General features: G+C 67.2%; 46 protein-coding genes, 1 pseudogene and 1 riboswitch. Of the genes and pseudogenes, 19 read left to right on the top strand and 28 right to left on the bottom strand.

Annotated features, from left to right (window positions below):
- Positions 1-38: 38 nt before the first annotated feature.
- A complete protein-coding gene (locus tag ACGLHR_RS03275) occupies positions 39-1,082 on the bottom strand; it encodes a Bug family tripartite tricarboxylate transporter substrate binding protein (RefSeq protein ID WP_400091856.1) in 1,044 nt (347 codons plus the stop codon).
- 312 nt (positions 1,083-1,394) lie between these two features.
- Here ACGLHR_RS03275 and ACGLHR_RS03270 point away from each other — a divergent pair, with 312 nt between their 5' ends.
- Positions 1,395-2,300 (top strand): LysR substrate-binding domain-containing protein, encoded by a 906-nt coding sequence (locus ACGLHR_RS03270; protein ID WP_400091855.1) that lies wholly within the window; start codon positions 1,395-1,397, stop codon positions 2,298-2,300.
- 190 nt (positions 2,301-2,490) lie between these two features.
- On the top strand, positions 2,491-3,945 hold the full coding sequence (locus tag ACGLHR_RS03265; RefSeq protein ID WP_400091854.1) for a GntP family permease: 1,455 nt from the start codon (positions 2,491-2,493) through the stop codon (positions 3,943-3,945).
- Between the two features lie 30 nt (positions 3,946-3,975).
- Here ACGLHR_RS03265 and ACGLHR_RS03260 read toward each other — a convergent pair whose 3' ends face one another.
- Positions 3,976-4,143, bottom strand: coding sequence for a hypothetical protein (locus tag ACGLHR_RS03260; protein WP_400091853.1), 168 nt, complete (start codon positions 4,141-4,143; stop codon positions 3,976-3,978).
- 404 nt (positions 4,144-4,547) lie between these two features.
- Between ACGLHR_RS03260 and ACGLHR_RS03255 the strand changes: the two genes are divergently transcribed.
- Positions 4,548-5,024 (top strand): DUF2501 domain-containing protein, encoded by a 477-nt coding sequence (locus ACGLHR_RS03255; RefSeq protein WP_400091852.1) that lies wholly within the window; start codon positions 4,548-4,550, stop codon positions 5,022-5,024.
- A 63-nt stretch (positions 5,025-5,087) separates the two neighbouring features.
- Here the strand turns inward: ACGLHR_RS03255 and ACGLHR_RS03250 are convergent, their stop codons facing one another.
- Positions 5,088-6,644 (bottom strand): methyl-accepting chemotaxis protein, encoded by a 1,557-nt coding sequence (locus ACGLHR_RS03250; protein ID WP_400091851.1) that lies wholly within the window; start codon positions 6,642-6,644, stop codon positions 5,088-5,090.
- A 292-nt stretch (positions 6,645-6,936) separates the two neighbouring features.
- A riboswitch (cobalamin riboswitch) is annotated at positions 6,937-7,195 on the top strand.
- 124 nt (positions 7,196-7,319) lie between these two features.
- Between ACGLHR_RS03250 and ACGLHR_RS03245 the strand changes: the two genes are divergently transcribed.
- From ACGLHR_RS03245 to ACGLHR_RS03235, 3 genes are read left to right on the top strand one after another with little or no spacing between them, the layout of a single operon-like run.
- Positions 7,320-9,581, top strand: a complete 2,262-nt coding sequence (locus ACGLHR_RS03245) for a TonB-dependent receptor (RefSeq protein WP_400091850.1) — start codon at positions 7,320-7,322, stop codon at positions 9,579-9,581.
- 47 nt (positions 9,582-9,628) lie between these two features.
- Entirely contained in the window at positions 9,629-9,883 is a 255-nt protein-coding gene (locus ACGLHR_RS03240) for a hypothetical protein (RefSeq protein WP_400091849.1), read from the top strand.
- 53 nt (positions 9,884-9,936) lie between these two features.
- Entirely contained in the window at positions 9,937-10,995 is a 1,059-nt protein-coding gene (locus tag ACGLHR_RS03235; protein ID WP_400091847.1) for a HoxN/HupN/NixA family nickel/cobalt transporter, read from the top strand.
- Between the two features lie 211 nt (positions 10,996-11,206).
- Here ACGLHR_RS03235 and ACGLHR_RS03230 read toward each other — a convergent pair whose 3' ends face one another.
- On the bottom strand, positions 11,207-11,668 hold the full coding sequence (locus ACGLHR_RS03230) for a type II toxin-antitoxin system YhaV family toxin (RefSeq protein WP_318235514.1): 462 nt from the start codon (positions 11,666-11,668) through the stop codon (positions 11,207-11,209).
- The gene (locus ACGLHR_RS03225) at positions 11,668-11,985 is read right to left on the bottom strand and encodes a type II toxin-antitoxin system PrlF family antitoxin (protein ID WP_318235515.1); all 318 of its coding nucleotides are present in this window, start codon (positions 11,983-11,985) and stop codon (positions 11,668-11,670) included. The genes ACGLHR_RS03230 and ACGLHR_RS03225 overlap by 1 nt, the downstream gene beginning before the upstream one ends.
- A 98-nt stretch (positions 11,986-12,083) precedes the next feature.
- On the opposite strand from ACGLHR_RS03225, the gene ACGLHR_RS03220 reads away from it, so the two are divergent.
- Positions 12,084-12,242 carry a hypothetical protein gene (locus tag ACGLHR_RS03220; RefSeq protein WP_400091845.1) on the top strand — a complete coding sequence of 53 codons (159 nt, stop codon included), beginning with the start codon at positions 12,084-12,086 and terminating at the stop codon, positions 12,240-12,242.
- A 72-nt stretch (positions 12,243-12,314) separates the two neighbouring features.
- Here ACGLHR_RS03220 and ACGLHR_RS03215 read toward each other — a convergent pair whose 3' ends face one another.
- From ACGLHR_RS03215 to ACGLHR_RS03205, 3 genes are all read right to left on the bottom strand, one after another.
- Positions 12,315-12,728, bottom strand: coding sequence for a type II toxin-antitoxin system VapC family toxin (locus tag ACGLHR_RS03215; protein WP_400091980.1), 414 nt, complete (start codon positions 12,726-12,728; stop codon positions 12,315-12,317).
- A 12-nt stretch (positions 12,729-12,740) separates the two neighbouring features.
- Complete coding sequence (locus ACGLHR_RS03210; protein WP_400091842.1) at positions 12,741-13,166, bottom strand: hypothetical protein; 426 nt, start codon at positions 13,164-13,166, stop codon at positions 12,741-12,743.
- Between the two features lie 590 nt (positions 13,167-13,756).
- Positions 13,757-13,897, bottom strand: coding sequence for a DUF3717 domain-containing protein (locus ACGLHR_RS03205; RefSeq protein WP_400091840.1), 141 nt, complete (start codon positions 13,895-13,897; stop codon positions 13,757-13,759).
- Positions 13,898-14,007: 110 nt separating this feature from the next.
- Here ACGLHR_RS03205 and ACGLHR_RS03200 point away from each other — a divergent pair, with 110 nt between their 5' ends.
- A complete protein-coding gene (locus ACGLHR_RS03200; RefSeq protein WP_400091837.1) occupies positions 14,008-14,184 on the top strand; it encodes a hypothetical protein in 177 nt (58 codons plus the stop codon).
- A gap of 248 nt (positions 14,185-14,432) precedes the next feature.
- Positions 14,433-14,885 carry a VOC family protein gene (locus tag ACGLHR_RS03195; protein WP_400091836.1) on the top strand — a complete coding sequence of 151 codons (453 nt, stop codon included), beginning with the start codon at positions 14,433-14,435 and terminating at the stop codon, positions 14,883-14,885.
- A gap of 36 nt (positions 14,886-14,921) precedes the next feature.
- Here ACGLHR_RS03195 and ACGLHR_RS03190 read toward each other — a convergent pair whose 3' ends face one another.
- The 10 genes from ACGLHR_RS03190 to ACGLHR_RS03145 form a co-directional block, all read right to left on the bottom strand.
- Positions 14,922-15,302 carry a VOC family protein gene (locus ACGLHR_RS03190; protein ID WP_400091835.1) on the bottom strand — a complete coding sequence of 127 codons (381 nt, stop codon included), beginning with the start codon at positions 15,300-15,302 and terminating at the stop codon, positions 14,922-14,924.
- 556 nt (positions 15,303-15,858) lie between these two features.
- Positions 15,859-16,335 carry a VWA domain-containing protein gene (locus ACGLHR_RS03185; RefSeq protein ID WP_400091833.1) on the bottom strand — a complete coding sequence of 159 codons (477 nt, stop codon included), beginning with the start codon at positions 16,333-16,335 and terminating at the stop codon, positions 15,859-15,861.
- A gap of 209 nt (positions 16,336-16,544) precedes the next feature.
- Complete coding sequence (locus ACGLHR_RS03180) at positions 16,545-17,609, bottom strand: ATP-binding protein (RefSeq protein WP_400091832.1); 1,065 nt, start codon at positions 17,607-17,609, stop codon at positions 16,545-16,547.
- Entirely contained in the window at positions 17,606-21,409 is a 3,804-nt protein-coding gene (gene cobN, locus ACGLHR_RS03175) for a cobaltochelatase subunit CobN (protein ID WP_400091830.1), read from the bottom strand. The genes ACGLHR_RS03180 and cobN overlap by 4 nt, the downstream gene beginning before the upstream one ends.
- A gap of 24 nt (positions 21,410-21,433) precedes the next feature.
- Positions 21,434-22,516, bottom strand: coding sequence for a cobalamin biosynthesis protein CobW (gene cobW, locus ACGLHR_RS03170; RefSeq protein WP_400091828.1), 1,083 nt, complete (start codon positions 22,514-22,516; stop codon positions 21,434-21,436).
- Between the two features lie 182 nt (positions 22,517-22,698).
- The gene (locus tag ACGLHR_RS03165) at positions 22,699-26,811 is read right to left on the bottom strand and encodes a cobaltochelatase subunit CobN (protein ID WP_400091826.1); all 4,113 of its coding nucleotides are present in this window, start codon (positions 26,809-26,811) and stop codon (positions 22,699-22,701) included.
- Positions 26,811-27,227, bottom strand: coding sequence for a DUF2149 domain-containing protein (locus ACGLHR_RS03160; RefSeq protein ID WP_400091824.1), 417 nt, complete (start codon positions 27,225-27,227; stop codon positions 26,811-26,813). The genes ACGLHR_RS03165 and ACGLHR_RS03160 overlap by 1 nt, the downstream gene beginning before the upstream one ends.
- Entirely contained in the window at positions 27,227-27,913 is a 687-nt protein-coding gene (locus ACGLHR_RS03155) for a MotA/TolQ/ExbB proton channel family protein (RefSeq protein WP_400091822.1), read from the bottom strand. Before ACGLHR_RS03155 ends, ACGLHR_RS03160 begins: the two co-directional genes overlap by 1 nt.
- Positions 27,914-28,040: 127 nt before the next feature.
- Positions 28,041-28,850 (bottom strand): polysaccharide deacetylase family protein, encoded by an 810-nt coding sequence (locus tag ACGLHR_RS03150; protein WP_400091820.1) that lies wholly within the window; start codon positions 28,848-28,850, stop codon positions 28,041-28,043.
- 851 nt (positions 28,851-29,701) lie between these two features.
- Positions 29,702-30,205 carry a hypothetical protein gene (locus ACGLHR_RS03145; RefSeq protein WP_400091819.1) on the bottom strand — a complete coding sequence of 168 codons (504 nt, stop codon included), beginning with the start codon at positions 30,203-30,205 and terminating at the stop codon, positions 29,702-29,704.
- Between the two features lie 661 nt (positions 30,206-30,866).
- Here ACGLHR_RS03145 and ACGLHR_RS03140 point away from each other — a divergent pair.
- The 6 genes and pseudogenes from ACGLHR_RS03140 to ACGLHR_RS03115 all read left to right on the top strand — a co-directional run bounded on the left by ACGLHR_RS03140 (position 30,867) and on the right by ACGLHR_RS03115 (position 38,921).
- Positions 30,867-31,034 carry a hypothetical protein gene (locus tag ACGLHR_RS03140; protein ID WP_400091817.1) on the top strand — a complete coding sequence of 56 codons (168 nt, stop codon included), beginning with the start codon at positions 30,867-30,869 and terminating at the stop codon, positions 31,032-31,034.
- Between the two features lie 124 nt (positions 31,035-31,158).
- On the top strand, positions 31,159-33,915 hold the full coding sequence (gene mgtA / locus ACGLHR_RS03135) for a magnesium-translocating P-type ATPase (protein WP_400091815.1): 2,757 nt from the start codon (positions 31,159-31,161) through the stop codon (positions 33,913-33,915).
- A gap of 129 nt (positions 33,916-34,044) precedes the next feature.
- The gene (locus ACGLHR_RS03130; RefSeq protein ID WP_400091814.1) at positions 34,045-34,767 is read left to right on the top strand and encodes an MgtC/SapB family protein; all 723 of its coding nucleotides are present in this window, start codon (positions 34,045-34,047) and stop codon (positions 34,765-34,767) included.
- Between the two features lie 1,043 nt (positions 34,768-35,810).
- A pseudogene (locus tag ACGLHR_RS03125) lies at positions 35,811-36,786 on the top strand (Bug family tripartite tricarboxylate transporter substrate binding protein).
- A 72-nt stretch (positions 36,787-36,858) separates the two neighbouring features.
- Complete coding sequence (locus tag ACGLHR_RS03120) at positions 36,859-38,058, top strand: CaiB/BaiF CoA transferase family protein (protein ID WP_400091812.1); 1,200 nt, start codon at positions 36,859-36,861, stop codon at positions 38,056-38,058.
- A complete protein-coding gene (locus tag ACGLHR_RS03115) occupies positions 38,055-38,921 on the top strand; it encodes a citryl-CoA lyase (RefSeq protein ID WP_400091811.1) in 867 nt (288 codons plus the stop codon). Before ACGLHR_RS03120 ends, ACGLHR_RS03115 begins: the two co-directional genes overlap by 4 nt.
- A 29-nt stretch (positions 38,922-38,950) precedes the next feature.
- On the opposite strand, the gene ACGLHR_RS03110 is transcribed toward ACGLHR_RS03115, so the two are convergent.
- The 7 genes from ACGLHR_RS03110 to ACGLHR_RS03080 all read right to left on the bottom strand — a co-directional run bounded on the left by ACGLHR_RS03110 (position 38,951) and on the right by ACGLHR_RS03080 (position 45,165).
- Positions 38,951-40,180: a diguanylate cyclase gene (locus tag ACGLHR_RS03110; RefSeq protein ID WP_400091809.1), complete on the bottom strand. Its 1,230-nt coding sequence runs from the start codon at positions 40,178-40,180 to the stop codon at positions 38,951-38,953.
- A 234-nt stretch (positions 40,181-40,414) separates the two neighbouring features.
- Complete coding sequence (locus tag ACGLHR_RS03105) at positions 40,415-41,143, bottom strand: helix-turn-helix domain-containing protein (protein WP_318237603.1); 729 nt, start codon at positions 41,141-41,143, stop codon at positions 40,415-40,417.
- A 150-nt stretch (positions 41,144-41,293) separates the two neighbouring features.
- Positions 41,294-42,910, bottom strand: a complete 1,617-nt coding sequence (locus tag ACGLHR_RS03100; RefSeq protein WP_400091807.1) for an FAD-binding oxidoreductase — start codon at positions 42,908-42,910, stop codon at positions 41,294-41,296.
- Between the two features lie 18 nt (positions 42,911-42,928).
- On the bottom strand, positions 42,929-43,402 hold the full coding sequence (locus ACGLHR_RS03095; RefSeq protein ID WP_318237605.1) for a hypothetical protein: 474 nt from the start codon (positions 43,400-43,402) through the stop codon (positions 42,929-42,931).
- A 173-nt stretch (positions 43,403-43,575) separates the two neighbouring features.
- On the bottom strand, positions 43,576-44,385 hold the full coding sequence (locus ACGLHR_RS03090) for an anti-sigma factor family protein (RefSeq protein ID WP_400091805.1): 810 nt from the start codon (positions 44,383-44,385) through the stop codon (positions 43,576-43,578).
- Complete coding sequence (locus ACGLHR_RS03085; RefSeq protein ID WP_400091803.1) at positions 44,382-44,957, bottom strand: sigma-70 family RNA polymerase sigma factor; 576 nt, start codon at positions 44,955-44,957, stop codon at positions 44,382-44,384. Before ACGLHR_RS03085 ends, ACGLHR_RS03090 begins: the two co-directional genes overlap by 4 nt.
- Positions 44,958-45,003: 46 nt before the next feature.
- Entirely contained in the window at positions 45,004-45,165 is a 162-nt protein-coding gene (locus ACGLHR_RS03080; protein WP_318237608.1) for a hypothetical protein, read from the bottom strand.
- A gap of 699 nt (positions 45,166-45,864) precedes the next feature.
- Here ACGLHR_RS03080 and ACGLHR_RS03075 point away from each other — a divergent pair.
- Genes ACGLHR_RS03075 through ACGLHR_RS03065 form a run of 3 tightly spaced genes read left to right on the top strand, consistent with a single transcriptional unit; the run spans position 45,865 to position 51,817 of the window.
- The gene (locus tag ACGLHR_RS03075) at positions 45,865-47,097 is read left to right on the top strand and encodes an efflux RND transporter periplasmic adaptor subunit (RefSeq protein ID WP_400091802.1); all 1,233 of its coding nucleotides are present in this window, start codon (positions 45,865-45,867) and stop codon (positions 47,095-47,097) included.
- A 15-nt stretch (positions 47,098-47,112) separates the two neighbouring features.
- On the top strand, positions 47,113-50,319 hold the full coding sequence (locus ACGLHR_RS03070) for an efflux RND transporter permease subunit (RefSeq protein WP_400091800.1): 3,207 nt from the start codon (positions 47,113-47,115) through the stop codon (positions 50,317-50,319).
- A gap of 1 nt (position 50,320) precedes the next feature.
- Complete coding sequence (locus ACGLHR_RS03065; RefSeq protein ID WP_400091797.1) at positions 50,321-51,817, top strand: efflux transporter outer membrane subunit; 1,497 nt, start codon at positions 50,321-50,323, stop codon at positions 51,815-51,817.
- Between the two features lie 21 nt (positions 51,818-51,838).
- On the opposite strand, the gene ACGLHR_RS03060 is transcribed toward ACGLHR_RS03065, so the two are convergent.
- From ACGLHR_RS03060 to ACGLHR_RS03050, 3 genes are all read right to left on the bottom strand, one after another.
- Positions 51,839-52,609, bottom strand: coding sequence for a class I SAM-dependent methyltransferase (locus tag ACGLHR_RS03060; RefSeq protein ID WP_400091795.1), 771 nt, complete (start codon positions 52,607-52,609; stop codon positions 51,839-51,841).
- Between the two features lie 101 nt (positions 52,610-52,710).
- Positions 52,711-53,721 carry a hypothetical protein gene (locus ACGLHR_RS03055; protein ID WP_400091794.1) on the bottom strand — a complete coding sequence of 337 codons (1,011 nt, stop codon included), beginning with the start codon at positions 53,719-53,721 and terminating at the stop codon, positions 52,711-52,713.
- Between the two features lie 179 nt (positions 53,722-53,900).
- Complete coding sequence (locus ACGLHR_RS03050) at positions 53,901-55,046, bottom strand: 4-hydroxyphenylpyruvate dioxygenase family protein (protein WP_400091793.1); 1,146 nt, start codon at positions 55,044-55,046, stop codon at positions 53,901-53,903.
- A gap of 434 nt (positions 55,047-55,480) precedes the next feature.
- Here ACGLHR_RS03050 and ACGLHR_RS03045 point away from each other — a divergent pair, with 434 nt between their 5' ends.
- Positions 55,481-56,314 (top strand): shikimate dehydrogenase family protein, encoded by an 834-nt coding sequence (locus ACGLHR_RS03045; protein WP_400091791.1) that lies wholly within the window; start codon positions 55,481-55,483, stop codon positions 56,312-56,314.
- Positions 56,315-56,473 lie beyond the last annotated feature (159 nt).

Here is a 56,473-nt window from a genome sequence, read left to right as displayed (position 1 = left end):
GCAACTTAAATCATGCACTGCACCGCTTGCGCGGCTTCCTACTCGATCTTGACGTTAGCCGCGCGCGCCACCTTCTCCCACGCGCGCATCTCGTCGCCGATCATGCGGCCGAACGGCTCGGGCGCGGTGTACCTGATCTGCACGCCCTGTGCTTCCATGGCCGCGCCCAGCTCCGGCGAGGCCAGCACTTCCTTCATCGCGGAGGAGAGTTGCTTGATCACCTGGGGCGGCGTGCCCTTGGGCGCGACCAGGCCAAACAGGTTGTCCGCGCGGAAATCGCGGATGCCGGCCTCGCTCACCGTCTGGGCATCGGGCAAGGAGCTCAGACGCTGATCGGACGCCACCGCCAGCAGCCGCAGCTTGCCGGATTTCACGTGCGGCAGGGCCGAGGGAATGCTGTCGAACATCATGCTCGCCCGGCCAGCCATCAGGTCCGGCAGCGCGAACGAGCTGCCCTTGTAGGGCACGTGCACCACGTCGACGCCGGTACGCAGCTTGAACAGCTCCGACTCCAGGTGCGACAGCGTGCCGGAGCCCTGCGAGGCGAAGTTGTACTTGCCGGGAGACGCCTTGAGCAGGCTGACCAGCTCCGGCACCGAATGCACCGGCAACGAGGCCGGCACCACCAGGATATGCGGCACGGTGCCGATGCCGGCAATGGGCACGAAATCGCGGCTCAGGCTGGCGGGCTGGTTGTTATACGTCGCTGCCGCAATGGCGGCATTGCTCACTGCGGCGAGATAAAGCGTATAGCCATCGGGCGCGGCCTTGGCCGCGAAGCTCATGCCGATGGCGCCACCGGCGCCGGGGCGGTTGTCCACCACCACCGGCTGCTTGAGCACGGTGGACAGGCGCTGGCCCACCGCGCGCGCCAGCACATCGGTGGCGCCGGACGGCGGGAAGGACAGCACCAGTTGGACCGCGTGGTCCGGGTAGTCCGCGGCGGCGGCCGGCGCGGCGGCGGTGGCAGCGGCGCCAGCGGCCAGGGCCAGTAGCAGGCCAGCTTGTGCCCGCTTGCCCCCACGGAAAATACGGGAGGACCGAAGCGACGTGCGGGTACGGTAAAGCGACTGGATAAACATGATCAGGGTAGCTCCGGATAGCGTCGAAGACGTTAACTGCCGAGGTAGAGTCGGAACGTTCCGGGGCGCAACCGCTTTGGCTGCCGGCTTGTTTGCGCGCCCCTGTCATGCTGGATCTGGCTTTGCCTTGAGGCGATATTGACTGACGGGAAGCGCAGATTTTAGGCTCGCCCGGCGCCCACCGGAATGCGGATCGGCCATAGAGCTATGCGAAAATGGAATACCCATTGCGGCCACACCCTTGCGCCCTTGCCGGGCCACCCCGGCCGCAGAGTTTCCCTCACCGTTTTGACGCTTCCGAAGGCACACCCCATGCAGCTGAAATGGATCGACGACCTGCTGGTCCTGGAGAAGACGCGCAGCTTCTCGCGCGCCGCCGAACTGCGCCACATCACGCAGTCGGCGCTGTCGCGGCGCATCCGTTCGCTGGAGGACTGGGCTGGCGCGGTGCTGGTCGACCGCAACACCTTCCCCATGGACCTGACCCCGGCCGGCAAGACCTTCTGCACCAGCGGGCGCGAGGCACTCACGCTGCTGATGGAGGCGCGCGCCACGCTGCGCCAGGAAAGCCGCATGCCGGGCAAGGCCATCCAGATTGCCGCCGGGCATACCTTGTCGCTGACCTTCCTGCCGGGCTGGCTCAAGGCGTGCCAGAAGCGCTACGGCCAGTTCAATGCCCGGGTCGTGGCCGCCAACGTGCTCGAAGCCGTGGTGGCGCTGTCGGAAGGCAATTGCGACCTGATGCTGGGCTACAACCATGCGCGCGTGCCGGTGTCGCTGGATCCGGACAAGTTCCGCAGCCTCACGGTTGGGCACGACGTGCTGATGCCGCTGTGCGCGCCCAATGCACGCGGCGCCCCGCTGTTCTCGCTGAGCAGCAGTGGCGCCAAACCGATTCCCTACCTGGCCTACACGGCCAGCACCACGCTGGGCCGCATCGTCGAGGTGATCCTCGAAGACGCGCCGCCACGCCGTGCGCTGGAGCGTTGCTATGAGGCCGATATGGCGATCCTGCTGATGAAGATGGCCAGCGAAGGCCACGGCGTGGCCTGGCTGCCGCGCACCACCGCGGCAGAAGCACTTGCCGCGGGCACGCTGGTGCCGGCCGGCGACGGCGCGTGGTGCTCGGCATTCGATATCTGCGCGTATCGCGCGGCCCATGCCGGCAACCCTACCCTGCTGGAGTTGTGGGAGGTGCTGGAGCGGCAAGCGCAGTAACGCCCGCCGGCCCGGCGCTGCGCCTTGCGCAATGCCGTGGCTTGGTGGCTTGGCGGATTGGCGGTGCCCGTCGCCGCCAAGCCACGGCATGCCACCTGCGCGTCACCTATGCTGTATAGGCTTGGACGCGATGCGCCGGGCAAGCACGCCTCCTACCATCTCGACGAACTGCTGCGGGAGCACTGACACCATGGGCCTTCTAGGCATCCTGCTGGCCCTTGGCCTGTTGATCTGGCTGGCCTACCGGGGCTGGAGCATCCTGCTGCTGGCCCCGGCGGCGGCGCTGCTGGCCGCGGCCACGGCCGGCGAGCCCCTGCTGGCGCACTGGACCCAGACCTTCATGGGCAGCGCCGCGGGCTTTCTCGCCCAGTTCTTCCCCTTGTTCCTGCTTGGCGCGCTGTTCGGCAAACTGATGGACGACAGCGGCTGCGTCAACGCCATCGCCGCGTGGATGACGTTCAAGCTCGGGCCCCAGCGCGCCATCCTGGCGGTGGTGCTGGCCGGTGCTTTGGTCACCTACGGCGGCGTCAGCCTGTTCGTGGCCTTCTTCGTGCTGGCGCCGATGGCGCAGGCGCTGTTCGCCGCCGCGCAGATCCCGCGCCGGCTGATGCCGGCGGCGATTGCGCTAGGCACCTCCACCTTCACCATGTCCGCCCTGCCCGGCACGCCGGCCATCCAGAACGCGATCCCGATGCCGTTTTTCGGCACCACGCCGTTTGCCGCGCCGGGCCTGGGGGTGCTGGCGTCCGCCGTCATGCTGGCCTTCGGGCTGTGGTGGCTCGCGCGCATGGAGCGGGCCGCGCGGCGTGCGGGCGAGGGCTTTGGCGACCACGCGCTGGAATCCGCCGACCGCGCCGCCGACGATGAACTGGTGCGCGAGCGCGCCACGGTGGCCAGCGCGTTCGACCCCGCCGAAGCGCACCACGGCGCGCGCAGCGCCGAATTGCCGGCGATGTGGCGCGCGTTCCTGCCCTTGGTGATGGTAGTGGCCGTGAACCTGGCGATGAGCTTGCTGGTGCTGCCCCGCTGGGACGCGAGCTACCTGGCGGATGAGCGCTGGGGCGGGACCAGCCTGGCGGCGCTGGGGGGCGTGTGGTCAGTGCTGGTGGCGCTGGCAGCGGCCATCCTCTGCCTGTTGGTCTTGCACCGCAAACGCCTGCACAAGCTGCGCGAGAGCATGGACGCGGGCGCCAATGCCGCCGTGCTGCCGGCTATCAGCGTGGCTAGCCTGGTGGGCTTTGGCTCGGTGGTGGCTGCCCTGCCCGCCTTTGCGCTGGTGCGCGAGTGGGTGTTGTCGATCGAGGGCGGGCCGCTGGTATCGCTGGCGGTGGCCACCAATGTGCTCGCCGCCCTGACCGGCTCGGCCTCGGGCGGGCTGACCATCGCCCTGCAGGCGCTAGGCGGCACTTACCTGCAGCTATCGGAGGTGACGGGCATCGACCCGGCGCTGATGCACAGGGTTGCCGTGATCGGTGCTGGCACGCTGGACAGCCTGCCGCACAACGGCGCGGTGGTGACGCTGCTGGCGGTTTGCGGCACCACGCATCGCGAAAGCTATCGCGATATCGTGGTGGTCGGCATCGTGGGCCCGGTCGCGGCGCTGGCGGCGGTCATCGCGCTCGGCAGCGCCTTCGGCTCGTTCTAGGCAGGTTCTGCGTAAAAAGCGGCGCGGCGCTCAGGTAGTGGCCGCACGCGCGTAGCGCTGGCGCGGCACCGGCAGCGCCTTCAACTGCTCGCGGCGGAGCCTGATGGCTTCCTCGTTGCCGCGCTTGATGGCGGCGCGCAGGTTCAGCACTGCCTTGCGGTACTTCTTCTTTTTTCTGACGCTGGTGGTAATGGCCATGGCGATCCGTTTCCTTCTCTCCAGGTGAGTTCCCCGGGCGCGCGCCGCGCGCCCGGCCGAACTGCTAGTGGAAACCGTTTCACCTGGATCGTCAAGACGCGGTGCCGCGTGGCTGCGACACGTGCAAAGGTCTGAATACAGCGCACGAGAACTTTCAGATCGGAGCGCGTTGCCCTGCCAGCGGGTATGCGCCTTGCCTCAGGTGCCGGAAGCGACAGTCACGAACACGGGGTTCGAATAGAACCCACAGGTCGTTAGATGGCATGCGCGACGCCTCGCTTAATGCGTGCGTCATGCAAATCGGGTAGTGCCGCGAGAAGGGAAAGCCACAGCAGCGATGGACCATGGCCGTCGCGGCAAGCACTATAGTGAAGACTGTCCCCACCCAGCCAGAAGGACGCCGCATGAACGCCAGCCTCTATCGCACCACCGCCGTGAAGATCCTGATCGCCGCGCTGCTACCGGTGGCAACCGCACATGCGCAGATCGGCGACCTGCTCAAAGGCGCCACGCAGGGCGGCACGGAGAGTTCGTCCGGTGGCCTGAGCGGCCTGGGCAGCAGCTTGGGCGGGATGGGTGGAATGCCCTCGCTGCAATCGCTGAGCTCGGGCAGTACCGGCAATGTCGCCGGGATCCTGGAGTACTGCGTGAAGAACAACTACCTTGGCGGGGCCAGCGGCGCCGCCTCGGTAAAGGACAAACTGCTGGGCAAGGTCGGCGGCGGCTCGCCCACGTCGGATGCCGGCTACACCAGCGGCGCCAAGGGCATCCTGAGCAGCAGCGATGGCAAGCAGTTCGACCTGAGCGGCGGCGGCCTCAAGGACCAGGTCACCAAGCAGGTCTGCGACAAGATCCTCGCGCAGGGCAAATCGCTGCTGTAGGACAAAGCGCGCTTGATGCCTGGTTAGCGCTTGGTTAGCACTTGGTTAGCGCTTGGTTAGTGCTCAGGCGGGCGACAGGCGGAAGGCCGACACGGCATGGTGCAGCGCGCCGGCCTGGTCTTCCAGTGACGCGGCGGCCGCGCTCGCCTGCTCCACCAGCGCAGCGTTCTGCTGTGTCATCTGGTCCATCTGCGCGACCGCGCGATTGACCTCCTCGATGCCGGTGCGCTGCTCGGCGGTGGCCGAGGCGATGCCATCCATGATCGACGTCACGCGGCTGACCGCATTGACGATCTCGGCCATGGTCTGCCCGGCCTGCTCCACCAGCGCCGAGCCACTGTCGACCTGGCCCACCGACTCCACGATCAGCGTCTTGATTTCCTTGGCCGCGCCCGCGCTGCGCTGCGCCAGGTTGCGCACCTCACCCGCCACCACCGCAAACCCGCGTCCTTGCTCGCCGGCGCGCGCGGCTTCCACCGCCGCGTTCAGCGCCAGGATATTGGTCTGGAAGGCGATGCCGTCGATCACGCCGATGATGTCGTTGATCTTGCGCGAGCTGGCGGTGATGCCGCGCATCTTGTCCACCACCTGGCTGACCACGCTGCCGCCCTGCTGCGCGATCTGCGAGGCGTCGGCCACGTATTGGCTGGCCTCCTTGGCGTTGTCGGCGTTCTGGCGCACGGTCGCGGTGATCTGCTCCATGCTGGCGGCGGTCTGCTGCAGCGAGGCCGCCTGCTGCTCGGTGCGGCTCGACAGGTCGGTATTGCCCGAGGCAATCTCCTGCGCCGCCGAGGTGATGGAATCGGCCGACTGCTGGATGCCCGCCACCGTGCCGGCGAGCTGGTCGCGCATATGGCCGATGGCGTACATCAGGCTGGAGCGGTCATCCGGGTGGGTTTCAACGCACGCGGTGAGGTCACCGCCGGCCATGCGCAGGGCAAGCGCCGCAGCGGTAGCGGGTTCGCCGCCCACCGAGCTCTGGATGCTGCGGATCAGCAGCGTGGCCACCGCGGAGATCACGATGCCCAGCAGCACCAGCAGGCCGAGCGATTGATACAGCGAGGAGCGGAACTGTGCCTCCACGTCATCCATGTACGTGCCTGCGACCAGGTCCCAGCCCCACGGCTTGAAGCGCGCCACGTAGCCGATCTTGGGGCTCGGCTGGTCGCTGCCCGGCTTGGGCCACCAGTAGTCCAGGTGGCCGGCGCCTTCGGCCGACGCGCCGCGGGCCGCGATATCGACGTACAAGGCGTTGCCCTTGGCATCCTTGAAGTCGCGCATGTTCTTGCCATTGAGCTTGGCGTTGATGGGATGCATCAACAGCACGGAATCCGCACCAACGATGGTGATGTAGCCATCCTTGCCATAACGCTGCGCGGCAACGCGGGCGGTGGCCTGGGCCTTGGCATCGGCCTCGGACATCTTGCCCTGGCGCGCCTGCTCGGCGTAGTCGCTCACCAGGGAGAGCGACATGTCGACGATGTTCGCCAGTTCGCCGCGGCGATCGGCCATTTGCAGCTGGCGGGTCTGAAAGGCGTGCATCACGGTCAGCAACAGCAAGCCGCGCCAGGCCAGCACAAGGGGGATCCACAGCTTCTTTCGCAGGGTCAGACGATTCATGGCATTCGCTCTTCGGGGCAATGGCCGGTCATGCGGGAGGCATGCGGCATCTCCGGATATCGGAGCCTGATTCGTCTTCTTTAGGGACAGCTGCGGCAGGACGGCACGAAAAAGCCAAGAAGCGCGAAAAATGCCGCACAAAGCACCAAGATGGCGACAGGCTGCGCCGGACCGGAACGCTCGCGCACCCGCACGGTGCAAAAATACATCTGCCATCAGGCGCCGAAAGCCGCTGAAAAACGGCTACCATGCGCCTCGCATTCCACTCGTAATTGCAATTGACTTGCAATTGGACTGCCAAGGGTTCGAAGGTGCCCCCGGCTCGCAGCGCGCGGCGGGGGTTAAACGGGAAACAGGTGCGCCGCCGGCCATGCCGCGGCTAATCCTGTGCTGCCCCCGCAACGGTCAGCAGGTAAAAAGGTGTCACGCCGCGCCAACAGGCCGCGGCAGCCACTGCGCATCAACGCGTGGGAAGGCGGCACCCCGGACGCGCCCCAGCGGCAGGCGTCCCCCTGCGAGCCCGGATACCGGCCTTCGACCAATCACCGGGGCTGCGGACGGGCGGCCAGGCGTGAGACGGCCAGCCACGCGCCCGGCCGTCACTGCGCGATCGTCCGTGGCTTGTTCGTTTATTGCCGCCGGGCGGGGTCGCCCACGGCCAACGATGGAAAGTCCATGTCCGCGCGTCCTCGCCTTGCCCGCCCCGCCTCGGTCGCGGCCCTCAAGCCACTCAAGCATCGTCGCGCCCCCAAGCCGCGCAAGCTCGCGCACCATTGCGCGCTCGCGCTGTCGCTGGGTGCCTTTGCCGGCTTAGGCGCGGATGTCGCCTGGGCAGCGGACGATGTGCAACCGTCCGAGCGAGCACGATCGCAGCCTTCCCGCGCGGACGGCACCGTGCTGCCGCCGGTGGTAGTCAGCAGCGCCTCGCAGCCATCGGGGCTGGCGCTGTCGGAGCCCGCCAGCACCGGCAGCCGCCTTGGCCTGACCCCACTGGAAACACCGGCCAGCGTGGAAGTCCTGTCCCGCGATACCATCCGCGAACGCGGCGATTTGTCAGTGCGCGAGGCCGTTACGCGCGCCACCGGCATCACCTCCAATGGCGCGCCCGGCAATGGCGGGACGGCGCTCGCGGCACGGGGCTTCGCAGGACAAGGCTCGGTGATGCAGCTGTACGACGGCACGCGGCTCTACGTGGCCTCCGGCACCGTCACCTTCCCCTTCGATACCTGGTCGGTGGACCGCATCGAAGTGCTGCGCGGCGCGGCCTCGGTGATAGTTGGCGAGGGCGCGATTGGCGGCGTGGTCAACGTCATCCCAAAGAAGCCAATGCGCGCACCGATCGCCAACGAGCTGCAGCTCACCGGCGGCACCCAGAAAACGGCGCGCGCCGCCTTCGACAGCGGCGGCGCGGTCAACGAAAACCTCTCCTACCGCTTCAACGCCAACTACGGCCGCTCCGGCGGCTGGGTGGACCGGGGAGACTCCCGCAGCCTGGCGGTGTCGGCCGCGGTGCGGCTGGACGTATCGCCCGAGTTCAGCCTGACGCTGTCCTATGACGACGCCGACCAGCACCCGATGCAATACCTGGGCACGCCGCTGGTCAACGGCAGCCTGGACCCCGCCCTGCGCAAGAAGAACTACAACGTGGGCGATGCCGAGATTACCTACCGCGACCGCTGGACCCGGCTCGCGGCGCAGTGGCAACCCAACGAGCGCGTCACGGTGCGGAACCAGTTCTATTACCTCACCAGCCAGCGCCACTGGCGCGACGCCGAGTCCTATACCTTCCTGCCCGCGACCGGCCAGGTGCGCCGCACCGACTACCTGGAGATCCTGCATGACCAGGAACAGGTGGGCGACCGCGCCGACCTGAAGCTCGATGGCCAGCTGTTCGGCATGGCCAATACGGCCATGGTGGGCTTTGACGTCAACCGCATCCACTACACCAACAGCAGCAACTCGCCCTATGGCGGCGCGTCCACCGTCAATGCCTACCAGTTCGACCCGGGCCAGTTCTTCAGCCCGCCGGGCATCGTCACGTCGCCGCGCTTTCGCACCCACACCACGCAAGCCGCGCTGTTTGGCGAGGACCGCCTCAAGCTGACCCGGCAATGGTCGGTGATCGGCGGCGTGCGGCTGGACCATGCCCAGCTGGAACGCGGCAACCTGGTCACGGGCGACGACTGGACGCGCAGCTTCAACAATGTCACGTGGCGCGCGGGCACGGTCTACGAATTCACGCCCGCGCTGTCGGTGTACGCGCAGTACGCCACCGCCACCGATCCGCTCGGCGCGTTGATCTCCACCTCGGACGCGCAGAAGGATTTCAAGCTGGCTACCGGCAGGCAGATCGAAGCCGGCGTCAAGCAATCGTTCTGGAACCAGCGCGGCGAATGGACCTTTGCCGCCTACCAGATCGCCAAGAAGAACCTGCTCACCCGCGACGCCAACAACCCCGCGCTGTCGGTGCAGGTGGGCGAGCAATCCTCGCGCGGGCTCGAAGGCTCGGTCAGCGTGGAACTGATGCGCGGACTGCGGGTGGACGCCAACGCAGCCGTGCTGCGCGCCCGCTACGACGACTTCGCGGAAAGCACGAACGGCGCGCTGGTCTCGCGCAACGGCAATGTACCCACCAGCGTGCCGCAGCAGGCGGCCAACCTGTGGCTGACGTGGGCCTTCGCGCCGCAGTGGCAGTTGGGCAGTGGCCTGCGCTACGTGGGCAAGCGCTACACCAACAATGCCAATACCACGACCATGCCGTCGTACACGGTGGTGGATGCCTCGCTGCCATGGCGCGTATCGCGCAAGACGGCGCTGACGCTGCGCGTCTACAACCTGTTCAACCGCGACTATGCCGAGTCCTCCGGCAACAGCGGCAACCAGTGGCTGCTGGGCCGGCCGCGCGCGGCCGAGCTGTCGGCCAACTTCTACTTCTAAGCCGGCCATGGCAAGCACGCCTTCATGCTGGCGGGACGCCTGCTGCCTTGACGACACCGCCGCGACCTGCGACCTGGGCCTGCATCGACCCGGACACCGGCAACCTGCTGGGCCGCCGCCGCCGTGCCTACCGCTGGCTGTTCAATGCCGCGCACAGCTGGGACTTTGGCTGGCTGCTGCGCCATCGCCCGGCCTGGGACGCAGCCGTCTGGTTGCTTTCGCTCGCCGGGCTGGTAGTCTGCGCCAGTGGCGTGGTGATCGGCTGGCGCAGGTTGTTTCGCGGGCGCCGCCGGCGGGCATGAATCCCAGCCCGGCGTCCATCCACTCAGAATCCCCGATCTTTCACGGACCGCTCATGTTCCGCTTTCTCGCCAGCATCTTCAACGACCAGGACGCCGACGTGCGCCGCAAGGTCGTTGCGCTCTACGTCTTCCTGATCGCCGCCAATGTCGGCGCCTGGCTGTGGGCACTGGTGGCGTTCCGCGACCACCCCATGCTGCTGGCGTCCGCCGTGCTGGCCTACACGCTCGGCCTGCGCCACGCCGTGGACGCCGACCACATCGCCGCCATCGACAACGTCACGCGCAAGCTGATGCAGGAAGGCAAGCGCCCGGTGACGGTCGGCTTCTTCTTCTCGCTCGGCCACTCCACCGTGGTTACGCTGATGTCGATCGGCATCGCGGTGGCCGCCGCCGCGCTGCAAACGCGCTTTGCCGATATGAAAGCCGTGGGCGGCATGATCGGCACGAGCGTCTCCGCGCTGTTCCTGTTCCTGCTGGCCTTCTTCAACCTGTTGATCCTGATCTCCGTGTGGCGCGCCTTTCGCGCGGTCAGGCGCGGCGAAGCGCTCAAGGAGCAGGACCTGGACCTGCTGCTGAACAACCGCGGCGTGCTGTCGCGGCTGTTCCGCCCGCTGTTCCGGCTGGCCAGCCGCAGCTGGCACCTGTTCCCGATGGGGCTGCTGTTCGGCCTCGGCTTCGACACCGCGACGGAGGTAGCGCTGTTCGGCCTGTCCGCCGCCGAAGCTGCAAAGGGCGTGCCCTTCTGGACCATCATGGTGTTCCCCGCCCTGTTCACCGCCGCCATGTCGCTGGTGGACACCACCGACGGCATCCTGATGCTGGGCGCCTACGGCTGGGCCTTCACCAAGCCGATCCGCAAGCTCTACTACAACATGACCATCACGCTGGTCTCGGTTGTCGTTGCCGTGGTCATCGGCGGCATCGAAGCCCTCGGGCTGATTGCCGACAAGCTCGGGCTGGAAGGCGGGCTGTGGGATGTGATCGGCGAGCTCAACGCGCACTTCGGCATGCTGGGCTACGTGATCATCGGCGTGTTCGTGCTGAGCTGGCTGATCTCGATGGTGGTGTACCGGGTGCGGCGTTATGACGAAATTGAGGTGAGGATGGGGTGAAGATCTGGTGGCATGGTGGGACGGATAACCGCTTAGCGCTGATATGCGCGGATTGCCCACCCGTCTATCTTCGCCACGATAGCCCGACGGAACGCGCCCAGGATCTGGACACTGTCATCGCCGAAGTGTTGCGCCAGCACGCCTGCCGCCAAGTGGTCGCTCTTGGCGGGGCCGCAGCGAAAGCGCAGTGGTCGCGCACCTGAACCAATGCTTATTTCTCGGCCGCAGTCCACTCCGCACGACTCGCCGCAACCAGGACCGTCCAATCATCCGGCGGATTTCCCCGCCCGAGCATTTTCTCAAATACCGCGTAAGGATCTGACTTGCTGCCGGCAGAGCGCAGGGTCTGCTCATCATTAACCCAGGCGAACACGATCACCTTCGAGCGAGAATCGTAGCGAAAGAACAGACGGAACCGGCGCCCGACTTTCGCGCGCCGCCAGTGCCGGTATGCCTCGCCAAGGGTATTGCCTTGCCGGAACTCATCCCGCGAGGGGTCGCCGGGCACAACGTCCAATATCAACTGGCTCAAGGCGCGAAACAGTTTGACGTTGGCGTTGCTCTCGAACCCCGCTGGGTCATTCTCTTGCGCGCGCTGCGCTGCCGCGTGCAACTTCCGCAGTTGTTCGATCACACCCTCATGAAACAGTAACGTCCAGCCATGACGTCGCATTAGAGCTCCACATCGCCGTCAATGTCCTGATCCAGCCTCTCGCCATGCCCGGCGTTTGCCAGCATGGCCTGAGCCAGATCCTCCGGCAGCGTCTGGAGCTGTCGCCCCGCACGGATATCGGCTTCCAGAAGGCGCAGGAAGGCGCCGATCGCCGGATCACCGTGTTCGGCATCGGCACGTGTGATGACGACCTCTCCGTCACGTAGATCAAACGCCACTTTTCCACCAGCGTCTACGCCCAGCGCCTGCCGGATGGGCTTGGGTAGGGTGAGTTGCCCTTTGGAGGTTAGGGTAGCCACTTCGTGGATGTCGTGCATGTTGGTTCTCCTGATAGCAAATTCATGGTAAGGAATATTCCTTACAAAGTCAATTCAGTCATTCTGCCGCCCGCGCGCGCGGATGCGCGCAGAACGGCATGAAGGCCAACCTGCTGCCGTTGGAGCTCGATGCATCCGGTGCGCAGAGAACGCGGCTTGACCATGTGGCAAAGACGCACTCGTTCGCCAGCGTGCAAGCGTGGTTCGTGAACGCGGGCTTGAGCCGTCAGGATCTGCGCGGGATGTCGCGGCGCTGATTGTTCCGTGAGTGTGGGTGAACGGGTCGGGCGTCACGCCGAAATAGAGGACTGCAAGGAATAGCTGCACGGCTATTCGAACACGACGCCACCAGCATTGCGCATGGCACTAGCCAATGCGCCATCGAAAGTAGCCAGCGCAGCACCATTGCGCAACGCCAGATCCAGATAGGTCGCATCATGTGCCGTAAGCCTGTGCTCGCGAGCTAGGGCCATGACGACTTCACGGCGCTCCGCCGGCGCGGCAGAGTCGGTTGTGATCGGGAGACGGCCGAGTTTGCTGGCAATATCTGCGGCGGAGCCGCCATTCGAATGTCCGCGTAAAGCCGTGGGCCAGCGTCCGTATATGGCCGATTGCGGAGAATTGCCTTCGCCATGTTCCGATCCGACCCGGCGTGGAGCCAGGTGATTCGCTTGTCGCGGCGGCCCCTGAATTCCCAGCGGGTCGCCCAGCGGGTCACCCTTTACGGCCAGACATTGCGGCATGTCCAACTGGCGCTACGACTCCAGAATCTCCAGCCCATTCTCACCACACCATTGCCTCAGCGCTCTATCGACAGCGTCGGCTTCGAACGAGTACCAGAGCTCGATAATGCCCTTGCCCTCCAGCAAATACTTGAAGCGCGCGTATGCCCCTTGCCGTCGGAAGAATCCTTCAACCTCGTCGTAACACTCAGGCAACTCTTGTGCGACAAATTGGAGGGCGAGACTTCTTCCAAGACCAAGCTCGTTCTTATGCGGTATCGCAAGGTAGCGATCCGAAGTTTCAAGGTCTTCAGGAATCTCCTCGTCGAAGGCGTCGTTGAAATCAGAAGTCCAATAGACTTTGCCCGTATCGAGTGAGACATACGCGTCCTGATCCAACGGCGCGGAGCTAACGAAGTCGAAGGCCATGGAAAGATCGTCGTGTTTGACTGCGACCATGTCTGTACTCCCATGGGTTGCGAGTTGAACGGGCCCAGAGATGTTCGGATCGTCAAGGGCCAATGCATGATGGTACCGCAGCTCTCATCGCGGCCCGACGGCGCAACTCCACGATCATCCAGCGCATTCCAGGCTGTCAAACCCGGTCGCTGTGATTGCAACGACCTGCGAAATATAACGGCGCAAAGTGCGCTCCAACCCGCTCGCCACAAAAAGCAACGCTGCCGCCACTATCATACTGCAACAGGCACCAAATCAGCGCTTTTGACGAGGCCAGTCGGTATCTCGAGCGGGCGGCCTGAGAGGATTGTCCGGCCGACAGCATGACTGAGGGCGTCAGCAGGATCCCGGTCGTTCGTGTGCGCGGGCGCGAATGGACGTTTCTGGCCGGTCGGCGTCGCTAGGAGAACGTCCGTCCCTTAACATGAGCGGCGGCGATGGCAACGACCGAGTTCGACCCACAACGGCCCGTCGGAACTTCCAGAAACGGTCATTCGTGCTCGAATGTACTAACAGCCCTGAATGCTCGAAGAGGACTTCAGCCCGATCCGGACGATGAAAGACTCATTTCGCATCGCTCAAACCGTTGCTCAGTAAGGCATTGCCCCTCGTTTGGCGGCTACGCGGTCGCCCGTTGACGGGGTCGGCTGCCGGTTGCGCCACGCGTTGATCGCGTCCTCGATTGACTTGATGGAGACGTTTGCCGCGCCTGTCTGGCATGTTGCGGTCATGGGCCCCTCACTGGTGAGCGCCCCGAGATCAGCGCCCATGGACTGCTAGCGACGGGGCGGCATAAGCGCCGTGCCGTTTCGGACTAGAATCCTCTGAGGAGGTGTCAGTCATGTCAGCTATCAAGCGCATCGATCCGGGCCATTCCGCCTATCAGGCCGCGCTGCACAGGACGACCCGCTACCCTGCGGAGCAAGTCACGTTGACGGCTGGCTCCAGGAAGAGGCTGCGCCCCAGTGTGCCGCATCGAAAGGTCGGGCGCGGCAAGGTCGGCATCGGCGGCAAGTAGACACCTGCAACCCTTGTAAGGCGTCGGGCTTTAGAAGGTGGCTTGACGTGAATTGGCTGTCCGGCGCGAGGGCGGATGAAACGCGGTCGTTCCTCCAGCTCTACCCTGCCGACTTGATGTCCGCCGAAGCGTATCCGCTGCCTCCGCGCAAGGCAGGACACTCGATTGGCATTGACGGGCAGCCCGTGCTGCTAGTGCCTTGAATCGTCGACGATCGAGTTTGTGAACGCTATCCATGGAGGGTTAAAATGGCTGACTCCACAAAGCCGCGCGCCATCGGCTTCAACCACGTAGCGCTGGAAGTCGGCGATATCGAGGAAGCGCTGGCATTCTATGGCCGCATCTTCGACTTTCAATTGCGCGGCAAGAGCAAGACGATGGCCTTCATCGATCTTGGCGACCAATTCATCGCGTTGCAGGCGGGACGCAAACAGCCCCCCGATGACGGCCGGCATGTCGGCCTCGTTGTCGATGACAAGGAGGCGGCGCGCGCCGCCCTCAAGGCGGCGGGGGTCGAGCCGATCGACGGTCCGTTTCTGGATTTCCGCGACCCCTGGGGCAATCGCATCGAGATCGTGGGCTATGACAATATCCAGTTCACCAAGGCTCCGAACGTTCTGCGCGGCATGGGCCTGACGCAATTGACCAAGAACGAAAGCGCGAAAAAGGAGCTGGCGGAAAAAGGGATGGCGGCGAGCTAGCACGCACACGCGCGACGTGGCCGGGAAAGCACCAGGCTATCGCAAGGCCTCGGGTTCGTGGCAAACCACTTCGATGTTGTGCCCGTCCGGACCAATGACGAAAGCTGCATAGTAGTTCGCGTGGTAGTGCGGGCGCAGACCAGGCGCACCATTGTCTTTGCCACCCGCCTCCAGAGCCGCGCGATAGAAAGCTTCGACTTGCTGGCGATTCTCGGCCCTGAACGCCAAGTGAAGATGCGCCGGCTTCTCCTCGCTTTGGTACAGGCACAATGAAGCCTTACCCTTTGGGCTAAGCTCGACACCGTACGTCGGCGGCCCCTCCGAGGCAACAGCTACGCCGAGCGGTTCGAGTGCCTTGAGGAAGAACGCTTTGCTCGCTGCATAGTCGCTGACTCCGAATTTGACGTGGTCAAACATGAGTTCTCCTGAAGTGTGTGGGCCTGCGCGAGGCCCGACGTTTGCGAGAGACCGTTCCTGGCCGGAAGCGGCCTCTCGCGCCTGGAAACGGTCAAGTGGCTCAATCTAACGAATTCGCGTTGGGAATCCCGCCCAGTTTGGTTATTTTGGCCCCGCGTTGGCGTCGCCGGCAACGTTATACGTTGGCAATCCATTGATTCGTAAGGACTCGCAGTCGAGCGAATTCGGTTTCCCTGCACGGCGTCCAGCCTCTTGGCAGCCGGTATATTGAGTAGACAATCATTCGTCAGGCAGGCCTGCCCGGCTGCGCAATCGGCTTGACAGGCCTTCGCTGTTTCCGCGCTGCGGCCCATAGGTTGCAGGCGGTCTGCTTGCCACGCCATCCGGCGAGGACTGTGCCGGGATGCGGCGGCTTGTGCAGCCATGGTGGTCTGGTTGGCGGTTTAGTGCGCCAAGGATAGCTCCGGTCGTCGAGACTTCCGTTGAGATGTTTCAGATTCGAGGGGGACGATGCGCTGATCGTCCGTAGCCGAAGTCATGGCTGCTCTACGCAGCGTCACCCAATCAACGCATCCGCCACCAGATACTCCCCCTCCCACCCCTGCGCCAACTCCCGGCAACGCCCAAGCGCCACCGCCTGCCGCTCAAAATCCACCACCATCACCGCATCCGCCCAATGCGGGCGCGGGGGCTGCTCCGTGCTGCGGCCGTCGCTGAGCAGCCACAGCCAACGCTGCTGCGCCGGGCGGCGGCGCGCGGCGTGGGCCAGCAGCTGGCCGGCGCGTTCCATGCCAAGCGCCAGCGGCGTGCCGCCGCCGCCGGAGATCGGGCGGATCCAGGCTTCGCTCCACGGGCGGGCGCGTGCCGGCTGCAGGCGGACTTCGGCGCGGCCGGCGGCGAAGCACACCAGCGCTACCTCGGCGCGCGCCTGGTAGGCGCGTTGCAGCAGGCGCAGCAGCACGCCCTTGGCCAGCGCGAGCTGGCGGCCGTGCAGCATCGAGGCCGAGCAATCCAGCACGAAGCAATGCAGCACGCCGGCGTGGGCTTGCTGTGCGCGCCAGCGCAGGTGGCTGGGTGCAAACGGCTTGCCGCCTTTGGCGGCCAGCGTGCGTGTCCAGTGGATGCGCGAGCTGCCCGGGCGCCCTTGCGGCGCGGGGAGACATGGGGCGAGACGAGGGACGAAACAAGGGGCTTGCCACCGGTTGCCGCCTTGCCCGGATTCGGCGGCGGCCTGCCGGTGGCTCAGGCTTTTTTTGCGGGCAGCGGCCTCACGCCCTTGACCGGGGTGATGCCGGCCGCAGCGCTTGCCGGCGGGGGCGGGAGCGCGCCCCAGGGGTTGTTGGCGGCGACGTCTCCCGCGTTGCGTCCATCGCCATCGCCGCTGCCATTCGCACTACCAGAGCCACCGGCCTGCTCACCGGCCTGCTCACCGGCATCGGGCGGCACCTGGCGCCGGTGGTGCAACACCAGTTCCGCCACGGCATCCACATGCGCGGGCACCACCGCCGCATCGCACTGCAAGGCAGCCAGCGCGCGCGCCGCACGCAGCATCACCAGGTCCGCCCGCACGCCGTCGACGGCGGCCGCCAGGCACAGGTGGCTGACACGCTCGTGCACGGCGTCACTGAAGGACAGCGCAGACACCGAGGCGCGCGCCAGCCGCACCTTGCGCGTCAGCGTTTCCTGCTCGGTGGCAAAACGTGCTCGCAGCGCCACCGGATCGTGGTCGAACGCGAGCCGTGCCTTGACGATGGCCTGGCGCTGCGCGGGATCCGTGCAGTTCTCCAGCGCCAGCGACAAGCCGAAGCGGTCCAGCAGTTGCGGGCGCAGCTCGCCCTCTTCCGGGTTCATGGTGCCGACCAGCACGAATTGCGCTTCATGCTGGTGCGACACGCCGTCGCGCTCCACCACGTTGACGCCGCTGGCGGCGACATCCAGCAACTGGTCGACAAGATGATCCGGCAGCAGGTTGACCTCGTCCACATAGAGCACGCCATGGTGCGCGCGCGCCAGCAGGCCGGGCGCGAAGCGCACCTCGCTCTGCTTGAGCACATGGCCAAGGTCGAGCGTGCCAATGAGTTGTTCCTCGCTGGCGCCGAGCGGCAGCGTGACGAACTGGCCTGCGGGCAGCAATTCCGCAAGGGCTCGCGCCGCGGTCGACTTGGCCGTGCCGCGCGGGCCGCTGACCAGCACGCCGCCGATGCCGGGATCCACCGCGGCGAGCAGCAGCGCTTGCTGCAGGCGCTGCTGGCCCACCAGGGCGCTGAAGGGAAACGGCACGCGCGCGAGCCGGGCGGTTGCATTCATGAGGGGATTCCTTCAAGCGCCTGCTCGCTGTCGAGCAGGTGTTGTTCCAGTTGGGCGCGGCGCTCGCCGGGCTCCTGCCACAGGCCGCGCTGCGCCGCTTCGAGCAGGCGCTCGCAGATGGCGTGCAGCGCGCGCGGGTTGTGCTCGCGCAGGAAGGCGCGGGTGTCGGCGTCGTTCACATAGGCATCGGTCACCAGCGCGTACTGGTGATCGGCCACCACGCGGGTGGTGGCGTCGAAGCCGAACAGGTAGTCCACCGTGGCGGCCATCTCGAACGCGCCTTTGTAGCCGTGCCGCTTGGCGCCGTCGATCCACTTGGGATTGACCACACGTGCGCGGATCACGCGGCTGATTTCTTCCTTCAGGGTGCGGATGCGCGGCGCCGCCGGGTTGCTGTGGTCGCCGTGGTAGATCGCGGGCTGGGCGCCGCCGAACTCGCGCGCGGCCGCCACCATGCCGCCCTGGAACTGGTAGTAGTCGTTGGCGTCGAGCAAATCGTGCTCGCGGTTGTCCTGGTTCTGCACGACCGCGTCCAGGCTGGACAGGCGCTCGGCAAAGCTGGCGCGCGCCTCTACGCCGTGCGTGCCTTGCCCATAGGCGTAGCCGCCGGCATGCAGGTAGGCCTGCGCCAGGTCGTTGTCGTCCTGCCAGTTGCGGCTGTCGATCAGATCCTGCAAGCCTGTGCCATAGCCGCCCGGGCGGGCGCCGAACACGCGCCAGCCGGCGCGGCGGCGCGCCTCGGCGGCGGGTACGCCCTCGGCTTCCAGCCGCGCGCGCTCGCTGTCAACGCGGGCGCGCACGGGATTGAGTTCGGCGGGTTCGTCTAGCTCTGCCACTGCTTGCACGGCGGCATCGAACAGGCGCATCACATTGGCGAAGGCATCACGGAAAAAGCCCGATACGCGCAGCGTCACATCAACGCGCGGGCGGTCGAAGATCGCCATCGGCAGGATCTCGAAATCGGTCACGCGGTGGCTGCCGGGCGCCCACTTGGGGCGCACGCCCAGCAGGGCGAAAGCCTGCGCGATGTCGTCGCCGCCGCTGCGCATGGTGGCGGTGCCCCAGACGGACAGGCCGATCGATTGCGGATACTCGCCGTGCTCCTGCAGATGGCGCTCGATCAGCTGGTTGGCCGACTTCAGGCCCAGCGTCCATGCCGTGCGCGTAGGCACCGCGCGGGTATCGACCGAATAGAAATTGCGCCCGGTGGGCAGCACATCGGGCCGGCCGCGCGACGGCGCGCCACTGGGGCCAGGCGGCACGAAGCGCCCGGCCAGGCCACGCGACAGTTGCAGCATTTCCTGCGGGCCGCAGGCATCCAGGCGAGGCATCACGTCGTGGCGCAGGCGGGCGAGCACCAAGGAGGCATGCGGCAGCGCAACGTCACCAGCCATCTCGCCGAGCAACGCCGTGGCCAGCATCTCAAGGCGCTCGCGCGTATCGCCATGATGGCGCCACGGCCCGGCATCAAGCGTCGCCAGTTGCGCCGGACGCGGCCCCTGCCAGGGCGCGGACCAGTCGGCATCAAGCGGATCGAAGCCATCGCCCAGCGCCAGGTCGGCGGCCAACGCCGTCAGCAAGCTGGCTTGCGCGCCCTTGCCGTCGCCCACCGGAAAACGCCCAAGCGCCAGCAGCGTATCGCGCCGCTGGCGGCCCACGGGCGACACGCCGAAAACATGCAGGCCATCGCGGATCTGCGACTCCTTCAGCTCGCACAGGTAAGCATCGGTAAGGTTGAGCAGCGCGTCTTCGCCATCGATGTCGGCCGGCGCCTCCAGCCCCAGCTCGCGATGCAGCTGCTGGGCCACGATCAGCTTCAGGATTTCCTTGCGCAGCATCCGCGCGCGGCGCGGGTCCACCGCCAGCGCCTCGTAGTATTCGTCGACCTGGCGCTCCAGGTCCTGCAGCGGGCCATAGCTTTCGGCGCGCGTGAGCGGCGGCATCAGGTGGTCGATGATGACGGCCTGCGCGCGCCGCTTGGCCTGCGCGCCCTCGCCCGGGTCATTGACGATAAAGGGATAGAGATGCGGCAGCGGCCCGAGGATGGCATCGGGCCAGCAGGTATCGGCCAGCGCCACGCTCTTGCCGGGCAGCCACTCCAGGTTGCCGTGCTTGCCCACGTGGATGATGGCATCGGCGCCGAAGCTGTGGCGCAGCCAGAAGTAGAACGCCAGGTAGCCATGCGGCGGCACCAGGTCGGCATCGTGGTAGCTGGCGTAGCTCTCGGTGCCCTCCTCGCCGGGCAGCGCGTACGCACGCGCCGGCTGCAGCCCGACGAACAGATTGCCGCTGCGCACGCCGGCGATCATGAAGCGGCCCTGGCGCACCATCGGGTCCCGGTCCGGGTTGCCCCAGCGCTGCGCGATGGCGCGCTGGTTGTCTTCCGGCAGGCGGCTCAGGTGAGCCAGGTAGTCGGCCATCGGCAGGCTCTGGAACGCCGGCCGCAGGTAGCGTTGCGTCAGGTCGTTGGTGATGCCCTGCGTGAGCCCGCGCATCAGGTCGTCGCCATCGGCGGGCAGGCCTTCGCAGTGGTAGCCCTGCTCGCGCAGCATGGCGAGAATGCCCACTACGGAGGCCGGAGTATCGAGTCCCACGCCATTGCCGATGCGCCCTTCGTTGGCCGGATAGTTGGCCAGCACCAGCGCCACGCGCTTGTCGGCATTGTCCAGCTGCCGCAGGCGGCACCAGCGGCGGCTCAGCTCGGCCACAAAGGCGATGCGCTGCGCGTCGGGCTGGTAGCGCACTACGTCGACTTCCGTGTACGGGCAGCGGTAGGCCAGCCCCTTGAAGCTGACGGCGCGCGTGATGATGCGGCCGTCCACCTCCGGCATGGCGATATGCATGGCCACGTCGCGCGGGCCCAGGCCCTGGCTGTCCGCCAGCCAGTCCTCGCGGTTACCGCCGCTCAGGATCACCTGCAGCACCGGCGCGTCGCCGGCGAGCTGCAGGGCTTCAGGTGCATCCAGCGACGCTACCGCGAACGCCGTGGTGTTCAACACCAGCGCCGCCCCGTGCTCGGCGCACAGGTGCTGCAGCACCTCGCGGCACAGCGTGTCCTTCAGCGAGTTGACCGCCAGCGGCAACGGGTTCATGCCCTCGGCGCGCAGGGCCGCGATCAGCGCATCGAACACGGCGGTATTGCCCGCCTGGAGGTGAGCGCGGTAGAACACCAGCGCCACGACCGGCGCGTCGGCATGGCCATCCCGCGTCCACTCGCGCTGCCAGTCCGCCGCCGTGGCCACGCCGTGCGCCGGATGATAGATCGCCGCCTGCGGCAGCACGCGCGGCTGCAGCGCTGGCTCGCCCCAGCCGAAGGCGTGATGGGCCAGGCAGCGGAAGAACTGCTCGGCATTGTCGGCACCGCCCTCGCGCAGGTAGCGCCACAGGTTGCTGGCCAGCGCTGGCGCCGCATTGCCGCGCGCGAGCAGGTTGGTGTCCACGGCCAGGTCGCCGGAGAACATCACCAGCAGCTGGTTGCGCGAGCGCGCCAGCTCGGTCAGCCGCTCCAGGCCATAGGGCCAGTCGCTGTCGCCGCCGAGATGGTCGACCACCACCACGCGCGCGTGCTGCAGCACGTCGTCCACATACATGTCGAGCGAGGCCGGCTGGCGCAGGTACATCTGGTTGGCCAGCCGCACCGTGGGGAAGTCCGCCCCCAGGCGCGGGAAGGCCCCGGCCAGCAGCGACAGCGTGGTATCCGCCGCGCTCAGCACCACGATCTGTGCCGGGCTTTGTGCAATGCGCACCACGCCGGCGTTGTCGTCGACGAAGCCGCCCGGGCGGGTGGAAAGCAGGTGCATCGGGTGCCTGGGCTGGTGAAGCGCTTAAGCCGTGCGCACGGCGGCGGCGGCGAGCGCGGCCTCCAGGGCAGCCTGCAGCGTAGGCTGGTCAAGCTCCTGGCCGATCAGCACGATGCGCGTGGATTGCGCCTCGCCCGGCAGCCAGCGGCGGTCGAAGTAGCCGTCGAAGCGCCGTCCCACGCCATGCAGCACCAGCCGCATGGGCTTGGCCGGCAACTTGGCAAAGCCCTTGATGCGGTAGATGGTGTGGCTCTCCACCAGCTGGCGCAGGCCGTCGATCAGCTGGTCGCGGTCCACCTCGCCCAGCTCCACCACCACGGAGTCGAACTCGTCGTGATGGTGGTCGGCGTGATCGGGATCGTCCGCCGAGCCATGGTGGTCCGGGCGCAGGTGAATGGTGTCTTCCGAGGCGCGGTTCAGGCCCAGCAGCAGCTCGATATCCAGCTTGCCGCCCTGCGCGCCGACGATCTTCACTTCGGCGGGGATCTCCGGGCGGATCAGCGCCTCCACCTCGGCGCGCTGCGCCGCGTCGATCAGGTCGGTCTTGTTGAGGATGACGAGATCGGCCGCACCAAGCTGGTCTTCGAACAGCTCGTGCAGCGGGGACTCGTGATCGAGGTTGGGATCGGCCTTGCGCTGCGCGTCCACGGCGTCCGGGTCGGCGGCGAACTGGCCTGCCGCAGCGGCCGCGCCGTCCACCACGGTGACGACCGCATCCACGGTGAAGGCGTTCTTGATGCTGGGCCAGTTGAAGGCCTGCACCAGCGGCTTGGGCAGCGCCAGGCCGGACGTCTCGATCAGCACGTGGTCGATATCGCCGCGGCGCTCCAGCAATTGCTCCATCACCGGGAAGAATTCCTCCTGCACCGTGCAGCACAGGCAGCCGTTGGCCAGTTCATAGAGCTGGCCATTGCTCTCGCCGGATTCGTCGCAGCCGATGCCGCAGCCCTTGAGGATCTCGCCATCGATGCCCAGCTCGCCGAACTCGTTGACGATCACCGCGATGCGCCGTCCGTTGGCGTTCTCGAGGATATGGCGTAGCAAGGTGGTCTTGCCGCTGCCAAGGAAGCCGGTGACGATGGTGGCGGGGATTTTACGGGTCTGCATGGCGGATAAGGGAATTCAGCGCTGGCGCTGGGGTTGAATCGGGGCGTGCGATGCGCGGCGGGCCCTTCGCAAGTCATGTTCCGCGCAGCAGGTAAGTATCGTACCGGCAAGCGGCGACGGGCCTGGCCGCGGCGAGGAGACCAGCATAAAGAGATCGCACGGTGCTGTCCACTTGTGGCGCGTCAGCGTGGCGCGGGCTGCCGCCGGCCACGGCCGCGCCACCACTCCGCGAAGGCGCCAGCGCCAACCAGCAGCAGCATCAGGGTTGCGGTCCAGAGCGCCTCGCGCGGCGCCAGGCCACTCGGCGGCGCCGGCGCTGCGAGCTTGAGCACACGGCTTTCGAGCAATTGGCCGGTCACTTGATCGGTCGCGGGACGCAGCGCCGGTGCTGGCTGCGGCTTAGCCTGCCGAGCCGGCGGCGGTGGCGCGCTCGCACGGGGCGCGTCGGCCAATGCAGCCCGGCCGGAAGCAGCGGCCGGCTCTCGCCCCGGCATGGCCGTCGCCAGCCGCTCGGAGAATTCGCGCAGCGCATCCGTGGGCAGCCGGGCTAGCTGCCCCAGCCCGGCGATGTACCGCATCAGCACGGGATTGCCGCAGCTATTGGCCGAGCAGGACAAGCCATCGCGATTGACCGACTCCACATAGCGCCGCGCCATCCCGGCGCGCTCGGCCGGCGTGAAGCGATAGCTGCCTTGCCGGTCCACTTCCAGCAGCCGCGCCAGGATGCCCTGCCGCGCGTGCGGATTGTTCTCGGCGAAGAAGCGGTCCATGCCCAGGCCGTTCTTGTCGGCCACATAGACGTCGTAGGTGTTCTGCCAGAAGCTGCCGCTCATCTGCTCCGGGCTGGTGGCCTGGAACCCATAGAGATGCTCGATCTCCTTGAACATCTCGCGCGCGCCGGCATAGCCGGAGCGCTGCATGCCTTCGATCCAGCGCGGGTTCCAGTTGCGCGCGTTGAGCTCGGTGGCCAGCCAGGTGCGGGCATCCACGGTCTGCTCCTCGCCGGCGCGGCGCAGGTTGTGCAGCCAGAAGCGCGGCGCCTGCCCGCTGACCGCGCGCGTGGCCATGTTGAGGCCACCGGCGTACTGGTAGGTATCGTCGTTGTCGAGCGCGTCGTAGAGCGTGCTGGCGCGCGAGAACAGGACGGCCTGGTTGGACTTGAGGTGGCTGGCCAGCGCCTGCGGCGCGGTCTCGCCCCAGCCTTCGCTGGAGAACGCAAAATTCATGTAACGCAGGTATTGCCGCGCCAGCGCGCCCGGCTGCTCGCCGGCCTGCGCCACGTCCTTGCTCTGCTCCACCATCTGCTGCACGCCGATGCTGTAGTTGCCGGGCTTGGCGGCGAACACGCGGGCGCGCGCCAGGCGCGCGGCCAGTTGCGGCTCCACGCCGGCCGCCAGCAGCGTGGCCTGCGCCTCGCGGTCGTGGCGGCTGATGGCGTTGTCGCCAGCGGCGGCGGCCAGCCGCGCGGCCTTGTCCAGCAGCGCCACCTTGTCACCGAAGCCGTCGCGGTAGATGCCGGAGATGGTGAACAGCACATTGACGCGCGCTCGGCCGAGTTCGGCATCGGGGATCAGGCGCACGTCCTCCACCACGCCGCGGGCGTTCCAGACCGGCTCCACGCCCATCAGGTAGAGCGCCTCGCTCTCCATCGCGCCCTGGTGGCGCTCGGTCTCGCCGTACCACAGCACCATCGACACCTGCTCGGGCGCCTTGCCGGTTTCCTCGCGATAGCGTGCCAGCGTCTGCGCGGCCAGTTGCTTGCCGAGCTGCCAGGCGGCCGGCGTGGGGATCAGGGCGCCTTCGAAGGCGTGCAGGTTGCGCCCGGTGGGCAGGCCCTGGGGGGTGCGCACGGGGTCGCCCAGCGGCGCGGTCGGCAGGTAGCGGCCGGACAGCACGGTCACCAGGCCATCCAGCTCGCGGCGCGGCGATTCGCGCAGGTTGGCCAGCCATGCGCGCGTATTGGATAGCGCGGCCTTTACCTTCTCCGTCAGCGGCGGCGGCAATGGCGTATCCGCCGCGCTGGCCGGCTCGCGGCCTTCGAGCAATGCATCAGCCCAGCGCGTCAGCGTGTCCTTGCCGATATGCCGCGCCTCGCTCGCGTCGAACGCGCTTTCCAGCACGGTAGCCAAAGCCTGCCGCTGCGCATCCAGTGGCGGCAGCTCGCCCAGCGTGTGAATGCCCAGCGGCACCGGCTCGGCCTCCACCTTGTGCAGGAAGCGGTGGATCACCGGCTCGACCTGCTCCCACGGCGTGCCAAGATCCAGCCCGAGCTGGCGGTCCAGGCCAAGGGCGCGGATCTGGGCCAGCGCCTGCAGGCGGTACTGCTCCGCCAGCGCGGGGGAGCTGGCGGCGGCGGCCTCCAGCTGCTCGATCACCTCGTCGACTTTGGCCAGCTTGTCCGGCCAGCCGGCGCGCGCGATCAGCGGGGTCAGGTGGCTGACCAGCACGGCGGCGCTGCGGCGCTTGGCCTGGATGGCCTCGCCGCCGCCGTCCTGGATGTAGAAGTAAGCGTTGGGCAGGTCGCCCAGCAGCACCTCGGCGCTGTCGTCGCCGCTCTGCCCCACCTGCTTGCCGGGCAGCCATTCGAGCGTGCCGTGGCGGCCCACGTGGACCATCGCATCGGCGCCGAAGGCGTGGCGGTACCACAGGTAAGCGGCAATATAGGAGTGCGGCGGCGGGGTCACCGTATCGTGCGAGCTGTCCATGGCGCGCGCGAAGGTGGAGCGCAGCGGCTGCGGGCCGACGAACAAATTGCCGAAGCGCAGGCCCGGAATCACGAAATCCTGCCCGCCGTGGCCGTCATTCACCAACATCAGCGGATTGCGCTCGGGCGGCCCCCAGGCGGCCAGCACCGACTGGCGAAACGCCGCCGGCAAGGCATCGAACCAGCGCTTGTACTGCGCCATCGGCAGCAGCGTGACGCGGCCGCGCGACACCATCTCGGCCAGTTCGCCGGGCGACCATTCTTCCATATTGCGGCCATTGCGTTCCAGCAGCGCGGTCAGCTCGGCGGTGTCCGGCAGCGTGGTGCCCAAACGGTAGCCCGCCTCGCGCAGCCGCGCCATGACCTGCACCAGCGAGGGCAGCGTGGCCAGGTAGCTGGCGCCGATATTGCCGCGGCCCGGCGGGTTGTTGTAGTAGAGGATGGCGATGTGCTTGTCGGCCGCGGGCTTGTCCTGCAGCGCGATCCAGCGCCGCACGCGGGCCACCGCCGCATCCGCGCGCTCCGGCACGGCCCGGCTGGTCTTGGCGCCGTGCTCGTCCTCCAGCGTGGCGAACAGGATCGGCTCCGAGGCCCCGGCCCGCTCGGGCGTGTTGAGCAGCAGCGGCAGGCGCTCGCCGCCGATGCCGCGCACATCCGCGCGCCACCCGGCCTGGCTGTCGCGCGTGGCGATCAGGTTGATGGCATGCAGGCCGTGGCGCTCCAGCCAGGTCTTGTCCTCGGCGCGGCTGATGGTGAGGTTCAGCGTCAGCAAGGCCCGCACGGGGCTTTGGCCGTCGACCGTGAGCATCGGGTCCAGCCCGGACAGCGGCCAGCCGAATACCGGCACCGCGCCGATCCCCTGGCGTTCCAATGCCGCGACCAGCGCATCGATGTGGGCCAGATCCTGCTGGCGATAGTTACTGGCGTAGAAGGCAATGCCGACCAGCGGTGCGTCGGCGGGCAGCCCGCTTGCGCCGGCGCGATACCAGGCGAGATAGTCCTTGAGCGTGGCGAACGCCTGCGCGGCGCGCGGGTGATAGATGCCGGCCGCGGGCAGCGGGCGCGGCGGCGGCACGGCGATGGCCTGCTCGCCGCGTACGGCGGCCACCAGCCAGGCCAGCCAGCCGGCAAGGTTGTCGGCGCCGCCGGCGCTCCAGTAAGCCTCGGCGGCCTGGTTGCGCGCGGCGTCCAGGCCAAAGCCCCAGGCGGCCTCGGCGGAGGCTGCCGGCGCCGCCAGCACCAGCGCGCCGCGCTGGCGCGCCTGGCGCACGGCCGGCGCCATCTGCCGCAGCACGGCCGTGGGGGCGAAGTACGCATAGATGACATCGGCGGCGGCGACCTGCGCCGCATCGGGCGCTGCCGTGACGGCGTCCAGCACCACCCTGCCCGGCCCGGCCAGCTCGCGCAGGCGCGCTTCGGCGGCGGGCAGCAGGTGCGTATTGGTGGTGACCAGCAGCACGCGTACCGGGGCAGGCTGTCCTGGCACGGCAGCGCGGGCATGGCCTGCCAGGCCAGCCGCGCACCCGCACAGCAGCCCAAGCAGCACCAGCAGCCAGCGCTGCCGCAGCGAAATCCGCTGCGCCAAAGCCATCAACGTGCGCCCGGGGCCGAGGCCCCGCCAGCCGTCGCGCCTTCCGGCACATACACCACACTGCCATCCGGCAACTGGTATGCCACGCCCAGCCGGGTGCCCTCGCCCGTCTTTTGCTGCGCGGACATTTTGCTGACCTTGACCTCCTTGCGGTTCTTCTCCAGCAACTGCAGCTCGCCGGTGCGGGGATCGCGCTGGACCATGGTGAACTGCGAGTCGGGGTTGAGCAGCTGGGTCAGGCTGAAGGCTTGCGTGAGCGCCACCATCAGGCCCACGGCAAAGACGATGGAGGCATCGAACAGGTTGGCCACGCCCGCCAGCGGGTCTTCCCGATGCACCGAGGCAAGCTCGCCCTGCGCGCGGCGCCGTCGCACAAAGCGCCGCCGCCTGAACTGGTGTCCCTGGCCCGCGTCCATCAGGCGTGCGTCCCGGACAGATGGATGGCAGCGCGAGCGTGTGCCGCGGGCGCCAGCGGCTCGGGCATGGCCCGCAGCACCAGCTCGCACAGGTTTTCCATTTCCTTGAGATCGCTCCGCGCCCAGCGCTCGCGCGTAAGCGTCAACACGTAGGCGATGCCGCCCAGCACCAGCCCGCAGACGACCGCGCCGAAGCCGATCACCAGGTGGTTGACCATGCCGGCCATATCGCCGCCGAGCAGCGATTGCAGCGCCGGCCCAAGCGGGATGATAGTGCCGGCCAGGCCCAGCATCGGCGCAATGCGCACCAGCGTGCGGGTCAGGTCGAGCCGGTTGGCCACGCGCATTTCCTCGCGCTGCAGCGTTTCGTCCAGCCACAGGTCAAGGTGTTCGTGCGAATCGAGCCGGGCGAGCCGTTCTTCCAGCATGCCCCAAAAGCGGGCCAGTGAAGGCGACAGCGATGCCGCGCCCAGATGCGCGCGTGTGCCATTGCGCAGGCTGGCGGCCAGCGCATTGGCCAGCGCGGGCAGATCGCTGCGCGGCGCCACGGCGCGGCGCCGGGACTGCACGATCAGGCTGCCGAGGTCGGCTAGCGAGAGCACAAACAGCACCAGCAACGCCAGCGCGACCGGCCAGAAGAACGCCGTGGAAAGGCGGAAGAAAATCTCGGTGACGACGCTTTCCATCGTGATTGGCGGCAGTTGGGTTGGGCGGATCGGCGGGCCACAGCGGGCCCCGGCGCAGTATTGTACGTCGCCGATGCCCCCTTATCCCAAGCCTGGACCCGCCTGCGATGACCTTGCCGCCAAGGCCTCAGGGCCAGCTGTCGCGCGCATAAACGCCCGACTGCGCGCGCAGCCGCGCGGCGCGTTCCGCCACGCGGGCATCGGTGTAGAACGGCGGGTCCGCCAATACCAGGCCGTTCTCCCGGGCTTCTTCCACCAGGATCTGCAGGTACTCGGTCATGTGCGAGGCCGTGTAGTCGTTGGTGTCGTGAAAGCTCACCACGATCGGCACCACGCCAGCGCTGATAGGCAGCTGCTGCTCGGCGATGGCCGCCTTTACCTGGGCTAGTTCACTGTTCATATGGGAGCGGCGGCGCAGGCTGATATGCCAGCCGTAGATCTTACCGTCGCGCGCGTTCACGTCCGACATCAGCATGCCCAGGCCGAGCTTGCGGTACACCGCCTGCACCGCATCGTTGTAGGCCCAGTTGGGCGGGCGGACCAGTTGGGCCGCGCCGCGGCATTGCGCGATGATATCGGCCTCGCCCGACAGCAGCGACGCCTCCAGCGCTTCGGGCGACATGCGCGTATGCGAGAGATGTCCGATCGGCAGCCCGCTGTGCACCGCCAGCCGATGGCCGGCAAGGCAGGTGGCGTGCATCTGCGCTTTGCCGGCTTCGCCGCCGCCGCGCCTCGGGTGGGCGGTCTGCACGAAGAAGAGCGCCTTGATGCCCGGGGTCACCGGGTTGTCGGCAAGCTGGCGCAGGATCAGCGGTGTGCTGCCATCCTCGCCCGCATCTGGGCCATCGTCGAACGTAAGCAGGAAGCGGATGGGCGGTAGCGGCCGCTGCGCGCGCAGGGCAGCCAGCTGGATCGCGGGCAGTGCGCTCGCCGGCATGTCGGAAGGGACTGCAGGCGTGGCCGCGAAGGCAAGACTCAGGCTGCACGCCAGGGCCCTGGGGCGAGATGAGCAAAATGGGAAAAGCGCATGCAAGGCGTCCGGTTCGCCACATCGTGCGCAGTGTGGCGCACTGCGCTGGCATTCCGGAATGAGTCTCAATCTATAGAAGTGGGAGGGGGCGCGCGCCGTAGCCATGGGCGCGATCCGCCGCAGCGCTCGCCGTGGCTCGGCAAAAAGCAAGACGGCATTGTGCCATATCGTGTTGGCGCGCTTTTGCGCCAGAGTAGCCGAGCCCGCGCACCGAAAAAAACCAGGCCATGAGACATGGCCTGGTCGGCAAATCGGCAGCAGGGGGCACTGCTGCCTGGGGGGCTGGGATGCCGTCTGGGACACCCCGGTGAACAGGTTAGCGGTTCCCCGTTTTGCAAATGCAAACAACTGTGTCGGTGCGCCTCGCGGTGCGGCGGACCGGGTCCGCGACGTAGTAACCAGCCCCCACGATTTCGCTCTCCACCATGGCTTGCGGATACGCCCGGCGCAGCAGCGCTCGCATCGATCCGCCGGATGCGTTCGGCCTGGCTCTCATCGTCTTCCACCGAAGCCATTCTCATGGCTACCTTCTCATGGCTACCGCTTGGCTACCTCTTGGCTACCTCTTGGCTACCTTGTGGCAACCCGGGAACACGCTCCATGTCCAGCCATTGCGCCGGGAAGATCGGCGGACGAGAAAGGCGACCGCAATGCGCAAGGCTCACGGGCATGCCGCCGGGCCAGCATTGGACGCCACCAGGCTATCGCAGCCGCCCGGCGCAAATGTCAACAAATGTGAACGCGGAGCCGGAGCCGGCTCAGTAGGTTTCGTCGGCGGGATCGATCATCAGGTGGAGATGCCTGGCAAGCTGGGCCAGCACCGGCTCGTCCGCGCTGCGGATCATCCATCCCGCGTAGGCATCCGCCTGCGTGTCCCAGCACCACAGCGTAAAGCCGGCCGCTTGCAACGAGACCTGCGCGATCGCCATCAGGCCGGGCACATCGTAGCGCGCGAGAAAGCCCGCCGCGAGCGGCTCGGGCACGCCCCAGTCCACGCGCAGGCCGACCCGGTCGCACAGGGCTTGCACGCCGCGCACCACGGCGGCCGTGTCTTTCCATTCCACGTAAAAGCCCGCGGCCTGGCCGATCGCTTCGGTCAGCGGCCATAGCAGCATATGGCCGTCGCAGCCGGTTTCGGTGCGCGCAAGCGCTTGCTGGAACGCGGTCCAGTACTTGTCCGCGGCATCCTGGTCGTGCAGGGAAATCAGCAGGATCAGCTTGCGCATCGCGTCCTGCGTTTCACTCGGGAGCACAGTGGTCATAGGCTTCTGGCAGGTTGGGAACACAGGGAACGGAAGGGGCCCGATGCTGGCAGGCCACAGCGTGATGCCGCGACCTGACGCCGTGGTTTCCTGAGATGCCGGAACCATGCGTGAACGTCTTAACGTGTTAACGGCTGAACGTCTGGCGGTGCTTTGCCCAACGCCGGGAAAATGGCAGCCCCCTATTCTGACAAAGGTTGGTGCGAGGCGCTACCACGCATACGCCTGGACGGCGCATGGATGGCGCGCGGATCGTCTCGCCGGATCGGCGCCGTACAAGTTGCCTTACGGCACGAAAAGCGCAAAGTTTAGGACCATTCCCATTCCGCGGAAAAAGCCGGAAAAAAGGGTTGCCAAGCGCGCGCTGCCTTTGTTACCCTTCGCCCCGTTATCGCTTCGGAGTCATCTCCATGGACAGTTGTTCTAGTTGGCCTTGCGGCCAAACCTTGAACGGCTAGGCAAGTCCAGGCGTCCTACCGCCACTGCCTAGCCGATACCGGCGGGTAGTGGTCCGTTGCACGGGTTCTCCGTGCGACTCCCTCCCAGTTCGTTGCAAATGCCTGCGGCTATCGCCCCGCGAGAATGCGCTCGTCCGCGCTTTCGCGATGCGTTATCCGCCCCTGCCTGCGCGCGCCGTCGAGCGTTAGCGCAAGGAGGCCCCATGTCGTCCCTGTTGATCGCACAACACGCCCTGCTGGCGCTGCAGATCCTGCGCTGGCACGCCGGCCGGCCAGGCCGCGCCGCCGTCCTGCTGCTCGCACTGGCCCAGCCGCCCGCCCGCCATGCCGCAGCGCGTCATAGCGCCGCGCACCGGTGCCGGCGGGGCTGACCCGCACCCCGCCTTCACGCTCACCGCATCCGGCAAAAGCGGCGCAATGCGCTTGCCTTTGCTGTTCCTCGCCTCACTCCAGCATCGCCGCCCGGCACGCCGGGACTTTTGGGAAACCGCACCGATGAACCTGATGAAAACGCTCTTCGTCGCCTTCCTGCGCACGCGCCGGGTGACCCACCATTTCCGCCGGCTGGCGATGTTCGAGTCGCTGGGCAAGCCGGGGCCATCGCGCACCGTGCCTGAGCAACTGGCGCAATCCCTGAAGCGCGCCGCGCGAGAAGACGTGCCGGCGGTGCTGGTACGCATGCGCTCGCACGAGGACGGCCTGACCAGCGCCGAGACGGACGAAAAACTCAAGCAGTTCGGCCCGAACGAAGTCGACCATGAGAAGCCGCTGCCAGCGTGGCTGCACCTGTGGCATTCGTACAGCAACCCGTTCAATCTGCTGCTGACCCTTCTGGCTTTGATTTCCTATTTCACGGAGGACATGAAGGCCACGATCGTCATCGGCACCATGGTGGCGTTGTCCACGCTCCTGCGCTTCGTGCAGGAGCGGCGCTCCAACCAGGCCGCGGAAAGCCTCAAGGCCATGGTCAGCACCACGGCCACGGTGATCCGGCGCGATCTCTCGGCCGGCGTTGCCGCCATCAGCGCGGAGTACTTCAACGTGCATGTGCACTCCCGCCCGCCACTCAAGATCGAAGTGCCTATCGCCAAGCTGGTGCCGGGCGACCTGGTCGCGCTCTCGGCCGGCGACATGATTCCCGCCGACTGCCGCATCATTGCCGCCAAGGACCTGTTCATCAGCCAGGCGGCCATGACGGGTGAATCGCTGCCCGTGGAAAAATTCGCCGAACTGCGCGATCGCCACGACAGCCCGCTGGAGCTCGCCAACATCGCCTTCATGGGCACCAATGTGGTCTCGGGCGCCGCCACCGCCGTGGTGCTCGCCACCGGCAACCACACTTACTTCGGCACGCTGGCCGCGCGCGTCACCAGCACCGACCGCTCGGCCACGGCCTTCCAGGCTGGCGTGAACCAGGTGAGCTGGCTGCTGATCCGCTTCGCGCTGGTGATGGCGCCGCTGGTGCTGCTGGTCAACGGCTTTACCAAAGGCGACTGGACGCAGGCGTTCCTGTTCGCGTTGTCCGTCGCGGTCGGGCTCACGCCCGAGATGCTGCCGATGATCGTGACCTCCACGCTGGCCAAGGGCGCGGTGATGCTGTCGCGCCGCAAGGTCATCGTGAAGCGGCTCGACGCCATCCAGAACTTCGGCGCCATGGACGTGCTGTGCACGGACAAGACCGGCACGCTGACGCAGGACAAGATCGTGCTGGAGCGGCACACCGATGTGCTGGGCCGCATCAGCACCGACGTGCTCAAGCACGCTTACCTGAACAGCTACTACCAGACCGGCCTGAAGAACCTGCTCGACCGCGCGGTGCTTGACCACGTGGAGCTGCAAAGCGAGCTGAAGCTGACGCAGCATTACCGCAAGGTCGATGAGATCCCGTTCGATTTCGAGCGGCGCCGCATGTCGGTGGTGGTGGCCGAGCGCGAGGATCACAACGAGCTGATCTGCAAAGGCGCGGTGGAGGAAATGCTGGGCATCTGCACGCGCGTGCAGATCGATGGCGCGGCGCAAGCGCTGGACGGCGAAATGCTGGCGCGCGTGCGCCAGGTAACGCACGACCTCAACGAGGAAGGCTTGCGCGTGGTCGCGGTAGCGATGAAGGAAACACCCACCACGCAAGCGCAGTATGGCGTGGCCGACGAATGCGAGCTGACGCTGGTCGGGTACATCGCGTTTCTCGATCCGCCCAAGGATTCGACGCTGCCCGCGCTCAAGGCGCTGGCCGAGCACGGCGTCACGGTGAAAGTGCTGACCGGCGACAACGAACTGGTCACCGCCAAGATCTGCCGCGAGGTGGGCCTGCCCGTCACGCGCGTGCTGCTGGGGCCGGACATCGAGAAGATGGACGCCCCCACGCTGGCCCGCGCGGTGGAGGAGCACAACGTATTCGCGCGCCTGTCGCCGCTGCACAAGGAGCAACTGGTGGTGGCGCTGCGCGCCAACGACCACGTGGTTGGCTTCATGGGTGACGGCATCAACGATGCGCCCGCGCTGCGCGCGGCCGATATCGGCATCTCGGTAGACAGCGCGGTGGATATCGCCAAGGAAGCCGCGGACATCATCCTGCTGGAAAAAAGCCTGATGGTGCTGGAAGAAGGCGTGATCGAAGGCCGGCGCACCTTCAGCAACATGCTGAAGTACATCCGCATGACGGCCAGCTCCAACTTCGGCAACGTCTTCTCGGTGCTGGTGGCCAGCGCCTTCCTGCCCTTCCTGCCGATGCTGCCGCTGCAACTGCTGGTGCAGAACCTGCTGTACGACGTCTCGCAGATCGCGATTCCGTTCGATCGCGTGGACAAGGAACTGGTGGCGCGGCCGCTGCGCTGGAACCCGGGCGACATCGGCCGCTTCATGGTGGTTTTCGGCCCGATCAGCTCGATCTTCGACATCACGACCTATGTGGTGATGTGGTACGTCTTCGCCGCCAACAACGTGCAAGCGCAGGCGTTGTTCCAGTCCGGGTGGTTCGTGGTCGGTCTGCTCACGCAAACGCTGATCGTCCATATGATCCGCACGCCGAAGCTGCCATTTATCCAGAGCCGCGCGGCCTGGCCGCTGACGATTGCCACGGTATCGATCATGGCCGTGGGCATCTGGCTGCCGATGGGTCCGCTGGCGGCGTATTTCAAGCTTCAGGCATTGCCGCCGGGCTATTTTCCCTGGATGATCGGCATCGTGCTGGGCTACGCCCTGCTGGTGACGGCGGTCAAGCGGTTCTATATTCGACGCTTCGGCTGGCAATAATCCCCGGTCGGCGACTTTTGCCACAGTGGGGCGAAAGGCGCCGCCGATGACATCGGCGTGACACCTGGCCGGCGTAGAAAGACACAAGCAGTTCCAAAACAATAATTTTCAAGCCCCGGGGAAACCATCATGTCCCTCCAAGCCTTTCAGAACATCAACCTCGACTCGCTGCTCGACACCAGCGTCAGCCTGACCACCGCCTTCATCCTTGGCGCGGTGATCGGCTACGAGCGGCAGATCCGCCAGCGCACGGCCGGCCTGCGCACCAATGTGCTGGTGGCGGTGGGTGCCGCCATCTTTGTCGACATGGCCAACCGCATGGCCGGGCACGACGGCGCGGTGCGCGTGGTGGCCTATGTGGTCTCGGGCATCGGCTTTCTCGGTGCCGGCGTGATCATGCGGGAGGAAGGGAACGTGCGGGGGTTGAATACGGCTGCCACGTTATGGGGATCCGCCGCGATCGGGGCCAGCGCGGGGGCGGACCTGATTCTCGAGGCCGGGCTGGGCTGCCTGTTTGTGCTGGCGGCCAATACCCTGTTGCGGCCGGTGGTGAATCGCATCAACCAGCAGCCGATGGATACGACTGCGGTGGAGGTGACCAATACGGTCTATGTGATTGCGCCGCGGTCCGCGCAGAAGCAGGCGTTGCGCTTGCTTGAGGATACGCTGGAGGCGGGGAATTATCCGACCCGGGACCTGGAGGTGCATGCGTTTGGGGATAGCGATGTCGAGATTGAAGCGGTGCTCACATCTACCTCCGTCGATGGGGATGTGCTGGATCGCTTGATGGCGGCGTTGGCGGAGTCCGAGCATATTCATCAGGCGTTTTGGAGTCCTAGTACGACGGATTGAGTTTGGTTGGCTTGTGCTTGTGGTCTTTGTGGTCTATTTGGGGTGGCGTTGGTTTTTGGGCCCAAGAGCAGAACCGTTGGCTCTTGTTTTGTGGTTGGGCTTTGATTTTTGCGGCGTTGGCTTTTGGGCCCAAGTGCCGTACGACATCCCCCTGCGGGGGCTGCCGGTCACTTTTCTTTGACCGGCAAAGAAAACTAACGAAAAGAAAGCCGCCCTGCCGGGGGCAGAGCAATAAGGCTGTTTTTGCCTCTGTGGTTGCGTCGTACGGCCCTGAGTGTTGGCTGGCGTGCCTTACCGGCTTTAAGGTCATCGCAACTGCATGACCCACCTGACCTCGTGTGCGGTGATCATTCCCACATCTGCCGTTCGCGGTTCGAAGGGCCGCGATACTCCCCACGTTGCTGGTTTCGTGGTTTTGTCTCTGGCGGCGAATGCCCGGCCCTTGATGCCCTGCCGTACCGGCGCTGCCGGCGCCTTGCTCTCAGCGCCCCCTGGTTTCGTGGTGGGCACCGTGGCCCGTCCGCGAGGGTTCACGCTCGAACATCACCGCGCCTGCCCTCCGAGACAAAACCACGAAACCAGCCACACCCGAAACGGCGCAGCCCCTTGCGCCGCGAACGGCAGATGGTCGAACGCGCACCGCACACGAGGTCAGGGGCCCCACCACGAAACCCATGGGTCATGCAGTTGCGATGACCTCCAGGCCGGTAGGACACGCCAGCCAACACTCAGGGCCGTACGACGCAACCACCCCCATCGAACAGCCTTATTGCTCTGCTCCCGGCAGGGCGGCTTTCTTCTCGTTAGTCTTCTTTGCCGCGCAAAGAAGAGTGACCGGCAGCCCCCGCAGGGGGATGTCGTACGGCACTTGGGTGCAAAAGCCAACGCCGCCCCAAAAAATCCCCCAAAACCCCAAACCCTTGACATCCCCCCCTCCCCCTCCTATCCTCTCGCATAAATTCCCTAAGTAAGATCACAGTTCTATTCTACAGAACACACAAAGCCATCCGCGGTGCCCAGCACCATCCCAATTCGGAGACACAATGAAACGCTCCCCCATCCGAGCCCTGCTCGCCCTCGCAGTCCCAGCCCTGCTCGCCGCAGGCGCCATCCCTGCTGTCGCGGACACCTATCCGAGCCAGCCGGTGCGCCTGGTGGTGCCCTTCCCCCCGGCCGGCGGCACCGACGTCATGGCACGCCTGGTGTTCAACAAGGTGGGCATGACCACCCACTGGAACGTGGTGGTGGAAAACCGCGCCGGCGCGGGCGGCAATATCGGCATGGACGCGGTGGCCAAAGCCCGCCCGGATGGCTACACGCTCGGCATGGGCCAGACCGCCAACCTGGCGATCAATCCCACGCTGTACCCCAAGATGCCTTACGACGCGGTCAAGGACTTCACCCCGGTGGCGCTGGTTTCCGCGCAGCCGCTGGTGCTGATCGTGCGCAAGGATGCGCCGTACAAGAACCTGGCCGACCTGGTTGCCGCCGGCAAGGGCAAGCAGCTCTCGATGGCGTCGGCCGGCACGGGGACCGTGGGCCACCTGACGGGCGAGATGTTCGCGCGCCGCACGGGCATCAAGATGCTGCATGTGCCGTACAAGGGCGCCTCGCCGGCGCTGACCGACCTGCTGGGCGGCCAGACGGACTTCTACTTCGCCACGCCGCCGATCGCGCTGCCGATGATCAAGGCCGGCAAGCTGCGCGCACTCGGCGTGACCTCGGCCAAGCGTGCCGCTGCTGGCTGACGTGCCGACCGTGATCGAAGGCGGCTTTGCCGGTTTCCAGGCGGAAGACTGGAAGGCGCTGGTGGCGCCGGCCGGCACGCCGCCGGAGGTGGTCAAGCGCGTCAACGAGGAAATCAACAAGGCCATCGCCCAGCCCGATACCATCGCCAAGATGCGCGAGGAAGGCAGCGAGCCGCGTGGCGGCTCCCCGCAAGACCTGGCCGCGTTCATCAAGGCTGAAAACACCCGCTGGGGCGCCCTCGTGCGCCAGTCCGGCGCCAAGGTAGAGTAACGCCTTCGCCGCCCGCCGCGGCCAGCTTCGCCACTGCGGCGCGCCGCGGCACCGACACCTCAAAGCCTCGCCATGCAAAAACCGCTACGCCATATCCGCGTCCTCGACCTCACCAACGTGCTGGCCGGGCCCTTCTGCTGCCACCAGCTGGCCCATATGGGCGCCGAGGTGATCAAGGTGGAAACGCCCGGCACCGGCGACCTCGCCCGCCAGCTGGGCGCCGACACCGAACTCAACAGCCGGCTGATGGGCGTGTCCTTCCTGGCGCAGAACCCCGGGAAACGCTCCATCACCATCAACCTCAAGCACGCGAGCGGCAAGGAAGTGTTCCGCAAGCTGGTGCAGAGCGCCGACGTGCTGGTGGAGAACTTCCGCCCCGGCGTGATGGACCGCCTGGGGCTGGGCTTCGATGCGCTCAAGCAGATTCATCCCAAGCTGATCTATTGCGCCATTTCCGGCTTCGGGCAGGACGGCCCGTTGTCGGACCTGCCGGCGTACGACCAGATCATCCAGGGCATGTCCGGGGTGATGAGCATCACCGGCGACCCGCAGACCGCGCCTTACCGCGTGGGCTACCCGGTATCCGACACCATCGGCGGCATCACCGCGGCCTTTGCCGTGGCCGCCGCGCTGGCCGATCACCGGCGCACCGAGGGTTACTTCATCGACGTGTCGATGCTGGAAGCCACCCTGGCCACCATGGGCTGGGTGGTGTCCAACTACCTGATCGCCGGCAAGACTCCGGCGCCGATGGGCAACGAGAACATGACGGCCAGCCCGTCGGGCGCCTTCCACACCGGCGAGGGCCTGATCAATATCGCCGCCAACAAGCAGGAGCAGTTCGAGGCCGTCTGCCGCGTGGTGGGCCGCCCGGAGCTCGCCACCGATGCGCGCTTCGCCCAGCGCCAGGCGCGGCTGGCCAACCGGGCCGAGCTGACGCGCGAGCTGGAGACGGAGCTGGCGAAGAAGTCCGCGGATGCGTGGTGGAAACTGTTCAACGAGGCGGGCGTGCCGGCCGGCCCGGTCTACAGCGTGCCGCAAACGCTGGACCACCCGCAGGTGAGCGGGCGCGGCATGATCGGCGAGTTTGCCGACGTGCCCGGCGTGGGCCGCGACATCCGGTTGGTGCGCACGGGCTTCAAGCTCAATGGCGAAGCCCCGTCGGTCGACACCCCGCCGCCGGAGCTCGGCCAGCACACCCGTGAGATCCTCGCCCAGCTCGGCTATGGCGAGGCGGACATCGAAACCCTGCAAAAGGAGCGTGCGGTATGAGCGACCCCACCAAGGCAAACACCGACATCAACGACATCAACGAAGGCCAGCGGCTGTCCCAGGATTGGTGGCGCACCGAGATCATCGACATGCAGCCCGGCGAGATCCGCTACCGCGGCTATCCCATCGAGCAGCTGATCGGCCAGGTGTCGTTCGCGCAGATGATCTGGCTGATGCTGCGCGGCGACCTGCCGGCGCGCGGACAAGGCGAGCTGCTGGACGCCGCGCTGATGTCGGCGGTGGACCATGGCCCGCAAGCGCCCAGCATCGCCATCGCCCGCATGGCCGCCACCTGCGGCGTGGGCCTGAACAATGCGATGGCTTCGGCCGTCAACGTGCTGGGCGATGTGCACGGTGGCGCCGGCGAGCAGGCGGTGGAGTTATACCAGGATGTGGCGCGCCGTATCGACGGCGGCGAGAGCCAGGATGCGGCAGTCAAGGCCGCCCTGGCGGATTACCGCGACCACCACGGCAAGTTCGTCTCCGGATTTGGCCATCGCTTCCATCCGCTGGACCCGCGCGCCCCGCGCCTGCTGGCGCTGGTGGACCAGGCCGCGGCCGACGGTGTGGTCTCGGGCCGCTTCGCCGCCATTGCGCGCGCGGTGGAAGCCGAACTGGGTGCGGGCCGCAGCAAGCCGATTCCCATGAACATCGACGGCGCCACGGCCGTGATCTATGCGGAGCTGGGCTTCCCGGCGCCGCTGGCGCGCGGGCTGTTCTGCCTGTCGCGCTCGGTTGGCATCCTGGCGCACGCCTGGGAGCAGACGCAGCAGGGCGGCCGCAACAAGGGCCCGATCCCGCGCCAGTACATCTGGACTTACGACGGCCACCCGCCCCGGGACGTGCCGACGGCGCAGGACTGACCCGGCAACGGGAACAAGCCTGACCGGCCCTAACGGCTCGGCACGTGGGCGGAGTCGCCCACGTCGCCGGGCACCGGGCGCGTGGATGGCGCCATCCAGGACGCCAGCGCATAGCGGTCCCGGCCAAACTCCTTGGCCGCATAGAGCGCCCGGTCGGCCGCCGCGAACAAGGCGCGCCACAGCCCTTCCACCCCCGCCGCCCCGCCCCGCAGCTCGGCCACGCCGATGCTGACGCTGGCGAACGTCGCCGAGTCGCCGGGCAGCGCAATGCCGCGCACCTTTTTCAGGATCCGGTTGGCCAGCGCGGTGGCCTGGCCTTCGTCGGTATGCGGGCAGAGGATGCAGAATTCCTCGCCGCCGTAGCGGCCAGCCACATCGGAGGCACGCCGCGAGTTGTCGATGGCTTCGGCGATCAGCTTGAGCACGGTGTCGCCGGCATGGTGGCCATGCCGGTCGTTGACCTGCTTGAAATAGTCGATATCGATCACCAGGCAGGACAAAGGCTGGCCGTGGCGCTCCCAGGCCGCCACCAGGCTGGTGGCCGCCTTGTCGAGCGCGCCCCGGTTGAGCAGGCGCGTGAGCGCATCGAGCCTGGCGCCGTTCTCATTGGTGGCGATGACCTGTTCCATGGCCATGACCGTAAACCCGAACAAGCCCAGCAAGGTGGCCACCAGGGGCGCCAGCAGCAAGATCCCGTTGGCGCCGCTGGCATAGAACGGCCCCGAGGCCACGTTGCCCGCCAGCCCGGCGGCAAAGCCGGCCAGGTGCGTCGCCAGGTGAACGAGACTGGCAAGCACCACCAGGGGCGTGCTCACGCTGCGCCGGCCATCGTAGGCATGCAGCAAGGTGACGACCGTCAGCACAGCCACCAGGACCAGGCTGCCGTAGCCGATCACATGCATGCGCGCCTGGCCGCCAGCCATGCCGGCGGCGCCAACCAGCGCCAGCCCGGCCGCCGTCACGCCCACCGCGAGCGTGCGATCCCACGGCGCCATGCCGAAGTACACCCGCACGCCGCGGTAGATCAGCAGCCTGCCGGCGATAAAGGCAGCCGCCCCGCCCGCGCTGACGTAGACCTGCCTGGCCGAAGCGTTGGCCGCCAGCACCAGCCCGGCCGCCGACACCAGCAGATGCCCGAGCGCCCACAGGCGCCCGGCCGCGCTGGGCCGCAAGGCACCGAGCAGGCCCACCGAAATGGCCAGCGTGCTGGCGTACACCACCACCATGACGACGACAATCGTTTGCTGGTCTAACTGCACGGAATTCCTTTGAAGATACCGTGTTGCCGGTGACGTTGACGGGAGGCTTCAGAGGCAGGCCCGGTTGCGTGGTCAACTTCGCAAAGGCGCATGATATCGCCACGGACGCCGACAGGGCACCCCCGACAAGCCGGGCATCGTCCTGGCTGTCGCTCCCGGCAGACGGTCCGCCGGCCTCGGATCACGGAACAAGCGCCGCGCCCGGAGCCTATTCTTGCACCGCTCTGGGGCAGGTCAGGCCGGAAACGGGAAGGTGCCCCCCAGCGCCAGGGTCAGGTCGCGGGCCGCCCGCAAGACGTGCGCACGGAAGGCCTCGTCGAAGCGCGGCGTCGGGCAGGTCAGGGTCAGCGCGCCCTTGAGCTCACCGTCCGGGCCAAACACCGGCGACGATACGCCGGCAATCTCGGCGAGACGATCCCCAACCATCGCCGCGACGCCCTCTTCCCGGATCTTCTGGTAGATCTCCCCCCGCGCCCCGCTGAATGCACGCAACACGCGGCCACCGGCGCCGCGATTGCGCGGCAGCAGCTCGCCCGCCTTGGCATGGTCGCGCACCGGCTGGGGCGAGTCGACGCGGTACAGGCACAGGCGGTGTTCGCCCTGCTCGACGTGGTAAGCCGCGCTTTCGCGCGTGGCCTGCACCAGCTGGCGCAGCACCGGCATGACGATCAGCTCCAGCGAGAACGAAGCCGAATACACCGAGTTCAGCCGCGCCACTTCCGGGCCCAGCCCGTAGCGGCCATCGGTATGGCGCAGGATCAGCCGGGCATGCTCCAGCGATGCCAGCAGTCGCAGCAGCGTGCTTTTGTAGAGCCCGGTGCGCTGGGCCAGCTCCACCAGGCTCAGCGTGGTGTCGCCCAGGCGGAACGCGGAAAGAACGAACAAGGCCCGGTCCACGGCTACTGCGCCGCCTTCGGCGGCATGCTTGTCGGCTTCGGAGAGCTGGGCGGCTTTACGTGGCATGAAGGAAAAAGGTCGGGAAAGGTGAGGAAAGGGGGGACAGCTGAGCGGCGGCGGCGCGGCGCGGCGCGGAACGAGGCCGGCATCATCGGCCCAGGAAAGCCAGCGGCATATCCGCACAAAGTTCCACGGTATAGAACGGTACCAGCCTTGTCAATCGGTGCCGCAAGCGGGTGTGGAGGGATGCCCGGCGGGCCAGATGCCCTGCTTGCCTGGCGCCAGCATGCCCGCCGGATCGAGCGCATCCTTGAGCCGCTGCACCAGCGCCTGCATGGCATGCCCGTTGAAATCCTGCTGCGCGGCGACCCTGTCCATCAGGTCCAGATGGGCGCGATACAGGCCGTAGCCGGCGGCGCCCAGTTCGTCCACCAGGCGATGCGCAAGCGCACGCGCCTGGCTGCGCTGCACCGGGTCGGCCCGATCGAAGATGGCGGCAAAGATGTGGTGCAGGCAGCGCGGCGCGGCGGTAAAGCCGCCGTAGTAGTCAAAGCCATAGGCCGCGGCGCGCTCGCGCACGAGCCGGTATTGCCGCATGGCGTGGGTCCCGGTGGCCGGGCACAGGGGCGACACATCCAGGTGCGCGCCGTCGCCGCCGCACCACGAGAGCATGCGCATGGCCGCCACGCTGGGCACGCCAAGCAGGCCCACCGCCCCGCCGCCGGGCGGTGCGCTGGCAACGCTGGCAACGCTGGCGGCGCTGTATGGCCAGGCTGTCAGGCGCGCGCCGTCGATGGCGCCGAATGCCTTGCGCGCGATGCGCCAGCGCGCCTGCACCAGCGCGGGGGGCCCGTACAGCCCGAAACGCAGGTTCCACCAGCCGATATCCAGCGCGCGGATCATGTGGTCCAGCGCGGCCACCGGCATGGGGCCGGCGCCGTCATGCCAGTCGCGGCGCGCCGACACGCTGGCCGCCCAGCGCACCGCGCTCTCGATCACGGCCGGGCCGTGCAGGACGTCGGCCAGCCGCAGCGGGCGCAGCGTTTCCACCACGGCTTCCAGGTCGGCTTCGCGGGCGAAGCTGGCCTGGCACAGCAGGGCCGTCTCCGGGGCGGGCATCAGCCAGATGCCCATTTTGGTGACGATGCCAAAATTGGATTGCATGAACAGCCCGTCGAGGCCGGGGCCGTAGCCGTCGCGGTGCAATTGCCAGGCCGAGCCGCCGGCCAGCGCCCCCATGCCGGTGCGCACGATGTCGCCGCTGGCCAGCACCACTTCCATGCCGCACTGCATGGCGGCATGGTCGCCATAGGGCGTGACGCCGATCCCGCGCTCCAGCGTATTGCCGACCACGCTGCCCCAGCCCACCGCCGGCGGATCGACCCACAGCGCGATGCCCTCCCGGTGCAAATAGGCATGGAGGTCGAAATAGCTTACGCCCGGTTCCACCAGCGCATAGGCCAGCGTCGGGTTGACTTCGAGGATGCGGTTCATGCGCCGCAGGTCCAGCACCAGCGTGCCGCGCAGGCGCGGCGCGGGGCCGCCATAGGCCAGGTTGCGGCCGATCGACACCGGCCAGAGCGGCAGGCCAGCGGCGCTGGCCAGGCGCAGCACCGCCTGCACCTGCGTCACGCTGCCCGGCAGCAGCACGGCGGCGGGCGCGAAGGCGTCCGGATCGTCATCGGGCAGTGGCGAGTAGGGATCGAGGTAGGCGGCCAGGCCGGATGGCGCGGACAATACCGCGTCGTCGCCAAGCACCGCGGCGAAGCTGCGCAGGGCCTGCGCGAAGCGCGCGGCCGAGCAATCCGGTGGCAGCGCCTGTGGTGCATTCACATTGGGCGCCCTCCCCCGTCAGTGATGATGGCCACCGCCACCATGGAACCCGCCGTGGAAGCCGCCGCGCGGCGCGCCGACAAAGGACCCGCGCGAACCCCCATGGAAGCCGCCATGGAAGCCCCCGCCCGGGCGCGGCAGGAACACGCGGTGCATGTTGTGCCTGTGGTGAAAGCGGTCGACAAAGATAAAGCTCGCGCCAAACCCGACGCCAACCGGCGCCCAGTACCAAGGGTCATAGTAGTAAGCCGGCTGCGAATACACCACCGCGCCGCCCGAACTATCCACCATCTGCCAGGAGCCATCCGGCTGCAGGCAGGCCAGCCCCACGACCTGTTGCAGGTAGCCGTCGATCTCCACCTGCCCCGCCATCTGCTGGCAAGGCGACGAATAGCCATTCCATGCGTCAGCGGCCACCTCCTGTGCCGCCGCGGGCGCGCTCAGGCCAAGGCCGGCAAGTAATGCGGCCACGGCACCCAGAGCCTTGCTCATGATGTCATCCCGGAATCGAATGCCCGACGTTGCGACGTGCCGGGCCATTGCCCGAGCCGCGTCCCGCGGCACATCGGTTTGCCTGCCGGACCCGCTGGCGCGCTTGCGCGGCGCGCGTTCCCGCGTTGGGTTAACGGATCAGCCTCCCCGTTTATTCCATCTGCATGCCTTCGTCATTGCGTGTTCCCATGCTTTTGCCAGGCCTGCGGATCGCCGCCCAGGCTGGCGCAGACATCGCCGGCGATGGTGCGCAGCCGCGCTTCGGGCAGTTGGCCGGAGAGCGCATAGCCGGCCCCGCCGCTGACCCAGTAAAAGGTGCGGCGATCTGCCTGGCGCAGCACGCCAAGCGTGGCCAGGGCGGGTGCGGCCGGCGTGATGTAGAGCGTGAGCCGCTCGCCGGCCGGGTCCTGGTACATCAACTGGGCGGCCGGGCCTGCCTCGCCCACCAGCAGGCGCCCGCCCAGCAGCGTGAAGCCGTATTCGTCCAGCGAGGGGATGGTGAGCGTACGCGCGAGCCGGCGCGACAACCAGGCGCGCAGGTGCGCCTGGTCGGCAGCGGCCACCTCGACCGGATGGCGCTCTTCGGGCGCGAACACCACATAGGCGGCATCGGCGCGGCGAGCAAACGCCTTGGGGTCCGCGCTGGCGCCGGGAAGCCATGCCACGCCGAGGGCAAGGGCCAGGCCGGCTACCACCCAGCCCGTGGCGGCAAGCGCACGGCGCCACCACGGCATGCTCGCCCGGACCAGCACGTAGCGTAGGTCTGCCGGCAACGGGAACAAGGCCTTGAGCGCGGCGTTCTGCTGGCCATAGTGTTCCGCCAGCTCCGCCGCCCGCGCGTCATGCGCGAGCGCTGCGCGCAAGGCCGCCCCCTCGGCCTCGGGCAATTCGCCGTCCACCAGTGCGCACAGGCGCACCAGGTCGGGAGCGGGTTCGCCGGCGTTCGGGTCAGCGGTGGGGCCGGGACCGCGGTCATCGTTCATGGCGTGTTCCTCACCACCCTTAGCGGCACGTGCCGCTCGCCAGCGCTACCCGTGCCATCGGTCCCGCTAGTCCCGCTGGTCCCGCCAGAGCCGCCGGCGCCATCGGCCAGCAGTGCGCGCAGATGCTCGCGGGCGCGGGACAGGCGCGACATCACCGTGCCCAGCGGCACGTGCAAGACCGCGGCGGCTTCCTGGTAGCGCAGGCCTTCCAGCACGATCAGCAGCAGCACCTCGCGCTGCTCGAGCGGCAGGCGGTACAGCGCACGCTGCACATCGCGCAGCATCAGCCCGTCGACTTCGCTGGCGGGGGCCGCGTGCCGCTGCCATAGCGGATCGGCCGCGTCCACCGCCACTTCGCGGCGCCGGCGCAACTGATCGATAAAGAGGTGGCGCAGCACGGTCAGCATCCAGGCCCGGGCCTGGCTGCCTGCAGGCAGTCGCTTGCCCTGGGCAATCGCGCGCTCCGCGGTGTCCTGCACCAGGTCATCGGCCCACGCCGCGTCGCCGGTGAGCGCGCGCGCATAGCGCCGCAGCTGCGGAAGCCAGACCGCGATGTCGTCGCCAAAGCTCACTGCTGACAGGGCATGGTGCGCGCATCCGCAAGCATCCGGGCGGGGATCAATATCCCCCTCCCCCCATGCCGCCGGTGCCAATTGTGCCGCGGTTGCCATCGCGCGAGGCCGAGGAGCGGCCGGACCCGTCGCCACCGCCATCGGAGGAACAGGCTGCCACCGCCATCAAGGCCAGCAGCAGGGCAGAAACCAGACGGAGCGCTTTCATGTTGGTCTCCTGGTGGGCGGGCTGCATGGCAGCGGCATCGGGCAATGCCGCCACTCAGCCTGGCCCACCCGAGTAAACGCGTGGCGCCCCGGTTTTATTCCGCAACGCGGAGGTATTCCCGCTCGCGGCCGTGCTCGCGCCGCGTGGCCGACATCCGGGCCAGGCTCGTGCGGCACGCGATACTTCGAGACGCTCCTTGCTTTGTCATGCAAGTGATCTAGAGTGGTCTGATGCACCCTTTCGCCGGCTGTGGCGGTGCTGGAAAAGCCACAGTGCACATCGACGCGACGGAGTGATCGCGCAATGGTTGGCATGAGTGCACTGATACGGGCTCGCATCCAGTTTGCGGAAATCACCTTCCTCCACCCTCTTCGTCCTCGTCCCGCCACGCGGCATGGCAAGGTCAGGCATTCAAGCTTTCGCGGCGTCTCCCACACGCCGCGCGAGGCTCCGGGCCATCGCTGGCGCCCCGATCCCGGCTTCCATTCGTAACCGGATCCACGACAACCGCCAACCGGCATGCAAGGCCGGGCCGGCAGTTGCTCACCTGCCAAGCGCCAGCCGGCACCACCAATGCCGCCGCGCTGCTTCGATCACCGTGCCATGTAGCGGCCCTGCCTGCCCATGCCAGGCAGCCAGCGCATGCGCGTGTTGGTGCTTCCAGTCCAAGTCCACTTCCACCGATTCCGAGGTCCCTTCATGCGCATCGAGCGGGTTCCCTTTCGCCATATCAGTGCCGCGACGGTTGCCGTAATTCTTGGTGCATGCGGACAGAAGCCCGCCGCGCCGCCGCCGCCGACACTGGAGGTCGGCGTCGTCACCGTCAAGCCGGCCACCGTACCTGTCATATCCGAACTGCCGGGCCGCACCAGCGCGTTCCTGGTGGCGCAGGTGCGCGCGCGGGTGGACGGCATCGTGCTGCGCCGCGAGTTCACCGAGGGCGACGAAGTCAAGCTGGGCCAGCGCCTCTACAAGATCGACCCCACGCCCTACATTGCGGCGCTCAACAATGCCAAGGCCGCGCTGGCGAAGGCACAAGCCAACGTGGGCACGCAGAACGCACTGGTCCAGCGCTACAAGGTCCTGGTGGCGGCCAACGCCGTGAGCAGGCAGGACTACGACAACGCCGTGGCGGCGCTGGGCCAGGCCGTCGCCGACGTAGCCTCGGGCAAGGCCGGCGTGGAAACCGCACAGATCAACCTGGGCTACACCGATGTCGTGTCCCCCATCACCGGGCGCAGCGGCTTGTCGCAGGTCACGCCGGGTGCCTACGTGCAGGCCAGCCAGGCCACGCTGCTGACCACGGTGCAGCAACTGGACCCGGTCTACGTCAACCTGACGCAATCGAGCGTCGAGGGGCTGCGGCTGCGCCGCCAGATCCAGGAGGGCCGCCTGCAGACCGCCGGCGCCAATGCCGCCAAGGTCACGTTGCTGCTGGAGGACGGGCGCGCCTATCCGCAGCCCGGCAAGCTCCAGTTCACCGACGTGAGCGTGGACCAGAGCACGGGATCCGTTACGGTGCGCGCGATCTTCCCGAACAAGGAACGCGTGCTGCTGCCCGGGATGTTCGTGCGCGCGCGCATCGACCAGGGTGTCAACGACAAGGCCATCGTCGTGCCCCAGATCGGCGTCACGCATGACGCGAAAGGGCAGGCGGTGGTGCTTGTCGTCAGCCAGGACAACAAGGTGACGCAACGCCAGATCGTCACCACCGGCACCTATGGCAGCGGCTGGGTGGTGGACAGCGGCCTGCAGCCCGGCGATCGCGTCATCGTCAACGGCGTGGAAAAAGCCAAGCCCGGCATGACGGTCAAGCCGGTCGAAGCCCAGGTACCGGCGCCGCCGGCCTCCGGCGCGCAGGCCATGCCTGCCGCCAGCGCGCCAGCGGCATCGGCGCCTTCCGCCGCCTCGGCAGCATCGGCCGCCCAATAACCGGGAGCCAGCTTCATGGCAAAGTTCTTTATCGACCGGCCGATTTTTGCGTGGGTAATCGCGATCATCCTGATGCTGACCGGCTTCGCCGCGACCACCACGCTGCCCATTGCCCAGTACCCCACGATTGCCCCACCGGCCGTGCAGATCAGCGCCACCTATCCCGGCGCTTCGGCCAAGACCGTCGAAGACACCGTCACGCAGGTGATCGAGCAACAGATGAGCGGCCTGGACCACCTGCTGTACCTGTCGTCGACCAGCGACGACTCCGGCACCGCCACCATCACGCTGACCTTCGCGGCCGGCACCAACCCGGACATCGCGCAGGTCCAGGTGCAAAACAAGCTGCAGCTGGCCACCCCGTTGCTGCCGCAGGCCGTGCAGCAACTGGGCACCAAGGTCACCAAATCGAGCAGCAGCTTTTTGCTGATCCTTGCCTTTGTGTCCAAGGACGGCAGCATGGGCCGCTACGACCTGGCGAACTACGTCGCGTCGAAGGTGCTGGACCCGGTCAGCCGGATCGACGGCGTCGGCACGGTGACGCTGTTCGGCACGCAGTACGCCATGCGGATCTGGCTCGATGCGACCAAGCTGAACAACTACAGCCTGACCCCGATCGACATCAGGACCGCGGTGGCCGCGCAGAACGTGCAGGTTGCCGGCGGCAGCCTGGGCGGCACGCCGTCGGTGCCGGGCCAGATGCTGCAAGCTACCATCACCGAGGCCACGTTGCTGCAAACCCCCGCGCAGTTCGGCAATATCCTGCTCAAGGTGAATACCGACGGCTCGCAGGTGCGCCTGAGGGATGTGGCGCGCATCGAGCTGGGCGGCGAGAACTACAACTTCGACACCAAGTACAACGGCCAGCCGACCGCGGCCTTCGGCATCCAGCTCGCCACCGGCGCCAACGCGCTGGCCACGGCCAAGGCGGTGCGCGCCAGGATGGCCGACCTGCAGCGCTACGCGCCGCAAGGCGTGGTGGTGGAGTATCCGTACGACATCACGCCGTTCATCACGCTGTCGATCGAGGAAGTGGTCAAGACACTGATCGAGGGCATCGTGCTGGTGTTCCTGGTGATGTACCTGTTCCTGCAGAACCTGCGCGCCACGTTGATCCCGACCATCGCGGTGCCCGTGGTGCTGCTGGGCACGTTCGCGGTGATGTCGGTGGTTGGATTCTCGATCAACACGCTATCGATGTTCGGCATGGTGCTGGCCATCGGCCTGCTGGTGGACGATGCGATCGTGGTGGTGGAAAACGTCGAGCGGGTCATGGCCGAGGAAGGCTTGTCGCCGCGCGACGCCACGCGCAAGGCCATGGAGCAGATCACCGGCGCGCTGGTGGGCGTGGCGCTGGTGCTGTCGGCGGTGTTCGTGCCGGTGGCATTCTCCGGCGGCTCGGTGGGGGCGATCTACCGGCAGTTCTCGCTGACCATCGTTGCCGCCATGGTGCTGTCCGTATTGGTGGCCCTGATCCTGACGCCGGCGCTGTGCGCGAGCATGCTCGAGCCGATCCCGAAAGGCCACCACGACGAAAAGACCGGCTTCTTCGGCTGGTTCAACCGCACCTTCGCCAAGAGCCAGCAGAAGTACCACGGCGGCGTGGAGCACGTGATCCGGCGCTCGGGCCGCTGGCTGGCCATCTACCTGATGGTGATCCTGGTGGTGGGCTTCCTGTTCGTGCGGCTGCCGAAAGCCTTCCTGCCCGAAGAGGACCAGGGCACCATGTTCGTGCTGGTGCAGGCGCCCGTGGGTTCCACGCAGGAGCGTACCGCCAAGGTGTTGCTGGATGTGCAGGAGTACCTGCTCAACAGCGAGAAGGAATCGGTGGAAGCCGTGCTGACGGTCAACGGCTTCAGCTTTGCCGGCCGCGGCCAGAACTCGGGCCTGGTGTTCGTGCGGCTGAAGGACTTCTCCAAGCGGGAGTCCGCGAACCTGAAAGCGCCCGCTTTGGTCGGGCGGATTTTCAAGCACTTCACGGGATACACGGACGCCAACGTGTTCCCGTTGAATCCCCCTTCCATTCCCGAACTCGGCACGGCCGCGGGCTTTGACTTCGAGCTGCAGGATCGGGCCGGCGTGGGCCACGACAAGCTGATGCAGGCGCGCAACATGATGCTCGGCATCGCGGCCAAAGACCCGCTGCTGGCGCAGGTGCGCCCGAACGGCCTGAACGACACGCCGCAGTTCAAGGTCGATATCGACCGCGAAAAAGCCAATGCGCTGAGCGTGACCGCCGCCGACATCGACCAGACCTTCTCCACCGCCTGGGCGTCGCTGTACGTCAACAACTTCCTCGACACCGACAACCGGATCAAGAAGGTCTACGTGCAAGGCGAACCGAGGTTCCGCATGAATCCCGAGGACCTGAACACCTGGTACGTGCGCAATGCGTCCGGCACCATGGTGCCGTTCGGCGCCTTCGGTTCGGGGAACTGGATCTATGGCTCCCCCAAGCTGGAGCGCTTCAACGGCATCCCGGCGGTCGAGATCCAGGGCGCGGCCGCGGCCGGCAAATCGACCGGCCAGGCGATGAACGCCATGGAAGCCATCGCGGCGAAGCTGCCCGACGGCATCGGCTACGAATGGACCGGCTTGTCGTACCAGGAGCGCCAGTCCGGCTCGCAGGCGCCGCTGCTCTACGGCATCTCGATCCTGGTCGTGTTCCTTTGCCTGGCCGCGCTGTATGAAAGCTGGTCGATCCCGTTCTCGGTGATCATGGTGGTGCCGCTGGGCATCCTGGGCGCACTGCTGGCCGCCACCCTGCGCGGGCTGGAAAACGACGTCTTCTTCCAGGTCGGCCTGCTGACCACGGTGGGGCTGTCGGCAAAGAACGCCATCCTGATCGTGGAGTTCGCCCGTGACCTGCGCGACCAGGGCATGAGCACCATCGATGCGGCGGTGGAGGCGGCACGCCTGCGCTTGCGCCCGATCCTGATGACGTCGCTCGCCTTCATCCTTGGCGTGCTGCCCCTGGCGCTGAGCAACGGCGCCGGCTCCGGCAGCCAGCATGCGATCGGCACCGGGGTGATCGGCGGGATGCTGACCGCCACCTTCCTCGCGATCTTCATGATCCCGATGTTCTTCGTCGTGATCGGCAAGTTCAGCAAGACCAAGAACAAGCCCGGGTCGCCACCCGTGCCCGCCCCGTCCGGCCATGCGGGCGGCGGCCATGACGATGGCAGCGATGGCAGCGCCGGCACGCCTGGTCAAGGACATTGAGATGCCCAGACTCGCATTGATCGCCACCGCCGCCATCCTGGCAGCTGGCTGCACGCTCCAGCCGCGCTACGAGCGCCCCGCCGCCCCCGTTGCCCCCACCTTCCCGGCCGGCGGCGTCTACGACACGCAGCCGGACGCCGCCAGCGCAACCGCCAGCGCGCCGGCACCGGAGATTGGCTGGCGGGACTTCTTTGCCGATGCGCGCCTGCAGCGCCTGCTGGCGCTCGCGCTCAAGAACAACCGCGACCTGCGCGTGTCGGTACTGAACATGGAGGCGGCGCGCGCGCAGTACCAGATCACCCGCGCGGGCCTGTTCCCCTCGGTCAACGCGGTGGCCTCGCAGAGCCGCTCGCGCACGCCGGAGAACCTGTCATTCGCCGGCAGGACCATCTCCAACGAATATTCGGTCGGCCTCAGCGCGTCGTGGGAAATCGACTTCTTCGGCCGCATCCGCAGCCTGAAGGACCAGGCGCTCGCGCAGTTCCTGTCGCTGTCGGAGAGCCGCAAGGCGGCAGAGCTGGCCTTGCTGTCGTCGGTGGCGAACCAGTACCTCACCATGCTCAGCTACGACGACGCGCTGGCCGTCACGCGCGGCACGCTGGTCACGGCCGAGGAGTCGTTCCGCATCACCAGCCTGCAGTTTGAAGTCGGCACGGGCTCGGAGCTGGCCCTGCGCCAGGCCGAAGGCGTGGTCGAGCAGGCGCGCGCCAATCTGGAAACGGAAAGCCGCTTGCGCGCGCAATCGGAGAACGCGCTGGTGCTGCTGGTGGGCGAGCCGCTGCCGGACGACCTGCCGCCGGGCCTGCCGCTCAACAGCCAGTCCCTGCTGGTCGATATCCCGGCGGGCCTGCCGTCCGACCTGCTGACACGGCGCCCGGACATCCTTGCCGCGGAGCAAGCGCTGCGGGCGGCCAACGCCAATATCGGCGCGGCGCGCGCGGCGTTTTTCCCGCGCGTGACGCTGACCGGCAGCGCGGGCACGCTGTCGCCAACACTGGGCGGCTTGTTCAAGCCGGGCTCCGGCGCCTGGTCGTTCGCGCCGCAGATCACCCTGCCGATCTTCCAGGGCGGCGCCAGTGTCGCCGCGCTGGACCTGGCCCAAGTACAGAAGCGCATCGAAATCGCGACCTACGAGAAAGCCATCCAGACGGCCTTTCGCGAAGTGTCGGATGGCCTGGCGGCGCGCGGGACCTATGACAACCAGATCAAGGCGCTCGAACGCTTCACCAGCTCGCAAGAGCGGCGGCTGGTGCTGTCGGACCTGCGCTTTCGCAACGGGGTGGACAGCTACCTGAGCGTGCTGACCGCGCAGAACGACCTCTACAGCGCGCAGTTGCTGCTGATCAACGCACGGCTGCAACGGCTGATCAACCTGGTCGATCTCTACCAGTTCCTCGGTGGCGGCTGGATCGAGCACGCGGGCGACACGCCCCGCCCCTCGGACGCCCTGGCCGACTACAGCGCGAACGCGCCGGGGCCGACCGCGGCAGCGCCGTAGCGTGCCGCCGCTGCATTCCTGTTACGCGAGCCGCTGGCAGCTATACGCCTCGGTCCGGTAGGGAAACGCCACGCTGGCCTTGCCGGCCAGCGCCGGGATTGCGTCGATCACCGCAAGCAGCCGGGCGCGCACCGCATCCTGCTCCGCGGCCGGCAGCGAGGCAATGAAGCTGACCGACATCACCCGGTCCACGATCACCTGCTGCGCGGGGCCTACGTGCTCGTAAGGCAGGCTGGCCAGGCCCAGCTCGCCGAACCCGCTGGCCGGAAAGACCTGCTTCCAGTCGCCCTTGTAGAAGCGCGGCGCGTCGCCCTCGAACGGGGTCATGATGGCGGTCAGCTGCGCCACCCAGTCGACCGATTCGTCGCGCACGTTCCACACCAGGCCGAGCTTGCCGCCCGGGCGCAGCACACGGCCGATCTCGGCCATGGCCGCGGCGTTGGCAAACCAGTGGAACGCCTGCGCGCAGGCCACCGCATCGACGCTGGCGTCGGGCAGCGGGATGGCCTCGGCCGTGCCCTCCAGCGCTTGCACGGCAGGCAAGGCGGCGCTTAGCTGGGCCCGCATCGCCGCCACGGGCTCGACCGCGATCACGCTGGCTCCGGTGGCCAGCAACAGGCTGCTGAACTTGCCAGTGCCGGCGCCCAGGTCCAGCACGGTCTTGCCGGGCCGCAGGCCGAGCTCCGTCGTCAGCCAGGCGCCAAGCGCGCTCGGATAGTCGGGGCGCCCGCGGGCGTAGGTATCGGCCTGGCTGGAGAAGCCCTGGGCAGCGGCGTGGTGGATGTCGGTCATGGGTGCGCGTCTCTCTCTTTCTCTCGTGCGTTGGACAGGCACTCCGGAGCCAACCCGATGCAGCAGCGGCCCTGGAAGTGCAGGGAGTGGAGGAAGTGTGACTAGAACGAAGGTACCGGGTTCGCGCCCTGGCTCACCAGGTACTTGCCGTCCTGGAAGCGATAGCGCACCACCGCGTCGAGCGATTTGCGCCGCGGCTTGCCCGCGCCTCCCGGTAATTTGACCTCCTGGCCCTGGAAGGTCACGGTCAGGTCGCCCGGGGTGTCCGCGCCAAGGGCAAATGCCGGTTTGCCTTCTACCGCATAGCAGACCTGCTCGCCGGCGTCCTGGCTATCCGTGCCGCGTTCCGCGAGCACATCAGACTTGCCTGACAGCGCCTCGTTGCATGGCTCGAGCGCGCCGGAATTCTCCGCACTCATGGCCACGCCGCCCAGCAAGGTGGAGATCTGCCCCGGTTCCAGGCGATAGACCGACGCCCAGCTGCCGCAATAGCCTTGCCAGCAGCTGCCCCAGGTAAGGGTGAGCGCAAAGTCCGTGGCCGATATCCTTGCGACCGACGACTGGCCGAGTGCGCCTTCCACGCCGGTATAGTCAACCCCGTCGACGCGCCGGCTTAGCTGCCAGCCGCCGGCGCCTTCGCCATTGGCGCTGGCATTGCGCGTGAAAAAGTACGCGCCCAGCCAGGCGCCTGCCGCGTGGCTGTCGTTGCGCGTGCCACCTTCATCCACCACCACGCCCTCGGTCAGCATCACGGCATGGGTGTCGTCCAGCCGGATCACCTGGATCGGCTTGACATCGATGGTGTCCTCCACCAGCGGCGCCTCGCCCTTGCCCTTGTAGTCCAGGTCGGGCAAGGCGGCATGCACCACGCGGCCTTTGTCGTCGTCGCGCCAGGCGGGAAAAGCCAGCAGGATCAAGGCCTCGCGCTTGAGGCTGTCGGCCTGCGCAACCGCGGCGGAGGCCTGCGCGGACGAAGCGCCAGCCGCCGCGGGCGGGGCGTCATGCCGCGAGCAGGCGGGCAAACCGAGACAAAGCGCCAGGGCCGGCGCCAGCATCAGCCGGGCAATACGTCGGGAATCCGGAGGGACGGCGCGAAGGGAGCGGAGAGTCATGTTGACGGCGGACGCAAAGGCCGCGGCTGCACGGCCAGGAATGGGAAGGCGGGAATGAAGCAAGGCGACATCGCCACGCGGCGAAAAGCGCGCACCGCACTATCCGCGAGCCGGTCCGCGCCGTCAAGGCGGGCCGGCTGCCTTCAGGGCAAACAGGGCAAACGAGACCAGCCAGGCCATCAAGCCGGCGCTATCGGCGTAGCGCCAGCGGCCATGGCCGCCGCCAGCGCGGGCAGGTTGCCCTCGCCGAAGCCATGGTAATTGTCGCGCTGGACGATTTCGAAGAAGAACTCACCGGCCTCGCGGCGGGCAAAGGCTTGCAGGAAGGTCTCGCGCGTGCCGTCGTCGCGCAGCGCACCGTCCACCAGGATGCCATAGCGCCGCAAGGCCGCGAGATCCAGCCCATGTCCCGGCACGCGCGCGTCCACGGTATCATAGTAGGCCACGGGCGGCTCGACGAAGCGCACCCCGTTGCGCGCCAGCGCGGCGGCGCTGGCCACCAGGTCGTCGGTCGCCAGCGCAATGTGCTGGATGCCCTCGCCGTGATGCCCTGACAGGTAGTGCTCCATCTGGTCGTGGCGCTGCATGCCTTTCTCGTAGATCGGGATGCGGATCAGGCCGCAGGGCGAGAGCAGCACGCGGGAATCGCTCGCGACATGCCAGCCGGCATTGACCTCATGGATCTCGCGAAAGCCCAGCACCTTGCGATAAAAATCCAGCCACTCTTCCAGATGCCCGGGATCGACCGCCTGCGTCACATGGTCCACGCGGGCCAGGCCGGCGCCGGCGGTGGGCGCGGCAGTGTCAGTGGCGGCAGGCGCCAGCGCGCGGAAATCGACGTCGTAGATGGAGATGTCGCCCACGTCGCCGGGCCGCCCCTCCTTGCCGCGCCAGCGGTCGATAAAGTAGATGATGGAGCGGCCGATGCCCTGGATGGCCGGGATGTTCAGCTCCATGGGGCCGACCGTGCCGGCCTCGAACGGCCACGCACCGGCATCGACCGCGCGCGCGAACGCCGTTGCGGCATCGCTCACGCGAATGCCGACCGCGCAGATCGAGAGACCATATTCGGAGGCATAGCGGGTGGCGAAGGAATCAGGCTCCGCGTCGACGATGAAATTCATCTCGCCCTGGCGGAACAGCTTCACGTTCTTGTGCCGGTGCTGGGCAATGGCATGAAAGCCAAAACGCTCGAAGGTGCGCCCAAGCGCCACGGGATCGGGGGACGCAAATTCGACGAACTCATAACCCATGATGCCCAGCGGGTTCTCCCAAGGCTGGAAATCGTCGGCGCGCGGCGAAAAAACGTCTGCCGGTCGGCTCATGTCTGCTCCTTTTAATGTGGTCCGTGGTGGCTGCGGGTGTTAGCCATCATAGCAAGGGCCTTGGCTTCGCTCTAGCCCGGGCGCCGTATCCCTCGCGCCGCCGTGCCGGGGTGGGCACGGCGGCAGCCGAAGCGTAGCCGGCGCCCCGGCCGCCAACAATGGCAGCACCCCGGCCAGCCGCGCTATTCGTGCGCGAGCGCACGATGAACGCACGAATCAAGGGTAAACCCCTGCATTCGATAACGCCCCGGCTAAGGGGCCCCATCCACCGGGGCAAACCCGAGTTTCGCGCCATAAGCGCGCATATACGTGCGTCTATCGCGCGTAGTGCAACTTGAATCTCTTGGTTCGCATCACTTCACCCCCTAAGCTTGCGCTACCCATATCGCTTCCGCCTGGCGGGATAGACGGCAACACGGACCCCAGACCTCATCATGATCGACGGCAAGACCACCCTCATCGCCCACATCGGCTACCCCACCGAGTCCTTCAAGGCCCCGATGATCTACAACCCCTGGTTCGCGCAGCGCTGCATCAATGCCGTGGTGGTGCCCATGGGCCTGAAAGCCGAGCACTTCGCCGATGGCTTCCGCGCGCTGTTCCGGCTGACCAACCTGCGCGGCGCACTCATCACCATGCCGCACAAGGTCTCCACCATGGAACTGGTGGACGCGCTCACCCCGACGGCCCGCATCGCCGGCGCCTGCAACGCGGTACTGCTGCGCGATGACGGCACCTTGCTCGGCGATCAGTTCGATGGCGCGGGCTTCGTGCGCGGCATCCAGCGCAAAGGCTGCCAGTTGGAGGGCGCCAGCGTGCTGGTGTCCGGCTGCGGCGGCGTCGGCTCGGCCATCGCCGCGTCGCTGGCCGGCGCCGGCGTGGCGCGGCTAGGCCTGTTCGATGCGCGCGACGCCTCGGCGCAGGCACTGGCCACGCGGCTGCAGGCGCACTACCCGCAATTGCAGGTAAGCACGGGCTCGAACGATCCCGCCGGCTATCAACTGGTGGTCAACGCCACGCCGCTGGGCATGAACGAGGCCGACCCCCTTCCCTTCGATGTCAACCGCATCGACCCGCAAGCGTGGGTGGGCGAGGTCGTGATGAAGACGGAGTACACGCCGCTGCTGCGCGCGGCGCTGGAGCGCGGCTGCCAGGTCCAGGTGGGCACGGACATGTTGTTCGAGATGATTCCCGCTTATCTCGAATTCTTCGGCTTTGGCACGGCCACCGCCGAGGAGTTGCGCGCCGTAGCCAGGATCGCTTACTGAACACAGCTTGGCAACAGCACACGGCCGGGCGTCATGGCCGGCGTCCGGCACAAGTTCTGACGCGTCAACTACCCCGGCCTAAAAAGGCCGGAGCTTGCAAAGGCAACTGAACAAGCTCGGGTTGACCAGGCAAAGCGGTAACCAACCCGCTACGTTGCG

This window comes from Cupriavidus sp. CuC1 (assembly GCF_044627735.1).
Taxonomy (GTDB): domain Bacteria; phylum Pseudomonadota; class Gammaproteobacteria; order Burkholderiales; family Burkholderiaceae; genus Cupriavidus; species Cupriavidus ulmosensis.
Note: the sequence above shows the minus strand (reverse complement) of the source record. Positions and strands in the feature narration are given on the sequence as shown.

What these genes read in the sequence shown, in the direction of transcription:
- ACGLHR_RS03260 (WP_400091853.1), bottom strand. Translation starts at nt 4,143, where the DNA reads ATGGCCATTACCACCAGCGTCAGAAAAAAGAAGAAGTACCGCAAGGCA.
- cobN (WP_400091830.1), bottom strand. Translation starts at nt 21,409, where the DNA reads ATGCACCTGCTTTCCACCCGCCCGGGCGGCTTCGTCGACGACAACGCC.
- ACGLHR_RS03055 (WP_400091794.1), bottom strand. Translation starts at nt 53,721, where the DNA reads ATGACTCTCCGCTCCCTTCGCGCCGTCCCTCCGGATTCCCGACGTATT.
- ACGLHR_RS03070 (WP_400091800.1), top strand. Translation starts at nt 47,113, where the DNA reads ATGGCAAAGTTCTTTATCGACCGGCCGATTTTTGCGTGGGTAATCGCG.
- ACGLHR_RS03225 (WP_318235515.1), bottom strand. Translation starts at nt 11,985, where the DNA reads ATGCACGACATCCACGAAGTGGCTACCCTAACCTCCAAAGGGCAACTC.
- mgtA (WP_400091815.1), top strand. Translation starts at nt 31,159, where the DNA reads ATGAACCTGATGAAAACGCTCTTCGTCGCCTTCCTGCGCACGCGCCGG.
- ACGLHR_RS03190 (WP_400091835.1), bottom strand. Translation starts at nt 15,302, where the DNA reads ATGTTTGACCACGTCAAATTCGGAGTCAGCGACTATGCAGCGAGCAAA.
- ACGLHR_RS03275 (WP_400091856.1), bottom strand. Translation starts at nt 1,082, where the DNA reads ATGTTTATCCAGTCGCTTTACCGTACCCGCACGTCGCTTCGGTCCTCC.
- ACGLHR_RS03075 (WP_400091802.1), top strand. Translation starts at nt 45,865, where the DNA reads ATGCGCATCGAGCGGGTTCCCTTTCGCCATATCAGTGCCGCGACGGTT.
- ACGLHR_RS03060 (WP_400091795.1), bottom strand. Translation starts at nt 52,609, where the DNA reads ATGACCGACATCCACCACGCCGCTGCCCAGGGCTTCTCCAGCCAGGCC.
- ACGLHR_RS03270 (WP_400091855.1), top strand. Translation starts at nt 1,395, where the DNA reads ATGCAGCTGAAATGGATCGACGACCTGCTGGTCCTGGAGAAGACGCGC.
- ACGLHR_RS03220 (WP_400091845.1), top strand. Translation starts at nt 12,084, where the DNA reads ATGAAGGCCAACCTGCTGCCGTTGGAGCTCGATGCATCCGGTGCGCAG.
- ACGLHR_RS03265 (WP_400091854.1), top strand. Translation starts at nt 2,491, where the DNA reads ATGGGCCTTCTAGGCATCCTGCTGGCCCTTGGCCTGTTGATCTGGCTG.
- ACGLHR_RS03255 (WP_400091852.1), top strand. Translation starts at nt 4,548, where the DNA reads ATGAACGCCAGCCTCTATCGCACCACCGCCGTGAAGATCCTGATCGCC.
- ACGLHR_RS03250 (WP_400091851.1), bottom strand. Translation starts at nt 6,644, where the DNA reads ATGAATCGTCTGACCCTGCGAAAGAAGCTGTGGATCCCCCTTGTGCTG.
- ACGLHR_RS03080 (WP_318237608.1), bottom strand. Translation starts at nt 45,165, where the DNA reads ATGAAAGCGCTCCGTCTGGTTTCTGCCCTGCTGCTGGCCTTGATGGCG.
- ACGLHR_RS03160 (WP_400091824.1), bottom strand. Translation starts at nt 27,227, where the DNA reads ATGGACGCGGGCCAGGGACACCAGTTCAGGCGGCGGCGCTTTGTGCGA.
- ACGLHR_RS03090 (WP_400091805.1), bottom strand. Translation starts at nt 44,385, where the DNA reads ATGAACGATGACCGCGGTCCCGGCCCCACCGCTGACCCGAACGCCGGC.
- ACGLHR_RS03215 (WP_400091980.1), bottom strand. Translation starts at nt 12,728, where the DNA reads ATGCCGCAATGTCTGGCCGTAAAGGGTGACCCGCTGGGCGACCCGCTG.
- ACGLHR_RS03140 (WP_400091817.1), top strand. Translation starts at nt 30,867, where the DNA reads ATGTCGTCCCTGTTGATCGCACAACACGCCCTGCTGGCGCTGCAGATC.
- cobW (WP_400091828.1), bottom strand. Translation starts at nt 22,516, where the DNA reads ATGCAGACCCGTAAAATCCCCGCCACCATCGTCACCGGCTTCCTTGGC.
- ACGLHR_RS03095 (WP_318237605.1), bottom strand. Translation starts at nt 43,402, where the DNA reads ATGAGCAAGGCTCTGGGTGCCGTGGCCGCATTACTTGCCGGCCTTGGC.
- ACGLHR_RS03045 (WP_400091791.1), top strand. Translation starts at nt 55,481, where the DNA reads ATGATCGACGGCAAGACCACCCTCATCGCCCACATCGGCTACCCCACC.
- ACGLHR_RS03235 (WP_400091847.1), top strand. Translation starts at nt 9,937, where the DNA reads ATGTTCCGCTTTCTCGCCAGCATCTTCAACGACCAGGACGCCGACGTG.
- ACGLHR_RS03200 (WP_400091837.1), top strand. Translation starts at nt 14,008, where the DNA reads ATGTCAGCTATCAAGCGCATCGATCCGGGCCATTCCGCCTATCAGGCC.
- ACGLHR_RS03245 (WP_400091850.1), top strand. Translation starts at nt 7,320, where the DNA reads ATGTCCGCGCGTCCTCGCCTTGCCCGCCCCGCCTCGGTCGCGGCCCTC.
- ACGLHR_RS03145 (WP_400091819.1), bottom strand. Translation starts at nt 30,205, where the DNA reads ATGACCACTGTGCTCCCGAGTGAAACGCAGGACGCGATGCGCAAGCTG.
- ACGLHR_RS03180 (WP_400091832.1), bottom strand. Translation starts at nt 17,609, where the DNA reads ATGAATGCAACCGCCCGGCTCGCGCGCGTGCCGTTTCCCTTCAGCGCC.
- ACGLHR_RS03205 (WP_400091840.1), bottom strand. Translation starts at nt 13,897, where the DNA reads ATGACCGCAACATGCCAGACAGGCGCGGCAAACGTCTCCATCAAGTCA.
- ACGLHR_RS03230 (WP_318235514.1), bottom strand. Translation starts at nt 11,668, where the DNA reads ATGCGACGTCATGGCTGGACGTTACTGTTTCATGAGGGTGTGATCGAA.
- ACGLHR_RS03115 (WP_400091811.1), top strand. Translation starts at nt 38,055, where the DNA reads ATGAGCGACCCCACCAAGGCAAACACCGACATCAACGACATCAACGAA.
- ACGLHR_RS03155 (WP_400091822.1), bottom strand. Translation starts at nt 27,913, where the DNA reads ATGGAAAGCGTCGTCACCGAGATTTTCTTCCGCCTTTCCACGGCGTTC.
- ACGLHR_RS03105 (WP_318237603.1), bottom strand. Translation starts at nt 41,143, where the DNA reads ATGCCACGTAAAGCCGCCCAGCTCTCCGAAGCCGACAAGCATGCCGCC.
- ACGLHR_RS03165 (WP_400091826.1), bottom strand. Translation starts at nt 26,811, where the DNA reads ATGGCTTTGGCGCAGCGGATTTCGCTGCGGCAGCGCTGGCTGCTGGTG.
- ACGLHR_RS03195 (WP_400091836.1), top strand. Translation starts at nt 14,433, where the DNA reads ATGGCTGACTCCACAAAGCCGCGCGCCATCGGCTTCAACCACGTAGCG.
- ACGLHR_RS03210 (WP_400091842.1), bottom strand. Translation starts at nt 13,166, where the DNA reads ATGGTCGCAGTCAAACACGACGATCTTTCCATGGCCTTCGACTTCGTT.
- ACGLHR_RS03065 (WP_400091797.1), top strand. Translation starts at nt 50,321, where the DNA reads ATGCCCAGACTCGCATTGATCGCCACCGCCGCCATCCTGGCAGCTGGC.
- ACGLHR_RS03050 (WP_400091793.1), bottom strand. Translation starts at nt 55,046, where the DNA reads ATGAGCCGACCGGCAGACGTTTTTTCGCCGCGCGCCGACGATTTCCAG.
- ACGLHR_RS03120 (WP_400091812.1), top strand. Translation starts at nt 36,859, where the DNA reads ATGCAAAAACCGCTACGCCATATCCGCGTCCTCGACCTCACCAACGTG.
- ACGLHR_RS03130 (WP_400091814.1), top strand. Translation starts at nt 34,045, where the DNA reads ATGTCCCTCCAAGCCTTTCAGAACATCAACCTCGACTCGCTGCTCGAC.
- ACGLHR_RS03150 (WP_400091820.1), bottom strand. Translation starts at nt 28,850, where the DNA reads ATGCCGGCGAGCGCACTGCCCGCGATCCAGCTGGCTGCCCTGCGCGCG.